We start from the raw sequence: 57671 nt of genomic DNA, 5'->3' as shown, positions 1-57671 counted from the left end.
CTGTGGCAGCTGATCGACGTCGAGATCCCGACGCCGATCCGCCGCATGACTTACCACGAGGCGATGGCCAAGTACGGCTCCGACAAGCCGGACCTGCGCTTCGGCCTGGAACTCACCGAATTGACGGAGTTCTTCAAGGACACAAACTTCGGTGTCTTCAAGGCGCCCTACGTCGGCGCCGTCGTCATGCCCGGCGGAGCCTCGCAGGCCCGCCGCGCGCTGGACGCCTGGCAGGAGTGGGCTAAGCAGCGCGGCGCCAAGGGTCTCGCCTACGTGCTGTTCAAGGAAGACGGTGAGCTCACGGGCCCCGTTGCCAAGAACCTCACGGACACCGAGCGGGCGGGCTTGGCCGACGCCGTCGGCGCAAAGCCCGGCGACTGCATCTTCTTCGCGGCCGGCGAGAAGTCACCCTCCCGAGCCCTGCTGGGTGCTGCCCGCGTCGAGATCGGCCACCGCACCGGCCTGATCGATCCCAAGGACTGGGCTTTCGTCTGGATCGTGGACGCCCCGATGTTCGAGCCCGCAGCCGCAGCTGTCGCCTCCGGTGACGTCGCGGTGGGTGGCGGACAGTGGACGGCCCTGCACCACGCCTTCACCTCCCCGAAGCCCGAGTTCCTCGACTCCTTTGACAAGGACCCGGAATCGGCCCTGTCCTATGCCTACGACATCGTGTGCAACGGCAACGAAATCGGCGGCGGATCCATCCGTATCCATGAGGCCGATGTCCAGGAGCGCGTTTTCGAGCTCATGGGCCTGGACAAGGAAGACGCGCAGACCAAGTTCGGCTTCCTGCTCGAGGGATTCAAGTACGGCGCACCTCCTCACGGCGGCATGGCCTTCGGTTGGGACCGCGTCGTGGCCCTGCTGGCCGGCGTGGACTCGATCCGCGATGTCATCGCTTTCCCGAAGTCGGGCGGCGGCTACGACCCCCTGACCGCTGCTCCTGCGCCCATCACGGCGCAGCAGCGCAAGGAAGCCGGAGTCGACTTCAAGCCTGAGGCCAAGGCGCAGGCAGTACCGGCAGCCAAGCCCGAGTAGCCGGAAACCGCAGAAGCAACCCGGAGGCCCTCGCACATTGCGGGGGCCTCCGGCGTACCATGACGGCGATTGATTTGAGGAGGACGCGTGGCGCAGGAGTTGAGCCTTGCATTGATTGAGGAGCTGATGGACCGTGCGTGGCCGGCCCCGGACCGTGAGGACACCGGGGGATGGGTCATGCGGGCCGCCGGGGGTGTCACGCAGCGGGCAAACTCGGTCTGGCCCAGGGAACAGGCCGAAGACCACGAATCGGCAGTCCGCGCCGCCACGCAGTGGTACCGCTCCCGGCGCCTGCCGCTGATCTTCCAGGTCTTCGACGACGAGCGGAGCACGGGCCTCAACGCGGTGCTTGATGTGCAGCGATTCACCCGGCAGTCCGAGACACTCATCATGGTCCGGCCGGACGGTGCCCTTCCCGGTACCCCGCGCGATGGCGTGGCGAACGACGTCGAGATCTCCGAAGAGCCTTCCGAGGAGTGGCTCCGGCTGTGGTGGTCGGTAGACGGGCGCGGGGGAGACGCCGAGCTGGAGATCGCGCGGACGATCCTGGAGTCTTGCCCCTCGGTCTACGCCCTCGTGAGGGACAGCGACGGCGCACCGGCCGCCGTCGGGCGCCTCGCCCTGATGGAGGGGAGGGGCGGCATCTATTGCATGGCGACCACGGCCAGGCACCGCCGCCGTGGCTTGGGGCGGCAGGTTCTTGACGCCCTTCTTTCGGCTGGCAGTCACCGAGGCGTGTCGGAGTTCTGGCTACTGGTGATGGCCTCGAACGCCGGCGCCCAGGCCTTGTACGAGGGCGCCGGGTTCGCAGAGCACGGCAGGTACCTCTACCGGCAGGCCCGGCCGCAGCGGGCGTTGTCGGGCTGCTAGGAGGCGCGGGCAGGGCTCGCCGGTGACCTGTAGGTGGTGTGGCCAGTGGGGTGGTTCCCAGTCCTGGTGTTCGCTGGGGTAGTGCCGGTGTGAGGGTGAGGTCCACCCGGGTGGACTGTTTTTGCCGGCGGGGGTGGGGGTCCATGCGGTGCGGTGTTTGAGGCGGTGGTGTTTGGGGCAGGGTTGGCCGAGGTTGGTGATGCCGGTGGTGCCGCCGTGGGCCCAGGCCAGGAGGTGGTCTGCTTCGTTGTCCAGGGAGTGGTTGTTGCAGCCGGGGAAGGGGCATTTGCCGTCGCGGAGCCGCAGCCATTGGCGCTGGGCTTTGGTGAGGCGGTAGCTGGTGCTTCCGATTTCCAGCGGGGCACCGTCGCGGGGGTCGGTCAGGACCCGGTGGAAGGACTCGGCGCCCTCGGCGACCAGTGCACGGGCCATGGAGGGCGGGATCGGCCCGTACCCGTCGAGCACGGCCGGTTCGTCGGTGGCGCCCAGGAGGGACAGGACCGGGACGGTGATCAGGACCTGTGCCCTCGGGGACGGGACCCGCCCCGCCAGCCCCGGTTCCATGCCTCCGGCGACCGTGCCGCTCAGCCCCGTGCCGCCGTCGGGCAGTCCGCCGTCGACCGTCGCGGAGCCGGTGTTGGTGAGGAGCCAGGTGGCGGTGATGTCGGCGCGGAGTTGGGCGAGGGTCCGGGTTTCGTGGGGGCCTTGGAGGGTGCGGGCGGCGGCGGTGCTCCGTTCCCAGATCCCTGCGGCGGTGGCTGCGGGGAGGTAGGCGGAGAGCCAGGCCATGCCGTCGCGGTCCGGGAGGTATTCGACCCGCCGGTCCGCGGCTTTTTGGGTGTGGCGTTCTTCGATGCTGACGGGGTGGTGGCGTTCGCGCCAGGTGCGTGCCTTGGTGCGGAAGCGGGAGGGGACGAGGTCCCCGGCGGGGCAGCCGCGGGCGGGGTTGGGTGCTTCGGGGTCCAGGAAGTGTGCTTCCAAGGCGGCCGTTGCGGCGGGGCCCAGGGCGCTGGTTTCGTCGATGATGATCCGGGCGTGTTGCCAGGAGATCGTCCCGGACTGAAGGGCTTCCAGGGCCAGGGGCAGCCCGGTTGTCAGTGCCTGGCAGTCGGAGAGGAAGGCCCCGGCGGTTCGTTCGCTGACGGTCAGGACGCAGGCGACCTCGGCGATCAGGGCAAGCTCGTGGGCGGTGGACTCCTGCGGTGAGGTGGCCGGTGGCGCCAGGGCCCTGGCCGCGTGGGCGTAGTCCGCGGCGAGCCTCGCTTTCAGCGCGGCGGTGCGGGCTTCCAGCCGGGCGACTTCGGTGAGGCCGTCCAGGCACTCATCGGCCAGATCCCGGAGCGGATCGGTGGTCTCTGAAGAACCGGCGTCGCGGGTGAAAGCGGCAAGCACGGCAACGGACGCGGCAACGGCCTCCACGGCCGCCCTGCTCTCCGCACCCCACGCTGTCCTTCCATCCATACCCACAGCATCGCAGGAGGCACCGACAATTTAGTTTCTCCACCACGCTGCATCTGATCCTGGATCCGGACCCGGGCGCAGCCTCCGGTTCCGGTTTTGGAGATCCGATGCTGCCGCTGTGGTTGACGTGGCAAATCTAGTGACCAACCGTCGCGTTCTGCATGGAATCGTCATCTGTCTGTTGATTGGCGACCCTCTCGGCGTCTTCGAGCACCCTGAGGACATTGCCGAAAGCGAGGCTGCGGAGATCTGCAGCCGACCAGCCCCGTTCAGCTAGTGCCATCTTGACGACAGGGTAACTGGATACCCCGGTTATTCCGCGGGGCAGCCGTTCGATCCCGTCGAAGTCCCCTCCGATGCCCAAGTGTTGGGGTCCCACCACTTCACGCGCATGTTCCACGTGTTTCACAACGTCGGCGATGGTTGCGTGTGGAGGCGGGTTCTGAGATGTCCAGCGGGCATATTCCGATATCGCGGCCTCGTCCTCGTCCACATGGCCTGCGTGGAATCCCGTCCGGAGGCCCAGCCTCTTCCGGATATCATCCGACCGTTGCTCGTGCTCGGCGCAGGCATTGGAGATGAAAGCGGGAACAAACGTAAGCATGAGCACTCCACCGTTTTCAGGCAATCTTTCAAGCACGGAATCCGGCACGTTCCTGACGTGATCGGTTACATTGCGACAAGACGAGTGCGAAAACATGACGGGGGCCCTGGTGATGTCCAGCGTGTTGTGCATGGTCTGTTCGGCCACGTGGGACAAATCGACGATGATTCCAAGGTCATTCATCTCGGCGATCACACTTCTTCCAAAACCAGTGAGCCCGTAGCCAACCTGTTCCCCCGTCGCTGATCGTGCCCAGGGCGTGTTGTCGTTGTGTGTCAGGGTCATATAGCGGACGCCGACACGTCTCATCATCCGGAGGACGCCGAGGGATGAGTCGATGGAGTGGCCTCCTTCAATTCCCATCAGGGAGGCAATCAGTCCCTTCTCAACGGCGGTCCTTACACCGGCGGCCGTGTCGACCAAACTGAACGTTTCGGGATACTCGGACATGATCCGGTGCACGCAGTCGATCTGTTCGAGTGTCGCCACGACGGCGTCGGCCGGCAGCATGTTGGACGGGACGAAGACTGACCAGAATTGCGCACCGACCCGGCCTTCCCGGAGCCGTGGAATGTCTGTGTGCAAGCTGGGCTGGTGCTGCGATAAGTCGATCTCCTCGACACGGGAATCGAATTTCTGTCGCAGAGCCCAAGGCAAATCGTTGTGGCCATCGAATATGAGAGCCTCGGCCATGACGGGACTCTCCAGGGTGGGTATCACCTGACGGCACTCAATTCCTCAAGGGCGACCCATGGCTCATGGAGTCCGAAAGCCTGGGGGCCAAAGACTTGCAGCGCTTCAGGGGTCCGCATGATGGCAGGAGTCGAGATTCCGTAGACGGCCACCCGCTGTCCGAACCGCAGGGCTTCGGAAGTGATGGGGGTGCCCAAATCAACATCAACTATCGTAATAAGATCCGGAACAATGGCAACGACCGCACCATTCTTGTGTGCAATGACGTTCTCGTTCCGGAACTGGATCCGCATTTCGTCGATACCGTCGAAGGATTCCACAACCGCAGAGCCGTGGGTGAACCCGTCTCTAACGAACCTCTCAACGTCAACGATTTTTCCCCGCATGAGCACGGTTCCGTGGCCGTATATTGTGTCCTTTAGGAAGGCACTGAGTTCTGCCAGCGGATCAAGATGTTTGTCCTTGGCCGTACGCAAAGTCCGGCCGATATTGAGGGCCAGGGTGACGGTGTTGCGGATCGCAGTTCGCTTGACGTCTGCTCCGCTCATTGGATACTCGGCGATGTATGCCGCGCCCCCCATCTTGATGGCGACCGCGCGCGCGAAAGTCTCCATCCTCTGGTTGTCCTGGCCGGTATCGACGATGCACGTGTGCCCGTTTTCGTCAGAAACAGCGAGCGGTGATCCGGACACCCCGTAGACTCCGAACGTTTCCATTTGAAGCTCCGGGAAGGCTCGTCCCATTCCGTCGCCGTCCACCACCGGGATACCCGCTTCGGCGGCGACGACCAGAGGAATCATGGAATTCAGTCCACCGCACTCCATGGGGATTGTTGCGTCGGCTGTTTTTCCGAGGTGTCTCTCCAAGGCGCGGAGCGACCGGACTGCCTCAGTGCCGGCTGGGACTTTCTCGACTACGACAGTCGGAGCACCCATCATGGCCGTGGAAATGACAAAGTCATCGTCATCAAGTTCGGTCGGATCGAGGATTTCGATCTTCTTCCCGTTTTTGAGGCATTCCTCGACGAGGAGGCGGCCGATGAGCGGATCTCCGCCGCCGCCTGTACCCAGTATCGCCGCGCCCCGCGCCAAGTCAGGAACGTCGTTTAGTGAAAGATAGAAACTCATTATGTTTTCCTTCTAGTTCTTGCAGTCAGCATTCCGGGGTTACTTCGACGTCGGAAGATCGCCAACGGCCTTGATACGGACACGGGACGCGTTCCCTGGCAGATAAGCCAAGGGAAGCTCATCGATCTCCACGATTTGGACAGTGCTGGCTTTGGCTCCGGCAGCTATGGCCTTGCCGATTGCTTCCTCCCTGGCTTGGTCGAGCACTTCTTCGCGCTTTCCGGCCGGGATGGCAAAGATTCGGTCGACTTCCCCGCCTACTTGTGCAATAGCGGCGCCGATGGCATTCGCTACTCCGGAGTGCCCCGGACGGGCAACGTCACTGGCGCATGCCATCTGTTCGGGAACGAGGAACGCACCGCCGCCGACTGCAATCACCGGGACCAGGTCAGAGCTCGTCCGCATCCGGTCAACCGTCTCAGTGATCCTTCGGTGGATTTCATCTCTGGCCGCGTAGATCAGTGAGCGGTCCAGATGTTTGACGCGCTCCGGGTCGCCAATTACCGTGTCTCCAGCCGCGACCATGATGTCGGTCGCCGTCAAGGTTTGGCCGCCGAAAACGAGCGCCTCCTCCGTTACCCGATATCCGACGCTGTCCGGCCCGACGGTCACTCCATCGTCGAATCTGATTCTGCTGCCACCACCGACTCCCACGGACAAGACATCTGGCATCCGGAAGTTGGTGCGGATTCCTGCGACCTCAATCTCGGTGGCAGCCTCCCGAGGGAAGCCGGACTGGAGAACTCCGACGTCCGTCGTCGTCCCTCCAACGTCAACCACGATGCAGTCCTTGATGCCTGAGAGATACGCTGCCCCCCGCATGGAGTTTGTTGGTCCAGAGGCAAATGTGGCAACGGGGTATTTCCTGGCGAAATCGACGTCCATCAAGGTTCCGTCGTTCTGGCTCAGGAACAGAGGAGCGTTGATGTCCAGCGCCATGAGTGATTGGTCCAGGGAAGAACAAACTTCGGCTGAAAGGTCACGCAGGGCGGCATTGATGATGGTCGCGTTTTCCCTCTCGAGCAGTCCAACCCTGCCGATTTCGTTCGAAAGGCTGACCGGAAGTTCGGGAAATTCGATCCCGATGATTTCCGCCGCCATCTGCTCAAACTCGGAGTTAACCGGAGAGAACACAGACGAGATAGCGAAGCTTCGTGCGCCCCGGGGCACGGCATCCCGGACAGCTCTGCGTATTTCTTCACGGTCGATCGGAGATATCTCCCGTCCGTCGAACTCATGTCCGCCGTGGCACATGTAGGGCAGGGCCTTCACTGCTTCGGTGATCCGCGTGGGCCAGCCTACGAAGGGGGGCAGTCCACTCGTCGCAGGAAGTCCCAGCCGGATGGCCGCGGTCGGCGCCAGCCGCTCGGCCTCGATGAGAGCATTGATGAAATGCGTGGTGCCGATCATGACTGCGTCTATCTGCGTCGGATCGAAGGGGAAAGCACTCTGAAGACGGCGGAGGGATTCAGTAATGCCCAGTGCAACATCACTCATTGTTGGGCTTTTTACGCCTGCCAGGACCTCGTTGCCATCAATAAGCACTGCGTCTGTGTTGGTCCCGCCGACATCGATGCCTATTTTCACTGGTGTTCCTCCTGCAGTTCGCGAGTTTCAGTTTTCGGTTGGCGTGAGAGCACGTCTTCGGAAGTCCCTTTGATCAGGCCCAATTTCCCGGCAATGACGTACAGAACAATGGATGCACAGAGTGAGTTGAGGGAGCCTACCCCCCAGGGCAGGTACATCCCAATCAGCACCGACGCCCCCCACACCACGAGGGTTCCGATAACCCATGTGGGCTCAGTTGCGGGCAACCCGGGGGAAGAACCGGACAATACGCTCCGCCATTTCTTGACGATGTAGTATTCGGCGACCATGATGCCCGCGATCGGCGGGAATGTGACTCCAAGCAGGATCAGGAAATCCACGAAGTAGTTCAGGATTCCAGCGGCAGCGAGCATGGCTCCCAGGGCGCCGATAAAGATGGTGACACTGGTGCGGCTCACTCGTTTCCTGAACACTGTCTCGACAAAGTTCACGATGCCCAGAGAGGCAGAGTACAGATTCCAGTCGTTCATCTTGACGGTGCCCGCAACGATGACGATCGTACCGACGAATCCGCTGCTGGACGTGACCAGTGCGATGACGTCGTTGGTCTTGAGCGCGTGAGCAAGAAGGACCCCAGCGATAGCAACCATGAATTCGCCAAGGGTGACTCCCAAAAGCGTCTGCTTGACGACATCGGAGGGTTTGCGGTTGAAGCGTGTCATATCCGGAGTGATGACCATCCCGACAATGAATCCGCCTGCCACCAGCGTCGTCCCCGCAGCGAGGCTAAGCACCGGTCCAGGGGCCGGCTGACTTACAAGATCGCCCAGATTGTGGTTTTGCAACTCAGAGAAAATCGACCAGCCGGCCAGCAGGAGGAACGCCGGAATCGTAATGTACGCGGTCCAGGCCATGCTCTTGAAACCATAAATGACAATCGCGGTCACAGCTGCGCCGACCACAAGGGACCACGCCCAGGCGGGAAAAACGGGTGCCAGCTTAGCAAGACCATCTGCAGCCACGCCGCTCTGGACGCCAAACCACCCGACCAAGCTAAGTGAGATGAATAAGGCGATGATGCTGGATCCATGGCGGCCAAAGCCAGTCCATCTAGCCAGAAGCGAGGTCGAGAGGCCTTCCCGTTGGCCGAGGATGCCCGTCATGATAGCGACAACCTCGAGGATGACCGACCCAAGGAAGATCGCCAGCAAAGCGTCGGAAAATTGCATCCCAAATCCGAGAGCTGCGCCTAGGAGGAACTGTGACAGCGCTGACATCTGGCCGAACCTTTGAACAGCCACCGACCACCAGCTATGACGGGCGTGTTCAGGAACACGTTCGAGGGCAAAGTCCTCCTCCCCGGCATGCTTTTTCGTTGTTGTACCTGTTGTCATTTCGGCTCCTTTGCCTGCGAGGTGCCTACCCGCAAAGAGCTCAGGGGTAGGAGAAGAATTAAGACAACGCTACGGCTGATGATGCTCGACAACAATGGTCGATCTAACTACTAAATGCCGTGCCGGTGTGCATACTTAACACGTAGCATTTTCGTCGATGAGGATGGGAGGAGGCGGCCATGCCTTGGGTTCTCAAGTCGAGCGGTTTGGAGGCGCTGGAGTTTGGCGCCAGGATGCAGGGATCGGGGGGTGCAGGAGACACTCATGCCATATCCCTTCTGACACGAAACGTGCTGGAACAAAGGGGCGGAGTTACCGTATTTCCTCCGAGTAAAATCGCTCCGAACGATGTCGTCATTCCCGTCGGACTAGCGGGATCGCCGCTGGCCTTCAGCGAAAAGCCCGGCGGACCTGATCCATACACGAGGGCGTTCGAGGCGGTCGCCGCGAAATTTCCAGGGACGCGACCGCTCGTCTGCGCGTTCGAGATGGCCGGGATCAATGCGTATGCGCCGATTCTTGTGGCCGCGGCTCTGGACATCCCGATGATCGATCTGGACGGTATGGGGCGCGGACTCTCGGGGCTGCATCAGACGACCTTCAACGCACATAGCGTCCCGATGACCCCGTGTGCGCTCGTCGACGCTTCCGGCAGGTGTGTCGAAATCTGCGGAACGGGCGCGGAAGATGCCGAACGATCGCTTCGCTTACTCATGGGAATATTCGGTGGGTGGGTGGCATTCGCTGGATATGCCATGGACGGTGTCCAAGCACGCCAAGCAGGGATCACGGGGACACTCCGGCGGGCAATCGAGCTTGGCTACCAGTTCCAACAATCGAGAAAACTCACAGCATCGGTCAGCGACGCAATAATGCACTTCTCTCAACACACCAAAGGGTGTCTGCATGTCGGCAGAGGGAGCGTCGTGGACGTTAAATGGGAGCCGGCTCCCCGGGGGTCAGACGTCGGGGTACATGCCAAAGGCACGATAATCGTCCGTGCCCAGGGAAGGTACCTTCGGATCGAGGCACAGAACGAATTCCTTCTGCTCATAGACGAGGGCCGACTGCTGGCAAAGGCACCTCAAATCATTTGCCTCCTTGACAGCCACACCGGAACTCCCCTCCTCAGCGAGCGTATTGTCCCTGGCTACGGCGTAGACATCCTCGTCTTCGAAGCTCCGGGCAAGTGGACCGAAGCTTCGGCCCGGTCATTAGTAGACATTGCCGGCTACGGCTACACAATCCCCTCATATGGAGCCCCTCAATGACAGATCGGCTGACCCTACGGGAACTAATGCGGTGCCCGGCCCTGTTGCACAGCTCGGTCGTCCTGGCGGAGCCAACCGCAAGCTACTCGTTCGTCTGCGTCAATCAATTCACCGCAAACGGACAAGCCCGAATCGCGCACCTGGACGCGCCCGACGACAGGCAAATCGACGGGGTCGAAGGCATCTGGATATCTTCCTGGATGCCTTCCTACGGGCTGGAAATGATATTCCCCCATCTGAAGCTACAGGGTGTGGGCATGGTCATTCTCACACCATCCGAGAATGGAGAATCCGGGAGCAGTACAGAAATGAGCATCTCCACGCGGGAACTGGCAAGAAAACTGAAGATGAGCGTCGTGGTCCTTGATCAACCCCAGACAACTGTTTCTGTGGCTGCATCCCTCCAGGGCTTCATGAAATCCAATCTCATGACTCGGTCCACGAGCATGGCCGCCCTCTCCCGCGCAATCCAAGGCATGGAACCGAACCCGGACAATGTCGTCTCTGAACTTAGAAAGTATGTAAACGCGGAGATAGCCATCGTCAATTCACTTGGGCTAACGCTTGCTGGCGCGTTGGAGAGCCCACTTTCTCTTGGCGAATTAACCACAGCGCCGGGGCAAGGCCCCATTTCGGCTTTGTCGGCGAACTTGATATCGGTCCCGCTACCGCCCCTCATGGAAAACGACGATCCAGCACTTTGGATCCTTGCCGAATTCAGCACCGACGCCGCGCCCTTCGAGCTTGAAGGGGCCAGGGAACTCATGGAACTGACTGCATCGCCCTTGCTTCGCTGGCTCACTCGGCAGCGCTTTGCTGACGAGCTTTTTCAATCCGCGAGATCAGCGATCGTCTCACAGCTCGCTGTCAGCGGCGGAGCGGTTCCAGACCACCTCATCTCTCAAGCACTCAGCGTCGGATGGAACCTCAACGGATGGCACACCCTGGTAAGCATTCATGCCCCACAGAAATCCACAGCTCATGACATTGGCCGAATGATTCCAGCCGCCCTGACACGCTATGGATACTCCATCGCCTCATCGGAATACATGGATCACTGGCTTATCTGGGAGACCCAACCAAACCAACCGACTAGGACAGAGTACAAAGACCTTGTGGGTGCATTGGACTCCGTCCGACCGCCTTTGGAATCCGGCATCGTTTTTGGCGTCGCAAGACCACGACTTGGACCGGAGGGGTTTGCGAAAAGCATCGCCGAAGCCGAAGACTTCGCCCGACAAGCAAGTTACAGCAAAGGACGCCGCCAAATTGTTGATGCCCAGGAATCAATCGCCACCCAGTTGATCCGGACCACCCTCCACGACCCCGCACTTGTGCGCCCATCCATGAAGTTCCTGGGAGGATTATCCGAAGAGGATGCCGGGTACTTGCGGGACACGCTGAGCGCTTACCTGAAATGCGAATCCAGTCTCGCTGAGACTGCTCGCGTTCTTCATGTTCATCGAAACACTGTAGTCAAGAGACTTGAGAAGATTGAGCAACTGATGGAGGTTCCATTAGACAATCCCGACACGAAATTTGCACTGCGAATCGCACTCAGAATCCTGGACATTTCCGCCACCAAGTAAGTGGGCGCACAGTAGTCGGCTGTCGACCCCCGGCCACACGGTGAACGGCAAGAGCTTCTCCTTCAGGCTTTCCTGCACACAGGTGCACGCCGGGACCCTCCTGACCGGCTGCACACAACCGCCAGGTCACCGCGGAACTCCGAGATGATTCGAAACGGATGCCGGTTTCGGAGGTGACCAGCCCACCCAATGGGGAATGGTGGATACATTCATCGCGAGAATCCTCCAGGATCCGGTGTACAGGGAATCCGGGCTGACCATCGCGGACCTTCGCCGCAGCAGCCACGATTCCTTGGTGGCCATTCTCGGCGTGCTGCGGGGACGGGGGAGCCACCATGGACGCCCTCGAGTCCATCGCCGCAGAGTTGAGCAAGCGTCGCGCAAGGCAAGGCCTCCCCTTGGACAGCCTGGTGCGCGCCATCAGGTTGGACTTTTCGGTCGTGTGGGATGCATTGTCCGCATCCGCCCTGGCGGTGGATCCGGCGCTGCTGGTCAGCAGGACTGAACTCGTCTGGCGCACAGTGGACACCTTTGCCTCACGCGTCCAGGCGCGGTACGTCGCAGAACTGGAGGATATCGAGCGGGCCAACGCCGATCTCCAGCACCAGTACCTCTCGCAACTCCTGGCCCCCGGGGAACCGTCGGAATCGGACCTTGCCCGGATCGCCGGAGCCCTGCGCGTCGACGTCGGCGCACCCCTTGTAGCGGCGGTCAGCAGGGAAGATACCGGCTGGCGGCGTTCGAACGGTACACCGGGCTGGACCTTCAGAACCCTACCGATTTTGCGTTGTCGGGCTGCTGGCCCTGCTCACCCCTACAGCGGATCCGTGACCTCGATCCGCACGGCGCACGCGTCTGCCGCGGCCTTGCGGAGCACGGTCGCGTTGGGGTCGGCGACCGCGAGGAACGCGAGCCTTTTCCCCGAGGTGTATTCCTTCAGCGCCGCCTCCTCCAGGACCGCCGCAGAGAGCGCGGCGTCTCCGCCCAGAACGAGATATTCAATACTGTGTCCGGCGAATACAGCGGCGGCATAACCGGCCACGGCTTCCGTCAGTGCGTTTGCCTGGTTTTCGCGACGACGGGCAAAACGCTGCTGCGACGATCCTCCTGCCGACGAGCGTGACTGTACATAGCGGGAACCCGATTTGGACGCAGACACTTTGCCGCCGCTCACGACCCCCACCGCGTAGCCACCCCGGCGCACCAGGATGATTCCGAGCCGCCGTTCCTGTGAAGCAAGGGACGCCAAACGCTCAACGGTGGTTGCGCCCTTGCCCGGCCGTCCATCGACGGGCCAGGGGGCTCTCAATAGCGCGGTAGCGCCGTCAGCCGCCCGCAGGAGGGTACCGCCGTCGTCGGGCTCTTCCTCAACGGTGCCATGGCTCGCGGCGAAGCGCTCCACCCAGCCGGTCAACCGCGGACCAGGGATGAAGGCGGTGCGCGCCGCTCCAAGCGGCTGCTTGTCGCCGGGGGCGGATGGCCGGGTCTCCACGTCGATGTCTCCTTAACTGGAATCATGAGTAGCCTATCCATGTGGAAGATCTCTTTGGTGCCGACGCGGACAACGACGACGACGCCGGCGGCAAAGCGGCGGATTCGGACCGTTCCGGTGATGAGCGTGCGGGCACGGTACGTCGGGCGTCGCCGCGGAGCCCTTTGGCCGTCCGCATGAGGCCCCGGACGCTCGACGACGTTGTGGGCCAGCAGCATTTGCTGGGCCAGGGTTCTCCTTTGCGGCAGCTTGCCGCAGGGGCCGACGCCGCCGGTCCTGCCGGTCCGAGCTCGGTCATCTTGTGGGGACCTCCAGGTACGGGCAAGACGACGCTGGCGCACGTCATCGCCCGCGGGCCAGGCCGGAAGTTCGTTGAATTGTCCGCTATTACTGCGGGCGTCAAGGACGTCCGCCTGGTCATGGAAAATGCCCTGACTGCCCGGGATCTCTACCGGACCACCACTGTGCTGTTCCTGGATGAGATCCACCGCTTCAACAAAGCCCAGCAGGACGCCCTGCTGCCTGGCGTCGAGAACCGCTGGGTGGTCCTGGTCGCCGCGACCACCGAAAACCCTTCGTTCTCGGTGGTCTCGCCGCTGCTCTCCCGATCCCTGTTGCTCACCCTGAAACCGCTCACCGACAGCGACATCGAGGCGCTCTTGCAACGCGCTGTTGCCGATGCCCGCGGCTTGGCAGGGGGAGTGGAGCTCACCCCTGAAGCGCTCGAGCATTTGGTCCGCTTGTCCGGGGGAGATGCCCGCCGCGCGCTCACCGCACTTGAGGCCGCCGCCGGCGTCGCCTACGGAGACCGGAACCACGACGGCGACGCTTCCGAAGACGCTTCTGAAGAGGAAGGGCTGGCCGGTGACGGCGCCCCGGAGGCTCCGGTCGTCGTCGAACTCCGCCACACGGAGCGGGCCCTCGATGTAGCCGCCGTCCGGTACGACCGCGCGGGCGACCAGCACTACGACGTCGCCAGTGCGTTCATCAAGTCGATCCGCGGCTCAGACGTCGATGCGGCCCTCCACTACCTGGCCCGCATGCTCGAAGCGGGGGAGGACCCCCGCTTCGTGGCCCGCCGGATTGTGATTTCGGCTGCCGAAGACATCGGCATGGCAGATCCGACGGCGTTGCAGACCGCCGTCGCCGCGGCCCAGGCGGTGCAGTTGATCGGCATGCCCGAGGGCCGGATCATCCTCGCCGAAGCCGTGGTGCATCTGGCGACGGCGCCCAAGTCCAATGCGGCCTATATGGGCATCAACAAGGCCATCGCCGATGTGCGTGCGGGGATGGGGGTCGGGATTCCGGCCCACTTGCGGGATGCGCATTACCAAGGAGCGAAGGGCCTCGGCCACGGCCAAGGCTATAAGTACGCGCACGATGCCCCGCACGGCGTGGCCACGCAGCAGTACGCTCCGGATGATTTGGTCGGCAGGGACTACTACGAACCCACGGCAAACGGTGCTGAACGGGATATTGCTCCCAGGCTCGAGCGGCTGCGCAGGATCATCCGGGGCAAGTAGGCGTCATGGTAGGCTAGATGCTTGTCTGGCAAGGCTCGGGCGCACAATCCATCAAAATCCAGGTTTTGATGCTGTGCCCTGCGCCCCGTAGCAAAAGGCAGCGGTTGGCCGATGCTCTCCCTCATGGAGGCCAGTAACACTGACACACCGCAGATATTGGAAGGACACAAGTGGCTAACAACACTCGTGCTCGCCGTACCGCACGCCTTTCGCGTGCACTCGGCATCGCTCTGACTCCCAAGGCCGCCAAGTACATGGAGCGCCGTCCGTACGGCCCCGGTGAGCATGGCCGTGCCCGCAAGAAGCAGGACTCTGACTACGCTGTACGTCTGCGCGAAAAGCAGCGTCTGCGCGCCCAGTACGGCATCCGCGAAGCCCAGATGACTCGTGCCTTCGAAGAAGCACGGCGCACCAAGGGCCTGACCGGTGAAAACCTGATCGAACTGCTCGAAATGCGTCTCGACGCACTCGTGCTGCGTGCCGGCTTCGCCCGCACCATCGCCCAGGCCCGCCAGCTGGTTGTGCACCGCCACATCCTCGTTGACGGCATCCGCGTGGACCGCCCGTCGTTCCGCGTTGCTGAAGGCCAGCTCATCCACGTTCACAGCCGCAGCGAAGTCATGGCTCCGTTCCAGGTTGCAGCTGCCGGCGCACACGTCCTGAACGTCGTTCCGGCTTACCTGGACGTCAAGATCGACGCCCTGCAGGCACGCCTGGTTCGTCGCCCGAAGCGCTCTGAGGTCCCCGTGACCTGCGAAGAGCAGCTCGTGGTCGAATTCTACGCTCGCTGATTTTCAGCAAGCACATACAAAGAAGCCCGTGGCACGCGCCGCGGGCTTCTTTGTATGTAAGGTACTTGGGGAAGCCACGCCGGGGGTGCCCGCGTCGAACTACATGGCGCACCAACGGCAACGCAACAAATGCTAGGAGATGAGTGTCCATGACTGGTGGCGATATTGCAGGCCTGATCGCGGCCGGAGTTTTCGCGCTCCTTGTGGTGCTGCTCGCTGTGCCGATCCTCAAACTCGGGCGCGTCTTCGATGAGGTCCGCACCTCCATCCGCTCCTTGAGCGACGGAGCGACGCCCCTGATGGACGAGGTCACGGCGACGGTTTCCACCACAAACCAGCAGCTGAAAAAGGTGGATGGCATCACCTCCAACGTTTCCGACGCCTCCGCCAACATCTCTGCCTTGTCCTCACTGGTGGCTGCAACGGTCGGTTCGCCGCTCATCAAGGTGGCAGCGTTCAGCTATGGAGTGCGCTCGGCTTTTGCCGCCCGCCGCAAACCGGGCAGCGGCCGCCGCAGCCGCTGAATCCGTTCGTAAGTCACGATCTTCGTATGTCAGGAAAACTGTGAAAAGAATTGTCTGGATGGGGATCGGCGTGGCAATCGGAGTCATCGCCTTCCGCAAGATCACCCAAGCACAGGCCAATATTGGTCCCGACGGCCTGAACCGCGCCGTAGCGCGGCTGGCCGACGGCGTGTACGACTTCGCCGACGCCGTGCGCGCCGGAATGAATGAACGCGAAGTCGACCTCAGGGCCGCGCTCGGCATCGCGGAGTCCGACGCCGGCAGCCAGTAGCCGCCGCTAGTCACGGCGGTTCGCCCAAGCGGCCGTCAACAGGGCAGAATTAGAAGCTGCGGCAATGGCACATGCCAGAACCGCGCACAAACTCATGTGCAGTGAATTGAGAAGGGTAAGTAATCAGCTAATGAAGTCGCAGGAGATCACCAAACGCTGGGTGGACTTTTTTGTCAGCAAGGGCCATACCGCCGTCCCCTCCGCGTCGCTTGTATCCAGCGACCCTTCCCTGCTCTTCACTGTGGCCGGCATGGTTCCCTTCATTCCCTACCTGACTGCCCGTGAGGAACCGCCCTTCAACCGCGCCACGAGCGTCCAGAAGTGCATCCGCACCGGCGACATCGAGGAAGTGGGCAAGACCGCCCGGCACGGGACGTTCTTCCAGATGTGCGGAAACTTCTCCTTCGGGGACTACTTCAAGGAAGACGCCATCAAGTTCGCCTTCGAACTGCTCACCAAGAGCGTCGACGACGGCGGCTACGGACTGGACGTCGAGCGCCTCTGGGTGACCGTCTACGAGGAAGACGACGAAGCCCAGGATCTGTGGCTCAAGAACACGGGCATTCCCGCCTCGCGCATCCAGCGGATGGGGAAGGCGGACAACTACTGGTCCACCGGGCAGCCTGGTCCTGCCGGTCCGTGCTCGGAAATCTACTACGACCGCGGCCCGGCCTATGGCGCCGAAGGCGGTCCCATCGCGGACGAAAACCGCTACGTCGAAATCTGGAACCTCGTGTTCATGCAGTACCAGATCGAGAACGTCCGCTCGAAGGTGGACTTCGACATCGTTGGCGAACTGCCCAAGAAGAACATCGATACCGGCCTCGGCATGGAGCGCCTCGCGATGATCCTGCAGGGTGTCGAGAACATGTACGAAACGGACCAGGTCCGTCCCGTCATCGACAAGGCCGCAGCCTTGTCCGGCAAGGAGTACACCTCTGCCGAGTCCGCTGACGACCCGCACCACACGGACGACGTTCGGATGCGCGTCGTCGCCGACCACATCCGTTCGGCCCTCATGCTGATTTCCGACGGCGTGTCCCCGTCCAACGAAGGCCGCGGCTACGTCCTGCGCCGGCTGATCCGCCGTGCCGTCCGTGCCATGCGCCTCCTCGGGGTCGAAGAAGCTTGCCTCCCGCAATTGCTTCCGGCATCCCGCGACGCCATGAAGGGCGTCTACCCCGTCGTGGAGACCGATTTCGATCGCATCAGCCGCATCGCCTACGCCGAAGAAAAAGCCTTCCTGCGCACCATCGCTTCCGGCACCGCGCGCCTTGAAGAGGCCGTTGTGCTGTCCAAGGCTGCCGGCAAGCCGCTGTCCGGCGAGGATGCCTTCGCCCTGCACGACACCTACGGGTTCCCGATCGACCTCACCCTCGAAATGGCCGAGGAAGCCGGCCTGAAGGTCGACGAAGCCGAATTCCGCAGCCTCATGCTGGAACAGCGCCAGCGCGCCCAGGCGGATGCCAAGGCCAAGAAGGGTGGACACGCCGATGTCTCAGCCTTCCAGGAGCTCCTGGCTGAGGGCGAGACGGTCTTCACGGGCTACACCGAGCTGGAAGGCGAGGCGCGGGTCCGCGGCATCGTGAGCTCCGGGCGGCGTGTTGCCCACGCTTCCACGGGCGACGAAATCGAGCTCGTGCTCAACGAGACCCCGTTCTATGCTGAGGCCGGTGGCCAGTCCGCAGACAAGGGCCTCATCACCGGTGACGGCTTCGTCGTCGAGGTCCTCGACGTCCAGCGCCCGGTGAAGGGCCTGAGCGTCCACAAGGCGATCGTCCGCGAAGGCGAGATCGCCTCGGACGCTTTGGTGCGCGCCGCCGTCGACCGCGAACGCCGCCACGCCGCAGAGCAGGCCCACACGGGCACGCACATCGTGCACGCCGCCCTGCACCAGATCCTCGGCCCGGAAGCCACCCAGCGTGGATCCTTCAACAAGGCCGGTTACCTGCGTTTCGACTTCGCCTGGGGCGAGGGATTGAGTGCAGCCACGAAGTCCGAGATCGAAGAGGTCTCGAACATCGCCATCCGCAACAACTTCCGGGTGGACACCAAGGTCATGGGCCTCGCCGAGGCGAAAGCGCTCGGCGCCATGGCCCTCTTCGGCGAGAACTACGGCAGCGAAGTCCGCGTTGTGGAGATCGACGGCGCATGGTCGCGCGAACTCTGTGGTGGCACCCATGTGGCCAACACCTCCCTCATCGGGAGCCTGTCGCTGCTCGGCGAACAGTCCGTTGGTTCGGGAAACCGCCGCGTGGAGGCTTTCGTCGGCCTTGACGCCTTCCGGCACCTCGCAGCCGAGCGTGCCCTGGTCACCGAGCTCACGGAGATGCTCAAGGTCCCTTCGGGCCAGTTGGCCGACCGGATCTCCAGCACCTTGGCCAAGCTCAAGGCGACGGAAAAGGAACTCGACCGCCTCCGCAAGGAACAGCTGACCGCGGCCGCCGCGAACCTAGTCGCCACGGCCCAGGATGCCGCAGGCGTCCGGGTAGTGGCGCACGACGCCGGCCAGGTCGGGGGAGCGGACGACCTCCGCAGCCTCGCCATGGACTTGCGCAACCGGCTCGGCTCCGACGCTTCCACGGTTGCCGTAGCCGGTGTCAGCAACGACCGTCCCGTCATCATCGTGGCCACCAACGAGGCCGCACGTGTTGCGGGCGTCAAGGCAGGCGCCCTCGTTCGGGTTGCTGCAGGAATCCTCGGCGGCGGCGGCGGTGGCAAGGACGACGTCGCGCAGGGCGGCGGAACCGACGCCGCGAAGATCGCACCGGCCCTCGCGGCCGTTGTGGACGCGATCGCCAAGCGCTGATCTTGGAGGCCATTGCGAGCAACGACGACTACCCCCGGGGCATCAAACTGGGGGTAGACGTCGGCACCGTCCGTGTGGGAGTTGCCGTCTGTGATCCGGACGGGATCCTGGCAACGCCGTTCAAGACGGTGAGCCGGGACGCCAAGAAGAATTCCGACATCGGGGTCATTGTCCGGCAGGTCGCGGAGCTCGGCGTAGTCCAGATTTTCGTCGGCCTGCCGCGCACGATGAAGGGTGAAGAACACTCTTCTGCGGTCATGGCTACGGACTACGCGGAGTTGCTGGCAGCCCACTTGCAGCGCCGTGGACTCGACGTTCCAGTCAACATGGTGGACGAGCGGCTCAGTACCGTGACGGCCCACCGCAATCTCCATGAAGCTGGCATGAGCAGCAAAGATCATCGTAAAGTGGTGGATCAGGTTGCCGCTGCCGGAATTCTGCAGCACGCGATCGACATGCAAAAAGCCAGAGGTGCAGATGTGGGCAGGCGCGTGCAGGCGCCTATGCCACCCCAACACATTGACGGTGCCAGTGCGCCGCTGCCGGCCTCCGGCATTGATCCACACTCTCCAACGAGGGGAAGACAATAGTGAGCCCGGTCAACAACGACCCCTCCAACGACGCAGCAGAAGACCGCACCAGGCCTCTGACGCGTCGTGAAATCCGTGCCAGGGAACGTTTCCTGGAGACGCAGAACCAGGAGGTACTGCCACCGCCTGTGCCTGTCCACTTTGAACCTGTCGCAGTTCCGAAGCCACAGCCTGCATACGTCCCGGACTACGCGCCGGCAGCCCCGGGAGCGACCACCCACGCCGCTGACTTCCACGACGACGGCATCCACGGCGAAACAGTCCAGCCCCAAGAGGACCTGCAGCAGCAGCCTGACACGGCGCAGCCTGACGTCCTCCGGCAGCCCATTGACACGGCGCAGCCCATTGACACGGCGCAGCCCATTGACACAGTGCAGCCAGACGTCGAGCACTACGACGTGGCGCACCCCGACGCCGTCGATCATCACGCCATCGACCACGATGCTATGCACGATGAACCCGTTCACAGCTACGACGTCGCACACGGTGACGAATTCCACGAGCTGCATGCCCATGACGAAGGTTATGAGCACCACGATCCCCAGTTCGACTACGAGGTCCATGATGGGCACGCCGCCCATGACCTCATGGCAGCCTCGACTCCGGCGCCAAAGGTCCCCTCGAAGAAGGTCCGCAGGCGCCGCCGTCTTGTCGCGCTCCTGCTCACCCTCACCGTGTTCGTCGCAGCGGTCGCTGTTGGGGCGCAGTTCCTGAAGCCATTGCTCGGGATGGACAAGGTCAGCGACTACCCTGGCCCGGGTACCGGCTCGGTCACCATCACTGTGGCCCCGGGCTCCGGCCCCAAGCTGGTCGCGACCAACCTCCAGAGCCAGCACGTCATCGCCGACGCCGATTCTTTCGTGGCGGCCTTCACTGCTGCAGGGGGTGAACTCTCACCGGGTGATTTCACTTTCAAAACGGAAATGAAAAACTCCGATGCGGTGAATGTGCTCCTCGGCAAGGATTCTTCCAAGGTCATGTACTTCGCGCTGAGTGCGGGATTGCGCATCGGTGAATCCCTTGATGCGATCGCCAAGGGTTCGGGCATACCTTTGTCCGACTTGAAGGCGCTCAGTGATTCACCTGCCCAGTTTGGTGTCCCTGCCCCGGCAAAGAACCTGGAAGGCTTCCTGGCACCGGGTGAGTACCGTTTCCCCCTTGGAACCTCTGCCAAGGACATCCTCCAGAAGCTCGTCACGGCCACCACCGACGAGCTCAAGGCCCAGGGCGTCACGGATCCCGCCAAGCAATACCAGACCATCACGGTGGCCAGCATCGTGCAGGCTGAAGGCGGCCAGGCCGACTACGGCAATGTAGCAGGCGCCATCTACAACAGGCTCAAGCCGGGCAACACCGAGACGAACGGGCTCATCCAGTCGGATGCAACCGTTACCTACGGCCTGGGTACCAAGACTTTCCACTTGACCGATGCCCAGAAGGCTGACAAGAGCAACCCCTACAACACCTACGCCAACGTAGGCCTTCCTGTCGGCCCCATCGGTTCGCCCGGCAAGACGGCGATCGATGCCGCCGCCAAGCCGACAGCCAACAACTACCTCTACTGGGTGACCATCAACCTCGACACCAAGGAGACCAAGTTCTCCAGCACGTTGGCGGAACACTTGAAGTACGTTGACCAGTACAACGCGTGGTGTGCGGCCAACGCCGGACGGTGCGTGTGAGTAGACGTGCTGCCGTCCTGGGGCACCCCATCAGTCACTCGAAGTCACCAGCACTCCACCGCGCGGCGTACGCGAAGCTCGGGCTCGACATCGAATACTCGGCGATCGACGTAACCGTCGAGCGGCTCCCCGCCTTCATGGCGGGCCTCGAGGCCGGGGACCACTGGTGCGGTTTGTCCGTCACCATGCCCCTCAAGACCGCCATGGTGGACCAAGTCGACGAGGTCCGCGGAGCCGGCGCGTACTTGGGCGTCATCAACACGGTGGCTTTCGAAGCTACTGAGCAAGGCGTGCGGCGCGTCGGCCACAACACGGATGTGGCCGGCATCGTCGAAGCCGTGAGGAACGCAGGAGTCACTGAACGGCCGAACTCCGCGATCCTTGGCGGCGGAGGAACGTCCGCAGCGGCTATTGCGGCGCTCCGGGAACTCGGTTCGAAACACGTTGACGTCTTTGTGCGCGACGCCGGACGGGCCGCCGAGGCGAAAGCCGCGGCAGCCGCCGTCGGGCTTTCCATTCACCTCCGGCCGCTGGCCGAAGCTGCTGAAGCCATGTCGGGAGCCGATCTGGTGATCTCCACGCTTCCGCCGCGGGCGGCAGACGGCATTGCGACGCAGCTTGAGCAGCTTCCCGACGATGACAAGCTTCCCGACGACGACAAGCTTCCCGGCGCCACCGGCGTGCTGCTCGATGTCGCCTACGATCCTTGGCCCAGCCGCATTGCCGAAGCATGGCATTCGCGGGGCGGAGTAGTAGTTCCGGGGCTCGAGATGTTGCTCTATCAAGCCGTGGAGCAAGTCCGGTTGTTTTCCGGAGCTGACGTCACCGCCGATGTCATAGATGTGATGTGTGACTCAGTCGGGCTTCCCCGGCGGGTCTAGTAAGGGCCTTACATGGCAGGATTGGATATATGTTGCGTTGGTTGACTGCCGGTGAATCCCATGGCCCGGCACTGCTCGGAATTATTGAAGGCGTCCCCGCCGGTGTTGAACTCACCAGCGAGGAAATACGTGACGCCTTGGCGCGTCGCCGTCTAGGCTATGGCCGCGGCGCCCGGATGAAGTTCGAGCAGGACGAAGTGAGCATCCTCGGCGGCGTCAGGCACGGCGTGACGCAGGGCGGCCCCGTCGCGATCCAGATCGGCAACACCGAATGGCCCAAATGGGAGCAGATTATGTCTGCCGACCCGGTTGACCCGGCGCTGCTCGCGGACCAGGCCCGCAACGCTCCCTTGACACGTCCGCGGCCCGGCCATGCAGACTTCACGGGCATGCAGAAGTACGGGTTCCCTGAGGCCCGCCCGGTCCTGGAACGCGCCAGCGCCCGGGAAACCGCCACGCGTGTTGCCTTGGGTACCGTCGCTTCGCAATTCCTGAAGCAGCTTGGCATTGAGCTCGTCAGCCACACTGTTTCCATCGCGAGCGTGACCGTGCCCGAAGGCCGCCCCCTCCCGGTGCCGTCCGACGTTCTGGCCCTCGATGCCGATCCTTTGCGTTGCTTCGATCGAGAAACCTCCGACGCCATGGTGGCCGAGGTTGACGCGGCACACAAGGAAGGCGAGACCCTCGGCGGTGTTGTCGAAGTTTTGGCCTACGGTCTTCCGCCGGGACTCGGCAGCTACGTGCACTGGGACCGTCGCCTCGACTCCCGCCTGGCTGCCGCCCTGATGGGCATCCAGGCGATCAAGGGCGTCGAAGTGGGCGATGGCTTCCTGACGGCGGCCCGCCGGGGCTCCGCCGCGCACGATGAAATCGTGAAGGACGAGACCGGCCGGATCGTCCGCAAGACCAACCGTGCCGGTGGCATTGAAGGTGGCATGAGCATCGGCGAGGTCCTGCGTGTCCGCGCCGCCATGAAGCCCATCGCCACCGTCCCGCGCGCGTTGAAGACCATTGACGTGAGCACCGGTGAGGCTGCCAAGGCGCACCACCAGCGCTCCGACGTCTGTGCCGTTCCGGCGGCCGGTGTCGTGGCTGAAGCCATGGTTGCCCTCGTGCTGGCCGAGGCCGTAGCTGAGAAGTTCGGCGGTGATTCGGTCGCCGAGACCGCCCGGAACCTTCGGGGTTACCTGGACAGCATTCCGGCAACCCTGGACTCGGTCGGCCACTAGTGGTCCGCAGTAGCTCGGGCGCCGGTTATGGGCGCGCGATCGCTTTGGTTGGGCCGATGGCCGTCGGTAAGTCGGTCATTGGCCAGCAGCTCGCCCAGCAATTGGGCGTGCCCTTCGTGGACACGGACGCCGTCATCGTTGAGCACCACGGCACGATCGCGGATATTTTCGCCGGTCGCGGAGAACATGCCTTCCGGGAGATCGAGGCCAGGACGGTGGCACGCGCCGTCGAAGCTGCGAACATCCACGGCGCGGTGGTTTCGCTTGGTGGTGGCGCAGTGCTCGATTCCGGCACGCAGCAGCTGCTGGGTGATTGCACCGTGATCTACCTCGAGTGCGACGCTGAGACTGTCGCCGAGCGCATCGCCCGCAACACGGGCCGGCCACTCCTGGCCGGCGACGCCATGGCTCGCTGGGAGACCCTTTTTGCCGCCCGGCGTCCTGTCTATGAACGCCTTGCAGACATCATCGTCGACGTCCGGTCCGGAACCGTGGCGGAAATCGCCCTCCACGTGGAGGAAAGACTGCGTGAATACGCGGCCTTGAAAGAGGAAGTGCAAAAGTGAGCAACGAAGCAACTGTCATCAAGGTCACTGGCCAGTCCGCCAACGAGAACTACGACGTCGTCGTCGGACGCGGCCTCTTGGAGACCCTTCCCGCGAAACTGGGGGAGCGCGTCAAGCGGGTCCTGGTGGTCCACCCGCGTGCCTTGCGCCTTACGGGCGATACGGTCCGCGCCGAACTTGAGGCTGCCGGATTCACCGCCCTCACCGCCGAGATCCCGGACGCCGAAGAAGGCAAGCACATCCAGGTTGCCGCCTTCTGCTGGCAAGTGCTTGGCCAGAACGACTTCACCCGCTCCGACGCCATCGTGGCGGTCGGCGGCGGCGCGGTCACCGACCTCGCCGGATTCGTCGCAGCCACGTGGCTGCGCGGCGTCAAGGTCATCCACATGCCCACGAGCCTCCTTGGCATGGTGGACGCGTCCGTGGGCGGCAAGACCGGCATCAACACGGCGGAAGGCAAGAACCTGGTGGGTTCCTTCCACCCGCCCGCGGCTGTCCTCGCGGACCTGGACACGCTTCAGACGCTGCCCAAGAACGAGTTGATCTCCGGAATGGCAGAGGTCATCAAATGCGGCTTCATTGCTGATCCGGTGATCTTGGAGCTAGTCGAAAACAAGCCGGAAGAGGTCACCGATCCAGGCTCGGCAGTGCTCCGTCAGCTTATCGAACGTGCGATCGCCGTCAAGGCGAAGGTGGTTTCCGAAGACCTCAAGGAATCCGGTTTGCGCGAAATCCTCAACTACGGGCACACACTCGGCCACGCGATCGAACTCGTGGAACGCTACTCGTGGCGGCACGGCGCCGCCGTTTCGGTCGGCATGATGTTCGCCGCAGAGCTCGCCCGCAGCGTCGGCCGGCTTTCCGACGTCGACGCCGACAGGCACCGCACCATCCTCGAGGGACTCGGGTTGCCGGTCACCTACCGCCGGGACCGCTGGCAGGGCCTGCTCGACGGCATGCGCCGTGACAAGAAGTCCCGCGGAGACCTCTTGCGTTTCGTGGTGCTCGACGGCGTCGCGAAGCCCGGGATCCTCGACGTTCCGGACACCTCGTTGCTCTTCGCTGCCTACCAGGAGATCGCATCATGACCACCGAGACCTTCAGCAGCATCAGTGACTGGCCCACGGGCGGGTTTCCCGGTGTGCGCACCAACCCGGACACCCTCCTGCCCGCCATCGTCAACGAGGAAGCCATGCAGTCCGCACTGGCCGAGTCCAGCGATCCCGCCGACCGCATCATGGCGCTCATGCTCGAAGGCCACCCGGGAGAAGCCGCAGAGCTGTTGGCCGAGGCGCGCTACAACGATCCCGAGTCGTTCAAATTGCGGATCTTCGAAGCCGAACTACACCGCGCCACCAACCGCTTTGACCGTGCCGTGGAGCTCTTTCGCCAGCTACTGGGCGAAGTCCACGGAACCGCCAAGGAACCGGTCGTCCACCAGTATCTGGGGAGGGCCCATTTTGTGGCCGGCAACCACGTCGCCGCGGCAGAGTCGTTTACCAAGGCCTTGGATCTGCGCGTCGCCTTGGCGGCTGACGCTTCCCTGATCTACTCCTCTGCTGTGGCCCTGCAACGCGCCCGGAACGTCCTCGAGTTCGCCTCCTGAGACAGGCGCGGGCTGGCACATCGCATTTTGCCGGTAGAATGGACTTTGGATTTTTGATAAATACGCGCTGGCGGCCGTCACGGCATGCCTGCTTGGCATAGTCGGCTGGAAGCTAAACCAGTAGCTAAAGCGGTAGCTAGCACCAGTGAAAGAAACCAGAGGATACTAGTGGCAACCACAAATGACATCAAGAACGGAACCGTGCTGAAGCTCGAGGGCCAGCTCTGGAACATCATTGAGTTCCAGCACGTCAAGCCGGGCAAGGGCGGCGCGTTCGTGCGTACGAAGATGCGCAACGTCATGTCCGGCAAGGTGGTCGACAAGACCTTCAACGCCGGCCTCAAGATCGAAACTGCCACGGTTGACCGCCGCGACTACCAGTACCTGTACCAGGACGGCGCGGACTTCGTGTTCATGGACACCCAGGACTTCGACCAGATCACGGTTTCCGGCGCCACGGTAGGCGACGCCACCAACTTCATGCTGGAAAACCAGATGGTCAACATCGCCATCCACGAGGGCACTCCGCTCTACATCGAACTGCCGCCGAGCGTTGTCCTCGAAATCACCTACACCGAGCCGGGCCTGCAGGGCGACCGCTCCTCGGCTGGAACCAAGCCGGCTACCCTCGAGACCGGCTACGAGATCCAGGTGCCCCTGTTCGTTGAGAACAACACCAAGGTCAAGGTAGACACCCGCGACGGCAGCTACCTGGGCCGGGTCAACGACTAGTGAGCGCCCGTGGTAAGGCCCGTAACAGGGCCCTCGAAGTACTCTTCGAGGCGGAGCAGCGTTCCGCCTCCGCTTTCGAGGTCTTGAAGGCCCGCCGGGAAATGACCGACCTCGTGGTCAACCCATACACGGTGGACATCGTGGAGGGCGTGGTTGCCATGCAGCCCACAATCGACGAGTTCCTGCAGACCTACGCCCAGGGTTGGACCCTGGAGCGGATGCCGGCGGTCGATCGCATTATCCTGCGGATCGGCGCTTGGGAACTCCTCTACAACGACGACGTGCCGGACGGCGTGGCAGTCAGCGAAGCGGTAGCCCTGGCCAAGGTCATGTCCACCGACGAATCTCCTGCGTTCATCAATGGCCTCCTTGGCCGCTTGCAGACGCTGAAGCCTTCCCTGCTCGCTTAGGCGGCATCGTAAGCATACGAAGGGCCGGTGCCACAGGAAACTGTGGGCACCGGCCCTTCGCTTTAGCCGGGTGTGAGCAATAACGCACGGACCGGCCCTTGCCGGAAGCGGACAGGCCTCGCCCCTGTGGTAATTTTGAAGACCAAATGTTCCTTTTTTAATTCCGTCCCGTGAGGCGGGGAAAGGGGAGACGAGCGATGACTGAAGTCACTGCGCCGGTGCCGTCCCGGGTTGTTCTCAACCACGCGGATATCGACCGTGCGCTCACTCGTATCGCCCACGAGATCCTCGAAGCCAACAAGGGTTCCCAGGATCTGGTTCTTTTGGGCATCCCGCGCCGCGGTTATCCGCTGGCCGTGCGGCTGGCAGGGAAAATCGCCGCCGCGGATCCATCCGTCAACGCCTCCGCAATTGTTGGTCAGCTGGACGTCACCATGTTCCGTGACGATCTTTCCCACCAGCCCGCCAGGCCTCCGTACCCCACCAAGCTGCCCTTGTCCGGCATCGACAACAAGGTTGTTGTCCTTATCGATGACGTCCTGTACTCCGGCCGCACCATCCGGGCAGCCCTGGACGCCATCATCGACCTCGGCAGGCCACGCATTGTCCGCCTGGCCGTCCTTGTGGACCGCGGGCACCGCGAACTGCCGATCCGCGCGGACCACGTCGGCAAGAACCTGCCCACGTCTTCTTCGGAAAAGGTCCGGGTCCACCTTGAAGAACTCGATTCGGTGGACGGTCAGCCCATCAATGAAGTAGTGATCGAGGCAGGCGCATGAAACACCTGCTCTCCACCGAGAACCTCAGCGCAACGAACGCCATCCGGATCCTGGACACCGCCGAAGAGATGGCTGCCGTGGGGGACCGGGAGGTCAAGAAACTCCCGGCCTTGCGGGGCCGCACCGTGGTCAACCTTTTCTTCGAGGACTCCACCCGCACCCGCATTTCCTTCGAGGCAGCGGCCAAGCGGCTTTCCGCCGACGTCATCAACTTCGCGGCCAAGGGTTCCTCGGTTTCGAAAGGCGAATCCCTCAAGGACACCGCGCAGACCCTCGCAGCCATGGGGGCCGATGCGGTAGTCATCCGCCACTGGGCTTCCGGGGCTCCGCACCGCTTGGCTGCCACCGACTGGATCGACGCAGCCGTCATCAATGCCGGTGACGGCACCCACGAACACCCCACGCAGGCTCTCCTGGACGCGTTCACGATGCGCCGGCACTGGTCCAGGTTGCACGGTTCGGCATCCACCGGCGCGGACCTCACGGGCATGCGCGTCGCCATCGCCGGCGACGTCCTGCACTCCCGTGTCGCACGCTCGAACGTGTGGCTCCTGCGCACCCTTGGTGCGGAAGTAACCCTGGTGGCGCCGCCCACTTTGCTGCCGATCGGCGTCGAACACTGGCCTTGCAAGGTCAGTTACAACCTCGACGAGACCCTCGAGGCCGGGGTGGACGTCGTGATGATGCTGCGCGTCCAAGGTGAGCGCATGAACGCTTCCTTCTTCCCCTCCACCCGCGAGTATTCGCGACGCTGGGGCTTCGACGACGCCCGCTTGCGCGCCCTCGACGAACTCGGGCTCAAGGACACCATCATCATGCACCCCGGCCCCATGAACCGCGGACTGGAGATTTCTTCCGCTGCCGCCGATTCGCCGCGCTCCACGGTCCTGGCTCAGGTCCGGAACGGTGTTTCGGTCCGGATGGCCGCCCTGTACTTGCTGCTTTCGGGGGATTCCCGTGAAGCCGCCCCCATGCCGGGCACCGCCCGTTCCGATAAGGAGAGCAACTGATGACCGAGACCGCAACAGGCACTTACTTGATCCGCGGTGCGGCCATCCTGGGTGGCGACGCCGAGGACCTGCTGATCCGCGACGGCGTCATCGCTGAGCGCGGCACCGGCCTTTCCGCCGAAGGTGCCACCGTGATCGAGGCCGCGGGCCTCGTGGCGCTTCCCGGCATGGTCGACATCCACACCCATTTGCGTGAACCTGGCCGCGAAGACGCGGAGACTGTTGAAACGGGTACCCGCGCGGCAGCCCTTGGCGGCTACACCGCGGTCCACGCCATGGCCAACAGCAACCCAGTGGCGGACACCGCCGGCGTCGTCGAGCAGGTCCACAGCCTGGGCCGTGCCTCCGGTTGGGTAGATGTGCGCCCGGTAGGTGCCGTCACGGTCGGGCTCGCCGGTGAGCAGCTCGCCGAACTCGGGGCCATGGCAGACTCCCGTGCCCAGGTCCGGGTCTTCTCCGACGACGGCATCTGCGTCCACGATCCCGTGCTGATGCGCCGCGCCCTGGAGTACGTCAAGGCGTTCGACGGCGTCGTCGCCCAGCACGCGCAGGAACCCCGCCTCACTGCGGGTGCCCAGATGAACGAGGGCACCGTCTCCGCGGTTCTCGGCCTGGCCGGGTGGCCCGCAGTCGCCGAGGAAAGCATCATCGCCCGGGACGTCCTCCTTGCCCAGCACGTCGGCTCGCGCCTGCACGTCTGCCACGTATCCACCGCCGGCTCGGTGGAGATCGTCCGTTGGGCCAAGGAACGTGGGATCAACGTCACCGCGGAGGTCACGCCCCACCACTTGTTGCTTACCGACGAACTCGTCCGCAGCTACGACCCCGTCTACAAAGTCAACCCGCCCCTGCGCACCGACGCGGATGTCCAGGCGCTCCGTGCCGGGCTCGCGGACGGCACGATCGACGTCGTCGGCACGGACCACGCCCCGCATCCAAGCGAGCACAAAGAGTGCGAGTGGGCCCAGGCGGCCATGGGCATGACGGGACTGGAGACTGCCTTGTCGGTAGTCCAGGAAACCATGATCGAAACCGGGCTCATGACGTGGGCAGACTTCGCCCGCGTCACATCCACCGTTCCCGCGGCCATTGGCCGTGTGGCGGATCAGGGACGTCCGCTCGAGGCCGGCGAGCCCGCGAACGTCATCCTGGTGGACCCGGCTGCCCGGTGGACGGTGGATCCGCATAAGATGGCGACCATGGGCCGGAACTCACCCTTCGCGGGCAAAGAGCTGCCGGGTGCCGTCGTCGCCACCTTCTTCAAGGGCCACCCGACGGTGCTGGACGGAAAGCTCAACACGCCGTACCGCTACGCAGCGGAGCCGGCCGGCGCCGGCAGCAACTGATGGACACCAAGATTGCTTCCCTGCTCCTCGTTGTGGTTCTCGCCGCGGTCGCGGCCGGACTCATTGCGATAGGTTGGCGCGGCAGGCTCAAGCGGCAGGCCGGCCTCGGGCAGCTTCCGGACGTACCTGAAACGCTCAGCCCGGCAGGCATTGTGGCTGAAGGGCAGTATGTGGCCACGACTACGGCGGGAGACTGGCTTGACCGGGTAGCCGTCCACGGGCTTGGCTTCCGCGGGAACGCGGAAATGAGCGTCCATCCGGAAGGCGTCCTCTTCGACCGGAAGGGGACCGCACCATTGTTCGTTCCGGCGGAAGCCGTGACCGATTACGGCAGCGCCAACGGCATGGCCGGCAAGTTCGTGGAGAAGGATGGACTCGTGACCTTGAGCTGGATGCTCGGTGAGCACGAACTCGATACCGGATTCAGGCCCAGGCGCGCCGCCGACAAGCAACCGCTCCTCGAAGCACTTCAAGAATTGATCTCTGCAGCCCCCCAGGCAGATGCCGATAGTGGAAAGTAACAAAGTGACGGATAGCAATGCAGTAGCAGGCAATACCAACCCAGCAGAGTCCTCAGCGGCAGTGCTGGTCCTCGAAGACGGCCGCACGTTCCGCGGCCGCAGCTACGGCGCCACGGGTGTGGCCCTGGGCGAGGCGGTCTTCGCCACCGGCATGACCGGCTACCAGGAAACCATTACGGACCCCTCCTACGCCCGCCAACTGGTGGTCCAGACGGCTCCGCACATCGGTAACACCGGAGTGAACAAGGAAGACGCCGAGTCCCGCCGCATCTGGGTGGCCGGCTACGTGGTCCGCGACGCCGCGCGCCGCCCCTCGAACTGGCGCTCGGAACGCAGCCTCGACGCAGAGCTCGTTGAACAGGGCATCGTCGGCATCCAGGCCGTGGACACCCGTGCCATCACCCGGCACCTGCGCGAGCACAAGACCATGCGAGCAGGAATCTTCTCCGGCGAGGCGGCCAAGGCAAGCGACAAGGAGCTCCTGGACACCGTCCTGGCCAGCGCACCCATGGAAGGCGCCCGTTTGGCCGAAGAAGTGAGCATCGACGAAGCATATGTCGTCGAGCCCGCGGACCATGGCTGGGACGGCGAGCCGAAGTTCAGCATCGCCGCGATCGACCTTGGCATCAAGGCCATGACCCCGGTCCGCTTCGCCGAACGCGGCGTACGCGTCCACGTCCTGCCGGCCACCGCAACGCTTGAAGACGTCAAGGCAGTCAACCCTGACGGCTTCTTCATGTCCAACGGCCCCGGCGACCCCGCCACCGCGGATGCCCAGGTGAAGCTGCTCCGCTCCGTGCTCGATGAGAAGATGCCGTACTTCGGAATCTGCTTCGGCAACCAGATCCTGGGCCGGGCCCTCGGATTCGGTACCTACAAGCTCAAGTACGGCCACCGCGGGATCAACCAGCCGGTGATGGACCGCCGAACCGGCAAAGTCGAGATCACCTCGCAGAACCACGGTTTCGCCGTCGACGCTCCCATGGATGGCGCCACGATGGCTCCTGAAGAGCGCTTTGGCCGTGTGGAGGTCAGCCACGTGAGCCTCAACGACGACGTCGTCGAAGGACTCGCCTGCCTCGACATCCCGGCCTTCTCGGTCCAATACCACCCCGAAGCCGCAGCCGGGCCTCACGACGCCGCCTACCTCTTCGACCGCTTCATCGACCTGATGGAGAGCACGAAGAACGGCCAGGACGCCGCGCAGGCCGCCGACACTCAGACATCGAACTCCGCGAAGAACGAGGACAACAAGTAATGCCAAAGCGTACAGATCTCAAGAGCGTCCTCGTTATTGGTTCCGGCCCGATCGTCATCGGCCAGGCAGCCGAATTCGACTACTCGGGAACCCAGGCCCTGCGGGTGCTCAAAGAGGAGGGCCTGCGCGTCATCCTCGTGAACTCCAACCCGGCCACCATCATGACCGACCCCGAGTTCGCCGATGCCACCTACGTCGAGCCCATCACGCCCGAGGTGGTCGAAAAGATCATCGCCAAGGAGCGCCCGGACGCCGTCCTGCCCACCCTGGGTGGACAAACGGCCCTCAACACGGCCATCGCCCTGGACAAGAACGGTGTGCTCGAGAAGTACAACGTCGAACTCATCGGTGCCAACATCGCCGCGATCGAACTTGGCGAGGACCGCGAAAAGTTCAAGGGCGTCGTGGAACGCTGCGGCGCCGAGTCGGCCCGCAGCCACATCATCCACACGATGGATGAAGCGCTGACCGCGGCGGAAGACCTCGGCTACCCGATGGTTGTCCGTCCGTCCTTCACCATGGGCGGCCTGGGCTCCGGCCTGGCGTACAACGAGGACGACCTGCGCCGCATCGTGGGCCAGGGCCTGCAGTACAGCCCCACCTCCGAGGTCCTGCTTGAAGAGAGCATCCTCGGCTGGAAAGAGTACGAGCTCGAGATGATGCGCGACAAGAACGACAATGTCGTTGTTGTGTGCTCCATCGAGAACTTCGATCCGGTGGGTGTCCACACAGGCGATTCCATCACCGTAGCCCCGGCCCTGACCCTGACCGACCGCGAATACCAGCGGCTGCGGGATATCTCCATCGCCGTCATCCGCGAAGTCGGCGTCGACACCGGTGGCTGCAACATCCAGTTCGCCATCGAGCCGGACACGGGACGCGTCGTCGTCATCGAAATGAACCCGCGTGTTTCGCGTTCTTCGGCGCTGGCTTCCAAGGCCACCGGTTTCGCGATCGCCAAGATCGCCACCAAGCTCTCCCTGGGCTACACCCTGGACGAGATCCCCAACGACATCACGCAGAAGACGCCGGCATCGTTCGAGCCGACGCTCGACTACGTCGTCGTCAAGGTTCCCCGCTTCGCGTTCGAGAAGTTCCCGGCGGCCGACAACACGCTGACCACCACCATGAAGTCCGTCGGCGAAGCCATGGCGATGGGCCGCAACTTCACGGAGGCCCTGCAGAAGGCCCTTCGCTCCCTTGAGCAGAAGGGCTCGCAGCTGGACTTCAGCCACGTTCCCGAATGGGAAGTTCCGGAACTCATCGAGAAGTCCAAGCGCCCGACGACGGACCGCCTCCACCAGGTCCAGCGCGCCCTGCTCGGCGGCGCTTCGGTCGAGGAGCTCTACGCCGCCACCAAGATCGATCCGTGGTTCCTGGACCAGCTGCAGCTGCTCAACGAGATGTCCCACGAGATCCGCAAAGCCGGTGCCCTGACGGAAGACATGCTCCGCAACGCCAAGCGCCACGGTTTCTCGGATGAGCAGATCGGCGCCTTGACGCACAACCCGGAGGCCGTTGTCCGCGGCGTCCGGCAGGCCCTGGGCATCCGTCCGGTCTACAAGACGGTGGACACCTGTGCCGCCGAATTCGCCGCGTACACCCCGTACCACTATTCGGCATATGACGAGGAGGATGAGGTCGGCCTGCACTCCAAGCCGTCCGTCATCATCCTGGGTTCGGGCCCCAACCGCATCGGCCAGGGCATCGAGTTCGACTACTCGTGCGTCCACGCTTCCATGGCGTTGCGCAAGGCCGGCTACGAGACCGTCATGGTCAACTGCAACCCGGAAACTGTCTCCACGGACTACGACGTCTCCACGCGCCTCTACTTCGAACCGCTGACACTCGAGGACGTCCTCGAGGTCATCGCGGCAGAGGAGCGCACGGGCGGCGTCATGGGCGTGTTCGTACAGCTCGGCGGCCAGACCCCGCTCAAGCTCGCACAGCAACTGGCGGACGCCGGAGTCCCGATCCTGGGTACGTCCCCGGAAGCTATCGACCTTGCCGAGCACCGCGGCATGTTCTCCCGCGTGCTTGACCAGGCCGGACTGATCTCCCCGAAGAACGGCACCGCCGTGTCCTTCGAGGACGCCAAGAAGATCGCTGACGAAATCGGCTACCCGGTCCTCGTCCGTCCGTCCTACGTACTGGGCGGCCGCGGCATGGAAATCGTCTACGACGAGGCCAACCTCTCGCGCTACATCGCCAACGCCACGGAAATCACCCCGGACCACCCGGTACTGATCGACCGGTTCCTCGAGGACGCCGTCGAAATCGACGTCGACGCGCTCTTCGACGGCACGGACATGTACCTCGGCGGCATCATGGAACACATCGAGGAAGCCGGCATTCACTCCGGTGACTCCGCTTGCGTCCTGCCTCCGATCACCCTCGGCAGCAACGTGATCGAACGCGTCCGCACCGCCACCCGGGCCATCGCCGAAGGCGTCGGCGTCCGTGGCCTCATCAACATCCAGTTCGCGCTGGCGTCCGACGTGCTCTACGTGCTCGAGGCCAACCCGCGCGCTTCCCGCACCGTTCCGTTCGTCTCCAAGGCAACGGGCGTGCAAATGGCCAAGGCCGCGGCCCTGATCGGTACCGGCGTCACCATCAACCAGTTGCGCAGCGCCTACAAGATGCTGCCGGAGACGGGCGACGGTTCAACCCTGCCGCTCGACGCGCCGGTTGCCGTAAAGGAAGCCGTGCTGCCGTTCAGCCGGTTCCGGACCCCGGAAGGCAAGGTAGTGGACTCACTGCTCGGCCCGGAAATGCGCTCCACGGGTGAGGTTATGGGCATCGATAAGCACTTCGACACCGCTTTCGCCAAGAGCCAGGCCGCGGCCAACAACGCGCTGCCCACCGAAGGCAAGATCTTCGTCTCTGTCGCCAACCGCGACAAGCGCTCGGTGATCATGGGCGTCAAGCGCTTGTCCGATCTCGGGTTCGAGATCGTCTCCACGGGCGGCACCGCGGATGTCCTGCGCCGTAACGGCATCCAGGCCACCCCGGTCCGCAAGGTCGCGGAAGGCAGCAGCGCCGAAGGCGAAGGAACCATCGCCGACCTCATCATCGCCGGCGAGATCGACATGGTCTTCAACACGCCTTCCGGCGGCGAAGCCCGCAGCGACGGCTACGAACTCCGCGCTGCCGCGACGTCCATCGGCATCCCCTGCATCACCACTGTTGCGGAGTTCAACGCCGCCGTGCAGGCCATCGAGGCGCTGCGCACCTACGAATGGTCGGTGACGAGCCTGCAGGAGCACGCTGCCGCGCTGTCAGCTTCGCAGGCCGCGGCAGCCGAGGCCGTCAATGCCTGAGTCTGCCGCAGCCGGGCAGCAGGGACGGGAGCCGTTCGGTTCCCGCCTGGCTGCCGCGATGGCCGCCCGGGGCCCCTTGTGCGTCGGCATTGACCCGCACCCGGGGTTGCTGGCGGACTGGGGATTGAACGACGACGTCGCAGGCCTGGAGCGCTTTTCGCTCACCGTCGTGGAGGCCGTGGCGACGCTCGCTGCCGCGGTCAAGCCGCAGGTGGCGCTCTATGAGCGCCACGGCTCTGCAGGAATGGCGGTATTGGAGCGGACCCTTGGGGCCGCATCCGATGCCGGAGTACTGAGTATCGCCGATGCCAAGCGGGGAGACATTGGCTCCACGATGGCTGCCTATGCCGACGCCTGGCTACGGGATGGTTCCGCCTTGGTCGCAGACTCGGTGACGCTGAGCCCGTACCTCGGCTTCGAGTCGCTGCGTCCGGCGCTCGACCTCGCGGCGGAGTCCGGCCGTGGTGTTTTCGTGCTCGCCCTGACGTCCAACCCCGAGGGCAAGTCCGTGCAGCACGTTGGCGGTTCGGAATCGGTGGCTCGGCGGATCGCCGAGTCAGCGGCCGATGAGAACCGCCGCTACTCCGGCGCCATGGGGTCCGTCGGTCTCGTGGTGGGTGCCACGATCGGCACCGCCTTGGTGGACCTTGGCTTGGACCTCGACGCTGTTCGTGGGCCCATCCTGGCACCCGGGCTGGGCGCGCAAGGAGCTACGCCGGCGGATCTGCGTGCCACTTTCGGCGCGGCACACCCGGCGGTCCTGGCAACCTCGAGCCGCGGAATCCTCGCGGCTGGTCCAACGATTGCCGGGCTCCGCTCTGCCACTGAGGCAACCCGCGACGGCTTGCTGGAAGGCTGAGCCTGATGTTGGTGGCTCCAATGCATTGCGCTGCGTGCTGACCACACGATAGCTTCGGGATCAGTCCAATCCGCTACGCACTCGATGCCGGCCAAAGGGGGATGTGTCAGTGACCTTAAAGGCTTTGTCTCCAGAGGAACGTTCCGATGCCTTGGAAAAGGCAGCGAGAGCCCGGGCAAGGCGGGCTCTCGCGAAGGAACAGCTCAGGACGGGCGAACTCAGCATTGCCCGGCTGATCAAGTCGGCGCAGACTGACGAAGCTATCGCGCGCATGCGTGTTTCCGAGCTCATCGAGGCCGTTCCGGGCATTGGCCCGGTCCGGGCTGCGGCCATCATGGCAGAGATTGGAATCGCCCCGTCACGCAGGCTCAAGGGCCTGGGAATTCACCAGTCCCGGTCGCTGATAGATTTTATGGAAGACAAATACAGCGTTTAAACGAATGCAGCGTACATAGCCTCTCCACGAAGGACGATGTGAGCAAGAATCCGGGACTGACCGTCCTCGCAGGCCCCACTGCCGTTGGCAAGGGAACAGTATCCACATATATCCGGGACAATTACCCCGAGGTCTGGCTGTCAGTTTCAGCCACCACCCGTGCGCCGCGGCCGGGGGAGAAGGACGGTGTCCACTACTACTTCAAGTCCGCCGAAGAATTCGACGCACTTGTCGATGATGGCCAGTTGCTTGAGTGGGCCGTCGTCCACGGAAAGAACCGCTATGGAACGCTGCGGAGCACGGTGGACGCTGCCATTGCCGAAGGCCGGTCCGTGCTGTTGGAGATCGATTTGCAGGGCGCCCGCCAGGTCAAGGCAGCGGTTCCGGACGCCAACTTCGTCTTCCTCGCTCCGCCCAGCTGGGATGAAATGGTCCGCCGCTTGGTCGGTCGCGGCACCGAAACCCCGGAGGAACAGCAGCGACGGCTGGAAACCGCTAAACTGGAACTTGCCGCTGAACCGGAGTTTGACCACACCGTCATCAATGACGACGTACGCCGGGCAGCGGACGAGCTTGTTTCACTCATGGGGCTTACCCCGCACCTGCGCTAAGCGCTAGCACTTGTCAGCCCGTTAGAATTTGGAGAATTCGTGTCCACGAACCTTGAAGGCATCATCAACCCGCCGATCGACGAGCTGCTTGCTGCTGCCGATTCAAAGTACGGCCTGGTGATTTTCGGCGCCAAGCGCGCGCGCCAGATCAACGCGTACTACGCCCAGCTGCACGAGGGCCTCTTCGAGTACGTTGGCCCGCTGGTCGACACGAAGCTGAACGAGAAGTCGCTTTCCATCGCCCTGCGCGAGATCAACGAAGGCCTGCTGGTTTCCACCCCCATCGAGCCCGCAGAGTAAAACAGACTGCCTGTTGACGGAGGTCACGTGCGCATAGTCCTCGGAGTCGGGGGAGGGATCGCAGCCTACAAGGTTGCATCGCTCCTCCGGCTTTTTACTGAAGCCGGACATAACGTCACGGTCATTCCCACGGAGGCCGCCATCCGCTTTGTCGGCGTGGCTACCTGGGAGGCCCTCTCGGGCAATCCAGTGAGCAACAGCGTCTTTGACGACGTGGAGAAGGTCAACCACGTCCGTCTCGGCCATGAGGCGGATCTCATCGTGGTCGCCCCGGCAACTGCCGACTTGCTGGCCAAGGCGGCAACCGGCCAGGCGGGGGATTTGCTGACCAACACACTCCTCATGGCCCATGGCCCGGTGCTGTTCGCTCCCGCAATGCACACTGAAATGTGGCAGAACCAAGCCACCCAGGCGAATGTGGAGACACTGCGCAGCCGGGGCATCACCGTCCTGGAACCCGCAGTCGGCCGGCTGACAGGCGCGGATTCCGGTCCAGGCAGGTTGCCGGAGCCGGAGGCGATCTTCGCAGCCGCCATGGCGTTGGTCGACTCAACCGCGCCCTCAACGGGAATTGCCGGCCCCAAACCCCTGGCCGGGCGGACCATCACGATTTCCGCCGGCGGCACGAGGGAAGCCCTGGATCCGGTCCGGTTCCTAGGGAACAGGTCCTCCGGCAAGCAGGGTGTTGCGCTGGCCGCCGCGGCCCTTGACGCAGGCGCCCATGTTCGGTTCCTCGCTGCGCACATGGACGTCCAGGCACCGGCGGGCGTCGAACTGATCCAGGTTGAGTCGGCTTTGGAGCTCCGTGACGCCGCGGTGGAAGCCGCCGTCGGCTCCGACGTCGTGATCATGGCCGCGGCCGTCGCCGACTTCCGCCCCGCCGAAGTTTCAGACACGAAAATCAAGAAGGTCAACGGCAACGACGCCCCCGTGGTGCGCCTCGTGCAGAACCCGGACATCCTGCACGAGCTGGTATTGCGCCGCGACGCAGAGGCATCTACGCAATTGATCGTTGGATTTGCGGCCGAGACCGGAGACGAGGACGGCAACGTCCTGGAGCACGCCACTGCCAAGCTCAAACGCAAGGGCTGTGACCTTCTGGTCGTCAATCAGGTCGGCGTCGGGCGCGTGTTCGGCCAGGACCAGAATTCTGTGATCATTCTCTCCGGCCATGGCGCGGCCCCGCAGTCGGCGGCAGGTTCCAAATCCGACGTCGCCGCCGCTGTCATTGACCGGATCAGCACTGAATTGAGCCGAGTACACCCGGCCACCTAGGCCCCGGGTGAGGCTCGTTCCTTAGCTGGTCCATCCTTAGCATAGGGACATACGGCGGAAGCCGGCCGCCCCCAACCAAGTAAGGTAGTCGAGTGACTTTACCGCTGCACCATGAATCCCACGGCATCCCGTCCAAGCTCCGGCTCTTCACCTCAGAGTCGGTTACGGAAGGGCACCCAGACAAGATCTGCGACCAGATCAGCGACGCCATCCTCGATGCGCTCCTGGCGGCAGACCCTGAGTCGCGCGTGGCTGTTGAAACCATGGCCACTACCGGCTTGGTGCACGTAGCCGGTGAAGTCACTACGGATGCGTACGTTGAAATCCCGCAGATCGTCCGCGAGACCATCCTTGGAATCGGTTACGACTCGTCAGCCAACGGCTTCGACGGCGCCCGTTGTGGCGTGTCCGTCTCCATCGGGCAGCAGTCCAACGACATCGCCGGTGGCGTCTTCAATTCGCTCGAAGCCCGCGAAGGCCGCCAGGAGGACGACTACGACCTCCAAGGCGCCGGTGACCAGGGCATCATGTTCGGCTACGCGAGCGACGAGACCCCCTCCTACATGCCGACGCCCATTTGGCTCGCCCACCGGCTCTCCGAGCGTCTCACCGAAGTCCGCAAGAGCGGCGAACTGGCCTACTTGCGCCCTGACGGGAAGACCCAGGTGACCGTCGGTTACGACCGCGACCGTCCGGTTTCCGTTGAAACGGTGGTCATCTCAAGCCAGCACGCCGAAGGAACCCACCTCGATCGCTTGCGCGCCGATCTCGCCTCGCACGTCATCGACCCCGTCCTGGCAGTGTCCAACCTGGATATCTCCCACGTCGCGAATATCCTGAACCCAGCCGGTGCCTTCGTCATCGGCGGTCCCGTCGGCGACGCCGGGCTGACAGGCCGCAAGATCATCGTTGACACATACGGCGGCATGGCCCGCCACGGCGGCGGTGCGTTCTCCGGCAAGGATCCGTCGAAGGTGGACCGTTCGGCGGCCTACGCGATGCGCTGGGTAGCCAAGAACGTTGTGGCGGCAGGCTTGGCCAAGCGTGCCGAGATCCAGATCGCCTACGCGATCGGCCAGGCGCGTCCGGTGGGCACCTACGTCGAAACCTTCGGGACCGAGACGGTTGACCCTGCCAAGATCAGCGAAGCGATTGCGGAGATCTTCGACCTCCGTCCCCGCGCCATCATCGACGCGCTCGACCTCAAGCGCCCCATCTACGCCAAGACGGCGGCGCATGGCCACTTCGGCCGCGACGAGCCCGATTTCACGTGGGAACGATTGGACCGCGTGGACGAACTGAAGGAATTCTTCAACGCCTGACTTGGCTGCTCCAGCCAGAGCCGGAATTGTCGGTGGTGCCTGCTTGGATTGACCCAAGGCATCCGGCACTCCAGGGAGGTGACAAGCATGAGCGATGGTTCGCTGCTTCCGTTTGCCATGGCGACGCCTTCCCCGTCCCATCAACCGTCCTTGTTGCAAGGCTTCCCTTCGCGCGGGAGCGACGTCGCCGGGCCACCCCTCGCGGCGAGCAATCCGGTGGCACGGGTCTTGATCGAATCATCCTTGCCGCATCTCGACAGGCCCTTTGACTACAGCGTCCCGGCCGAATTGGATGCGACCGCCCTGGCAGGCGTCCGGGTGAAGGTCCGCTTCAGCGGCCAGGAACTCAACGGCTATGTCCTGGAGCGCGCGGAATCGTCGGAAGCCGGACATGCCCTGACTCCGCTTCTCAAGGTGGTTTCAGCCGTCCCGGTGCTGACTCCGGCGTTGCTGGAGCTTGCTTCCAGTGTCGCGGCCCGCTATGCCGGGACGCTCAGCGATGTCCTGCGCACCGCGATTCCGCCGCGCGTCGCGCGGCTGGAGAAGCTTTTCCTGTCCGGTGATTCCCTCCTGGACGAGCCCACCGGGGCTGCGAGAGCCGCTGAGAGCCCCTCGTCGCAGGCGCACGCGGGGTGGGGTTCCTACGCCAACGGAGCGCCGTACTTGCAGCACTTGGCAGGGGGCGGCTCACCCCGTGCCGTCTTGACGGCGACACAGGGTTTTGGAACCGATGGCTGGCCCGAGCTTGTGGCGTCTGCCGTGGCGGCAGTCCGCTCCTCAGGGCGGGGCGCCCTCGTCGTCGTTCCCGACTACCGTGATCTCGACCGGATAGAAGCGGCGCTGCGCGCTGTCCTTCCGCCGGGGGATGTCGCGCGGTTGGCGGCCGACGACGGCCAGACACCGCGGTACCGAAGCTACCTTCGCCTCCTCAGCGGCGCCGCGAAGGTAGCAGTCGGCACCCGCTCCGCCGCGTACGCTCCGGTGCAGGACCTTGGGCTGGTGGTCTGCTGGGACGACGGCGACGATCTCCACATTGACCAGCGTGCCCCTTACGCCCATACCCGGGAAATCCTGCTCTTGCGTTCGGAACAGGAGTCAGCCGCTTGCCTCATGGCCGCGCATAGCCGCAGCACCGAGCTTCAGCGGCTTGTTGAGGGCGGCTGGGCGGTACCGGTGGAGGCCCCTCGGCCGGTGGTCCGCTCCAGCACGCCCAGGGTGCTCAATACGGCTGACAGCTTCGAGCAGGAACGCGATCCGCTTGCAAGGATCGCACGCTTGCCGGGCGCCGCGTGGCGGGCCGCCAAAGAGGGACTGGAACGAGGACCTGTCCTGGTGCAGGTTGCCCGGGCCGGCTACGCCCCATCCCTTGTTTGCGAAGATTGCCGGGAATCCGCCAAGTGCAACAATTGCCAGGGCCCCCTCGCAATCGCCGGACAATCGGCCTTGCCGCAGTGCCGCTGGTGCTCCACCCCGGCCCCGGAGTGGCGATGCCGGCATTGCGGCGGAGGCCGTCTTCGAAGGGGAGCCGCCGGTGTGCTGCGGACAGCGGAAGAACTCGGCAGGGCTTTTCCGGGCAAGGCCGTCGTGACGTCGTCGGGAGACCAGGTCAAGGCCACGGTGTCAGATGCCCGTGCACTGGTGGTGGCGACCGTGGGCGCCGAGCCGGTCGCAACCGGCGGCTACGCGGCGGCCCTGCTCCTGGACGGCAATTCGCTCCTGCGCCGGGAAAACCTGCGCGCCGGTGAGGACACCGTGCGGCGATGGTTCAATGCGGCAGCCCTCGTACGGCCCGCGCATGAAGGCGGGCTCGTAGTCATCACCGCCGACGACACCACCGCGACAGGTGCCCTTTTGCGCTGGGACCCTGCGGGATATGCCTCCCGCGAGCTGGCACTGCGGCAGGAACTCCAGTTACCGCCCGCCGTGCGGATCGCGTCAGTGACGGGCAAGCGGGCCGACGTCGTGCACTTCACCGAAAGCCTGGCCAACACCATCCAGCTCCGCACCGCGGGCCCCGCACCGGTTTCCCTCACCCTGTCGGCGCAGCGTGCTACGGGGCGGGACGACGATCCGGACGTCCGGACGCTGGTCTTCATTCCTTATGCACAAGCCGCTGTTGCCACCCGTTCCATGCGGGCAGTCAAAGCTGCCAGTGCGGCGAAGCGCACCTCAGGACCGGTGCAACTACGGCTCGACGGCGTCGACGTCCTCTAGCGTCCTCTAGCGCCGCTTGCGGCTTCGCATCGCAACGATCTCTTCGGCCACTGCCAGCAGTTGCCGGGCCGATTCGTCCCAGTTGAAGTCTGCCGCGCGTTCCACACTGCGGCGTGAGCGCGCCTGCCACAGTTCGCCGTCTTCAAGGGCCTTGACTGCCGCGGCAAATTCGCCCGGCGATTCGGGGTGCACATAGCTCACGGCGTCTCCTCCGACCTCACGGAAGATGGGAGTGTCGCTGGCGATCACGGGAGTGCCAAGAGCCATCGCCTCGACCAGGGGCAGCCCGTAACCTTCCGCCTTGGACAGGCTGATGAGGGCGGTGGCCCGGAGCAAGAGGGAATCGTATTCGGCATCGGTGACGCCGTTGTGGAACTCGACCCGTGCACCCGGCGGGACCAAGGGCTCCAGCTCGGCACGGCGCTGGGGGGTGATCCTGCTGAGCAGATGCAGCGTGAATCCGGGCAATTCGGCCATTCCCTGGATCATCGTCTCCACATTTTTGTAGGGCATGAACGAGCCCATGTAGAGGAGGGACTTCTCGGCACCGGCTGCGGGATCGCGCGGCGTCTGGCCTGGCTGTGGTGCGTTGCCCACAATCCGGACCGGACGCCGGGTCAAATTGAACTTGGCCATGAGCGCCTCGGTGGTGTGGCTGATGGTCGCGACGATGTCGGCCCGGTTGAGAAGCAATCGCTGCGGCCAGTAGGCCTTGTGGTAGAGCCGCCAGAGCAACCGCACGGGCGCCGGAAGGAAGCCCGGAGGGGCGGGGTGCTCGTAGTAGATGAGGTCGTGCAGGGTCAGGACCAGCCCGTACTTGCGGCCCCAGGTTCCCATGGTCTGCATGGGGCAAACCACAACATCGGCCCCGATCTTATTGACCTCGCGTGCCACGAACAGTTCGCGGGGTGACAGCGGGCTGCTGATGTGAACGTAGGGGACGTCCGGGAGGAGCGCCAACTGGCGCTTGTCGCTGATGAGCATGGTGACATCGGCGATCTTGGACGTCGCTGCTATGAGGCTCGATCCGTAACGGCTGATCCCGTCATGATGGTCCGTGCGGGTAAATCGGGCATCGATGACGATCTTCACGCGGGGTGTTCCTCCAGGAAGCTGCGGATGGCGGCGGCGGCCGGCGCCGGTGTCTCGTAGTGGATCAAATGCCCGACGTCGGGAATCACTTCCAGCGCGCCGTCGGGCAGCATCTCCAGCAGCTTGTGCTGGTCCCGGAGCAGGGCGATCTCGTCTTTCTCGCCGGCCACCAACAACACGGGTAGGTCCAATTGCCCGGCAACCTCGGCCACATGGCTTGACACCGAAGCCCGGAAAGACTCAAGGAGGCTCGAGCGGTCAGCGAACGCGGAGAAGTAAGCATCGTGCTGGCCGTGGACAAAGGCCCGGAGTTCCTTGTCCCGGGTCTTGGCCATCGCGGAGCTCATGACGCGGACAATGAGGCGGCTGCGCAAGACGGCGAGCCCCAGCCGGCGCGGGAGCTTGGCGGAGACCTGGTAGTACAGGACTGCCAACTTGGTCATGAGCCCTTTGGGGCCCTCAAGCGCGGGAGCAGCGATGGGATTGACCAGGATCAGCGGACGGATGGCGCCCGGGTTCGCCGCGGCGAAGTGGCTGGCAACAATGGATCCGAAGGAGTGCCCCAAGAGAACCGTGTCCGGTCCAAGACCCAGGGCCGCCATGAAGCCGGTGATGAACTTCCCATAGCGTTCCACGGTGTGGGGATCTCCGGCGAAAGGCTCGGAGCTGCCAAAGCCGGGAAGGTCGGGCATGATGACGCGCATTTCCGGCAGGTGGTCTACGACCCGGAGAAGGCCGTGGTGGTCGCCGCGGAAACCGTGGATGACCAAAATGGTCCGGGTCGACGCGGTCACCGTGACCGGCTCATAGCACCAATAGGCGACGTTGCTGCCGTCGAGGTCGATGTCCGAGGCACTCGTCCGGGAGGACAAGGCCTTGCTGAAAAACTCCCGTGGGGAGGTTCGTGCGGGTTCGGGGGAGTGGTTGGTGTCCACTTGTTCCATTCGGCAGGTCCTAGTTGACGTTGTCCGGGTGTGAGCCGGTGCGGTGGTGGCGTTCGAGGGCGGCCAAGCCATCCATGTCGTCGGCATCCAGCTCGAAGCCGAAGACATTGAAGTTTTCCTGGATGCGTGCCGCGGTACTCGCTTTGGGAATCACGATATTGCCCAGCTGCAGGTGCCAGCGGATGATGATCTGCGCCGGCGTCTTGCCGTATTTGTCGGCGAGCGCCCTGACGGCCGGATCCTGAAGGACCTGGCCGCGGCCCAACGGGCTCCACGCCTCGGTGCGGATGCCCAACTGCTCGTGGAGGGTCCGGAGCCTGGTCTGCTGCAGCCATGGGTGCAGTTCGATCTGGTTCACGGCCGGAACCACTTCGGCTTTTTGCATGAGTGCTTCGAGATGGGCGGGCTGGAAGTTGGAGACTCCGATTGCACGCACCCGGCCTTCGCGGTACAAGGTTTCCATGGCCCGGTAGCTTTCCTGGAACAGTCCGCGCCCCGCGCAGGGCCAGTGGATCAGGTACAGATCGACGTAGTCGAGGCCCAGATTCGCCATGGAGGAATCGAACGCGCGCAAGGTGGAATCGTAGCCCTGGTCGTCGTTCCAGAGCTTCGTGGTGACGAAGACGTCCTCGCGGGAGAGACCATGCGTGCCCTCGCCGGAGCCTCCCGTGTTGCTGTCGACGCCGGGCGGGGGTATGACCGCACTGCCGATGCCGCGGCCGACTCCTGTCTCGTTGCCATACATGGCGGCTGTGTCGAAGTGCCTGTAGCCGGAGCCTAGCGCGGCGGCAACCAATGACGTGGCGTCCGCCGGCGGCACCTTGTAGAGCCCGAACCCCAACTGGTCAATCAAGACACCGTTGTTGAGACTGAGCCTGGGCGAGGGTTTCATAGCCAAGACTCTACCTACCTCGATGCCGGGAATGTTTCAGGGTCGTTCATTTATTCAGGAAGGGCTGCCGAAACTCACCAGCTGCTTCGCCGTTGCTTCATCCACGATCAGGTCCGTTGCCAGCCTCGCTTTGAGTGCTCCGCGAAGCCCGTTGATCTTGGATGCACCCGAGACGACGCAGATTCGGCGACGGACCTGCCGTAGTTGCTCGTGGCTTGGGCCGGTGGACCGCTCGTTGAGGGTGATGCCGTCGGAGGATCCGTCGGCGCGGAAGAAGACGGTGGCGACATCGCCCACGACGTCCGAGCTGGCCAACAGGTTAAGGTCGGTTTCATCGAGGTAGCCGCCTGCGTAAACGTGGCTGGGATAGTCCGAATGCACCGACCCGACACCGAAGATGGCGATGCTCATCCTGGACTGGAGGTCGAGCACCCGTTGGACGCTGCGCTCATTCCACATAGCGGTCTTCGTGGAGGCATGGTCGAAGAAGGCGGGCACCGGGAACTGCTCTACCCGTGCACCATAGGCGATGCCGAATCGGCGCATGATGTCGCTGGCGTAGGTAATGCCGGTGGTCTGCATGTTGCCGGCGCCGTTGAGCTGCACGATAGTGCTGCCGTGCGTGATCTTGCGGGTCAGGTGCCTGCTGACGGCGCTGATGGTCGCACCCCAGGCCACTCCGATAATGGCGTTGGAATCGACCAAGGGACCAATGGTCCGTGCGGCTTGGGTCGCCACCCGGTCAAGGGTTTCCGCCTCGTTCAAGGTGTCCAGGACGGGCACCACATGCACATCGACGCCGTAGTGGTTGCGGATCATACGCTCCAGTTCCGGGGCGGAATCCAGGGGACTACGGATCTGGATCTGGACCAGGCCCGACTCGCGGGCCGATGACAGCAACCGGGAGACCGTCGAACGCGAGGTCCGAAGTTCGCGCGCAATGGCGTCCATGGTGAGGTCCTGGAGGTAGTACATCTGTGCTGCCCGGAGGGCCTCGGAATGTCGTGATCGTGGCATCTCAGTTCCGTTCTGCACGTTTGTGCAAGTAGCTTGATTTCATTTTCCATTCTTTCGAAGAATAGTTGTGCAAGGTGCGACGTCAAGTGATGCAGCGCACAAACCAAAGCCCAAGGGAGCAGTTTTGGGATACACCAGCAATTCCGGTTCCGCAGCAGGATCACCCCGTCGGGCCTCGGCTTCGGCACTTCGCGAACGCCCGCAAGCCCAGGTGCTGATCATCGGCGGCGGCATCAACGGCGTCGGAACATTCCGCGATTTGGCGTTGCAAGGCGTGGACGTCGCCCTCGTGGAACGCGGTGACTACTGCCAGGGCGCCAGCGGAGCCTCATCCCACATGATCCATGGAGGAATCCGCTACCTCGAGAACGGCGAATTCCGCCTCGTTCAGGAATCGGTGGTGGAGCGCAACCGGCTTTTGAAGATCGCCCCCCATTACGTGAAGCCGTTGCAGACAACCATCCCCATCTTCAGTACCTTCTCCGGGATACTTTCCGCCCCCACACGCTTCCTCACGCACAAGCAAGGCAAGCCGCAGGAGCGCGGCGCGTTCCTCATCAAGCTCGGTCTGAGCATGTACGACTTCTTCTCCCGCGATGGCGGCAGTGTCCCCCGCCATCAGTTCCGTGGCAAGGAGAAGGCCTTGGCCGAGTTGCCGCGATTGCACCCCGGCATCAAATACGCAGCCACGTACTTTGACGCGTCCGTGCACAACCCTGAGCGACTGACGCTCGATGTGCTGCAGGACGGTGAAAAGGCGGGTATCGGAAGCGGTTTGCCGGGCGGCAGCTCCCGGGCCAGCAACTACGTCTCCCTTGTTTCGATGGACTCTGTTTCGATGGACTCCACCGCTGACTCACCGCGCACTGTTTTGCTGCGCGATGAGCTCACGGGCGAGGAATTCAGCTTCCAGGCCGACGTTATCGTCAACACCACCGGCGCCTGGGTGGACCTCACCAACGAGGCAATGGGTGCCGCGAGCCGCTTCATGGGAGGAACCAAGGGTTCCCACATTGTCCTGGACCACCCGGAATTGCTCTCAGCTTGCGGAGGCCGAGAGATCTTCTTCGAACACACGGACGGGCGGATCGTGCTCATCTATCCGATGGGTGACCGCGTCCTGGTGGGCACCACCGACGTCGACGCCGACATGGCCCAGGATGCCGTGTGCACCGAAGCCGAGATCGACTACTTCTTCGACCTCGTCGGACATGTCTTCCCGTCCATCAAGGTTGAGCGCAGCCATATCGTCTACAGCTTCGCCGGCGTCCGCCCGCTTCCGCGCCACGACGACACCCAGCCGGGCTTCGTGTCACGCGACTACCGCATCGAGCGAAGGGAGCGGGACGCCTCCGGTCCTGCGTCCGCCCAAGGCGGCAAGGCCGCCGTCGTACTTTCATTGATCGGCGGAAAGTGGACCACGTTCCGGGCCCTCGCCGAACACCTGAGCAACGACGTCCTCCGGGAGCTGGGCATGGAACGGAAGGTCTCGACGGCGAAACTCGCCATCGGAGGCGGCTTGGGTTTCCCTGATAGCGAAGACGGAATCCAGGACTGGGTCAAGAAGCACATGGCTCCCGGTCTCGGCGCCGACCGGGTCGGTGGCTTGCTCACCCGTTATGGCACCCGTGCTGAGGACGTCATTGCCTATCTCAAGGCGGGAGAGGACCGGAAACTGCGCTCCACGAACGAACTCAGCGTCCGGGAGCTCGAGTTCATGGCTGCCAACGAACAGATCGGGCACCTCGTGGATGTCCTCATCCGCCGCACCTCACTGGCCTTCCGCGGCCTCGTGACGGGGGAGCTCCTGAACGAAATCGCCGAGGTCCTCGCCACGCAGTTTGGCTGGGATTCGGCGCAGCGTGAAGCGGAAATCCAGCATGCACAGGAGGTGCTTCTGCGTTTTCATGGCGTGACTGTTCACAGCCTCGTCGCATGAACGTAATGTACGTCACATCAGCTTGATTGTTCCGGCCAAGAAGCCTGGACACAAGGGTTGCGGTCTTCCGCTCCGTGAGGGAGGACCGCAACCGGGCCGGCGCTAACAGACGCCGGCCCAACGGCCCCAACAAAACCTGCAGGGCTGACAACAGAAGAAAATGAGGAGTCAAAGATGTCTCTCGGAATTGTTTTCCTTTCCGAAGTGTTCGGAACCGGCATGCTTACCCTCCTTGGCTGTGGCGTTGTGGCAAACGTCGCGCTCAAGGGCACAAAGGGTAACAACGGCGGGTTCCTGATGGTGAATTTTGGCTGGGGCATCGCAGTATTCGCCGGCGTATACGTGGCGGCCATGTCCGGCGCGCACCTGAACCCGGCCGTCACGCTTGGCCTCTTGGTTGACGGCAAGGCCGAGTTCGCCCCAGGGGTAGCCGTGAGCGCGGCGTCCACGTTCACCTACTTCGGTGGAGAACTGACCGGCGCCTTTCTCGGCGCCATCTTCGCCTGGCTCGCCCACAAGCAGCACTTCGACGCCGAGCCGCTGGCAGCAAGCAAACTCGCGGTGTTCTCCACGGGACCGGCTATCCGCTCGTACCCTTGGAACCTCGTCACGGAAATCATCGGCACTTTCGTGCTGGTCTTCGTGATCCTGACCTTCGGCGGCACTCCGTCCGGCCTCGGGCCGCTCGCAGTGGCATTGCTCGTCGTGGGTATCGGCGCATCCCTTGGCGGGCCCACGGGCTATGCCATCAACCCGGCCCGTGACCTCGGTCCGCGCATCGCCCACGCCATTCTGCCGATCAAGGGCAAGGGCTCCAGCGACTGGGCCTACTCCTGGGTTCCGATCGTCGGCCCGCTCCTGGGTGGAACCATCGCCGGACTCGTCGCCCACTCAATACCGATCATGGCCACTGTCGCCAAGTAGCAAACCGCTCAGAAACTTTTCCCGCAACTACCAAAGCAAGCAGACAAGGACGTCAAAATGTCGCAATACGTCATCGCCATTGACCAGGGAACCACCAGCTCGCGTGCCATCGTTTTCGACCACTCGGGAAACATCGTTTCGTCCGGCCAGATGGAGCACGAGCAGATCTTCCCCCAGGCCGGATGGGTGGAGCACAACCCGGTTGAAATCTGGGACAACACCCGCGAGGTCATTGGCTCGGCGCTCTCCAAGGCGAACCTGACCCGGCACGACATCGCCGCCGTCGGCATCACCAACCAGCGCGAAACCACCGTCGTGTGGGACAAGAACACGGGCGAACCCATCTACAACGCGATCGTCTGGCAGGACACCCGCACACAGCCAATCGTGGACGAGTTGGCCCAGGACGGTGGACCCGAGCGCTTCAAGCAGAAGGTCGGCCTGCCCTTGGCCACCTACTTCTCCGGCACCAAGATCAAGTGGATCCTGGACAACGTCGAAGGTGCGCGGGCCAAGGCTGAAGCCGGGGACCTCATCTTCGGCAACACCGACTGCTGGGTCCTGTGGAACCTGACAGGCGGTGTCGACGGCGGCGTGCACGCCACGGATGTCACCAACGCCTCGCGCACCATGTTCATGGACCTCGACACCTTGCAATGGGACCAGGACATCCTGGACACCTTCGGGGTGCCGGCATCGATGATGCCCGCCATCAAGTCCTCTTCGGAGGTCTACGGCACGGTGCACACCTCGCAATTGCTGCGGGAAGTACCCGTCGCGGGCATCCTGGGCGACCAGCAAGCGGCAACCTTCGGCCAGGCGGCGTTCCAGGCCGGCGAAGCCAAGAACACCTATGGCACGGGCTGCTTCCTGATCTTCAACACGGGCGAAGAAATCGTCCACTCGAAGAACGGCCTGCTGACCACGCTGGGCTACAAACTGGGCGACGCGAAACCGCACTACGCGCTGGAAGGCTCCATCGCCGTCACGGGTTCACTGATCCAGTGGCTCCGCGACAACCTCGGCTTGATCAGCTCCGCTCCCGAAGTCGAGACGCTGGCTGCCGGCGTCGAGGACAATGGCGGCGTCTACATCGTGCCGGCGTTCTCCGGACTGTTCGCCCCGTACTGGCGCGCCGACGCCCGAGGTGCCATCGTTGGCCTGACCCGTTTTGCGAACAAGGGCCACATCGCCCGCGCGGCACTCGAGGCCACCGCCTTCCAGACCCGCGAAGTGCTCGACGCCGTCAACGCGGACTCGGGCGTTCCGCTGACCGAGTTGAAGGTCGACGGCGGAATGGTCGCCAATGAGGCGCTCATGCAGTTCCAGGCCGACATCCTCGGCGTGCCCGTGGTCCGTCCGAAGGTCGTGGAAACCACGGCCCTGGGTGCCGCCTACGCTGCAGGCCTCGCCGTCGGCTTCTGGAAGGACCTCGGCGAACTCAGCTCAAACTGGGGCGAGGACAAGCGCTGGGAGCCGCAGCTTCCGGCCGAAGAGCAGGAGCGGCAGATGCGCCTGTGGAAGAAGGCTGTGACCAAGTCCATGGATTGGGTGGACGAGGACGTTAAGTAGGCCTCACCTCGGTGGAGGGGCCGCCTCACCTGTTTCGATGGGGCGGCCCCTGCCCCGCCCGCTTCGCGGTGCCCACCACACCCGGGCGAGGGGCCGCCCCATCGAAACGCGGGTCAGTCACCGCGGCGACCGGGCCATCTTCCTCGAAACACGGTCCGCTCACTGTGGTGCGCTAGAGTAGTTTTATGCGTGCGATCCTTCTGCTTAGCTAGCCGCCCGGTATTCGTCGATTTAGATCATCGCGAACCGAGCGGCCGCCCCTCCTTGTCGAGGGGCTTTTGTGTGTCCGGGACCTTCCGGGACCCGGAGCAGGAGGCAAAACCGTCATGGAAGAACAGAAGAGGGCAGCAGTGAGCGTTCAGCCGGAGACAGAAACCGGAGCACAGTCAACAGTGGCAGGCGAGACGCCCGAGGAGGGTGTCTACAGCTTCGCCTCGATGGAGGCCAAGTGGCCGCAGGTCTGGGAAGACCTCAAAGTCTTCACCCCTGTTGACGACGGCTCCCGCGAGCGGCGCTATGTCCTGGACATGTTCCCCTACCCCTCAGGCGACCTCCACATGGGCCACGCCGAGGCCTTCGCGATGGGCGACGTCGTGGCGAGGTACCTCCGCCAGAAGGGTTTCGACGTCCTGCACCCCATCGGCTGGGACTCCTTTGGACTGCCCGCGGAAAACGCCGCCATCAAGCGCAACGCACACCCCAGCGAGTGGACGTACGCCAACATCGACACGCAGGCCGCATCGTTCAAGCGCTACGCGATCTCTGCTGATTGGTCCCGCCGATTGCACACTTCGGACCCGGAGTACTACCGCTGGACGCAATGGCTGTTCAAGCGCTTCTACGAGCGCGGGCTGGCATACCGCAAGGATTCGCCCGTCAACTGGTGCCCGAAGGACCTGACCGTCCTGGCGAACGAACAAGTGGTCAACGGCGCGTGCGAACGCTGCGGGACCCCTGTCACGAAGAAGTCCCTGAACCAGTGGTACTTCAAGATCACCGACTACGCCGACCGCCTGCTGGACGATATGTCCGAGCTCCAGGGACACTGGCCCGAGCGCGTCCTGGCGATGCAGCGGAACTGGATCGGCCGCTCCGAGGGCGCACACGTGCGGTTCGCCATCGAAGCCACGGACGGCCGCGCCGAGCGCGAAGTCACTGTCTTCACCACCCGACCGGACACCCTGTACGGTGCTACGTTCTTCGTCGTCGCCGCGGACGCGCACCTGGCATTGGACCTGGTCACACCCGAACACCACGACTCCCTCATGGCCTACCGCGAAAAGGTCAAGGCCCTGTCCGACATCGAACGCCAGTCCACTGAGCGCGAGAAGACAGGCGTGTTCACCGGCCGCTACGCCATCAACCCGCTCAACGGTGAAAAACTGCCCGTCTGGGCAGCCGACTACGTGCTTGCGGACTACGGCACGGGCGCCATCATGGCAGTGCCCGCGCACGACCAGCGCGACCTCGACTTCGCCCGCGCCTTTGGCCTGCCCGTGCGGCCGGTCCTGAACACCGGCGGGGAAGACCCGGCGGAGACCGGCGTTGCGACCGCCGGCGAAGGCACCCTGATGAACTCAAGCGAACTGGACGGCTTGTCCAAGGCCGAAGCCATCCCCGCAGCCATCGACATCCTGGAGAAGCTGGGCACAGGGGAGAAGTTCGTTAACTTCCGCCTGCGCGACTGGCTCCTGAGCCGGCAGCGTTTCTGGGGTACCCCGATCCCGATCATCCACTGCGCGGAATGCGGCGAGGTGCCGGTACCGGACGATCAACTCCCTGTCACTCTGCCCGAAAACCTGCGCGGCGAGGCGCTGTCGCCGAGGGGCACGTCTCCTCTCGCCGCGGCACTGGAATGGGTCAACGTCGAGTGCCCGAACTGCGGACGGGCCGCCCAGCGCGACACGGACACCATGGACACGTTCGTTGACTCGTCCTGGTACTTCCTGCGCTTCGTTTCCCCGCACTACACCGAGGGACCGTTCGATCCCGCCAAGATCAACGACTGGATGCCGGTCGGCCAGTATGTGGGTGGCGTGGAGCACGCCATCCTGCACTTGCTCTACGCCCGCTTCTTCACCAAGGTCATCCACGACATGGGCCTGCTTGACGCGGACGAACCCTTCAGCGCCTTGCTCAACCAGGGGCAGGTCCTCAACGGCGGCAAGGCCATGAGCAAGTCCCTCGGCAACGGGGTGGATCTTGGCGAGCAACTGGACAAGTTCGGTGTCGACGCCGTCCGCTTGACGATGGTCTTTGCTTCCCCGCCGGAGGACGACGTCGACTGGGCGGACGTCTCGCCGTCGGGCTCGGCAAAGTTCCTTGCCCGTGCCTGGCGCCTTGGCCAGGACGTGGCAAGCGAGCCCGGCGTCGATGTCTCCACTGGTGACCGCGCGCTGCGCACCGTCACCCACAGGACCATCGCCGACGCCGCTGATCTGTTGGACAACAACAAGTTCAACGTCGTGGTGGCCAAGCTGATGGAGCTCGTCAACGCGACCCGCAAAACCATCGACTCCGGTGCCGGTGGCGCGGACCCGGCTGTCCGTGAAGCCGTGGAAGCCGTCGCAGTCATCCTGAGCCTCTTCGCGCCGTACACGGCCGAGGACCTCTGGAACCAGCTGGGCCACCCGGCCTCGGTGGCGAACGCCGGTTGGCCCTCCCACGATGCCTCACTTCTTGTCCAGGACACCGTGACGGCTGTCGTGCAGGTCCAGGGCAAGGTCCGTGACCGCTTGGACGTTTCTCCGGACATCAGTGAGGACGCCCTGCGCGAACTCGCCCTGGCCAGCGAAAACGTGCAACGAGCACTCGATGGCCGCGGCATCCGCACGGTGATCGTGCGCGCGCCTAAACTGGTCAACATCGTCCCGGCCTAGCCGGGAACCGGCCGCCGGCGCTTGCCGGCGGCCAGCCACCAGCTCCAGGAGGCTCCCTTGACGGACCGCGAACCACCCGCATGGTTGTGGCTCAAGGAACGTTTGGCCCGCCTGCGCCAATCCACGACGCCGGGCCGCGCCGGAACTGAGCCGGCGCCCGCCGTCGTGCGCACCGCCGTCGTCACCGATTCGGCTGCCGCGCTACCGGCCGAATGGGTCAAGGCGTTCGTCGCCGACGGCCGCCTCGCTGTCGTGCCGATGCCCGTGATGGTGGGCGAGGAGATCTACGGCGAAGGGGAGGACGACATCACCCAGACGCTAGCGTTGGCCCTGGCGGCGGGATCGTCCGTGAAGACTTCCAGACCCTCACCCGGCCAGTTCGAGCAGGCTTATCTCGCCGCCCGGGATCGCGGTTTCGAAGCCGTCGTCTCCATCCACATTTCCGCCGGACTGTCCGGCACCGCCGATTCAGCGCGGATGGCCGCGCAGCGCGTCTCGATCCCCGTCGAAGTCATTGACTCCCGCACCGTGGGAATGGCGCTAGGGATGGGCGTCCAAAGCGCACTGGTTGCGGCCGCAGACGGCCGTTCGGCAGCCGAAGTCCGTCACTTTGCCGAGGAACGATTGAGCCGCACCAAGGTCTACTTCTATGTGCCGAGCCTTGAGCAGCTCCGGCGCGGCGGCCGAATCGGCACTGCTGCGTCGTGGCTCGGGGCCATGCTGTCCATCAAGCCGATACTCGCGGTCGACGACGGCAAGATCGTGCCGCTCGAGAAGGTGCGCTCGGCTGCCAAGGCCGTTGCCCGGCTTGAGGAAATCGTTGCTGCGGATGTCAATTCCCGGCCTGCAGGACAATCGCGGCTCGCCGTGCACCATTTTGGGAACCTGGCAGAGGCAGAGCGCCTCGCGGCCAGGCTGGGAGAGAACTGCCGCGGTTGCCCGCCTGCGCAGATCAGTACCCTGCCTGCCGTTCTCGCGGCCCACGCGGGGCTCGGCGTTTTGGCCGTGGTTGTCGGGGAAAGCAGTACTCCTGGCGCCGGAACGCTCCTCAGCGGCACTGCGGGAGCCACAACGGATCAGGCGAACACGATGCGGAGCAAACCGTAACTGCGGGCGGGCTCCCGCTGAACGCGCAAAACTTCTTTCCGGCGTGGATGCTCTCATACAAAGCCTGGCCCATCAGGTCGATCTCACAAACACCGGGATGGCGTCATCCCATTCGGCCGGGGTGCGGAACGGGAGCTGGGGCTTGAGCACGCCTTCTTCTACGTCAGAGCTTGTTGCCGGGCCATCGTTAGCTCCACGAAAAAGGCATAGCCCCCAACTGCCGCCACACTTGCGAACGACGCCGCGACGCGGAGGTTTTCACATGAGGCAACGTATCCGGCTACGCGGAGGTTGCCATAAGCCGAAGTCCTGACCGACGGCCTTATATTGTCGTACCCTCCTGGCAGAGTGTTGCCATGGCTCGCTGTTCCAGGCGCGATTGACGGGTTTGAGGGGTGCTGGCTTCTTAGTCAGGGCCAGTGTTTCCAGTTCCGGTCGAGCGCGGATCTTGTGTGAGAGGGCTCCGGGCTTGATGCGTTTGAAGGCGGCGTTCATTGCCTGTTCTGGTGCCGCTGCTGCGCCGGGACCGGGAGCTTGAGCTGACCGACGAACAGGGCGGACTGCTGGTGCGGATGAGCGCAGCGACTATAACCGGAAACTCGCCAGCGAACGCGCAAAACCTTTCCGGCGTGGATGCTCTCATACAAAGCCTGGCCCATCAGGTCGATCTCACAAACACCGAGATGGCGTCATCCCATTCGGCAGAGCTTGTTGCCGGGCCATCGTTAGCTCCACGGAAAAGGCATAACCCCCAACTGCCGCCACACTTGCGAACGACGCCGCGACGCGGAGGTTTTCACATGAGGCAACGTATCCGGCTACGCGGAGGTTGCCGTGAGCCGAAGTCCTGAGCGACGGCCTTATACTGTCGTACCCTCGTGGCAGAGTGTTGCCATGGAAGCGATCGGATACTTCGACACTCGGCAGGGCCCTGCGTCCCGCGGGTATTTCGGGGTGTCCGATCATGGCCGTGGTCTGCGTTTTGCCGGGGTTCCGGGCGGGCGTCCGGGCGGACTGGCGTTGGTGGATCCGGGCGGTCGGGACGGGCCGCAGGCTGCCCTGGACGGGGCCGTGGAGGCAGTCAGGTCGCTGGCCGGCAAGGCGGCCGACGACGTCGGACGGCTGGGTTTCCAGGAGGCCGTCGCGTTCGCGTCCGGGGTGGAGACACTCTCCCGCACCATGGATTATCTCCAACTGCTCGCCGCTGCAGGGCTGGACCGGGCCCGTAACGAAGAACCCGCCGCCGGGCCGGGCCGGACCACGGGCTGGACGACAGGCTGGGCTGCCGATGCGGAGACCGGCTCCGGCGCGGGCTGGACGTCCGGGACCACGCCAGCCCCCACGGACACGCAGGATGGTGCCGCCGGCTCCGGGCAGGATGGCGCCGCCGGCTCCGCGCAGGCTGGAAGCGGCCGGGGCGGGGAGTTCAGGTCCACAGCCGAGCACCTGCGGTCGTTGCTGCGGATCAGTACCGCCGAGGCCGGCCGCCGGCTTGCGCTGGCCCGGGAGTTGCTGCCGGGCCGCGGCCTGACCGGAGAAACGGTCCCTGCCCGGCATGAGGAAACCGCCGCGGCGCTGGCGTCCGGCGTGATCGGGTCCCGCCCGGCCGGGATCATCACGACGGCCGCGGCGAAGGTCCGACCGCTGTGCGGCCCGGAGAAGGCCGCGGAGATGGAACACGCCCTGGTCCGCACCGCGGAGGAAAACGACCAGGACTTCCTGGCCAGGTTGGCGCGGCGCTGGGTCGACGCGATCGACCAGGACGGCCCGGAACCGTCCGAAGAATCCCTGCGCCACCACCAAGGAGCGTTCCTGCGCCGCCCCAAGCACGGGCTCCAACACGTGGAGATCTTCGCCACCACCGAGCAATACGAGCACCTGCTCACGGTCATGAACACCGCTGCCAACCCCCGCACCCGCACACCCCAGGGCACAGCAGCCCAGGGCGCCGGTCAGGTCAGCGCGGTTCCTGCCTGCGCGGAAGCATGCGGCAAGGCATCCGCCGAGGCATCCGGCGAACCATGCGTAGATCCGTCACCGTCCGGCGATTCGTCCGAGAGTGCCGGGGCGCTGGAGCCGCGGTCGAGGGCGCAGAAGCTGCTGGACGGTCTGGTCGGCGCCTGCCGGCTCGCCCTGGCCACGGGGTCCCTGCCCGCCGCGGGCGGGCACCGCCCGCAGATCCTGGCCACCATCAACCACCGCGACCTCTTCCCCCACGACCACCGGCATCCCCAGCCCGGGCAAGCTTCACAGGCCGGACAACCTTCACCCTTCGGGCAGTCTTCACCCAGGCAGCCCGCCCTGTTCAACCACCCCCGGCAAGGCAGCAGCACCGGGTCGTTCACGTTCACCGGGCCCGTCCCGGCAGCCACGTTGCGCAGACTCGCCTGCGACGCGGACATCATCCCCGTGGTCCTGGGCGGCGAGGGCCAGGTCCTGGACATCGGCCGGGCCTCAAGGATCTTCCCGCCGCACCTGCGCAAAGCCATCACCGCGCGGGACAAGGGCTGCGCCTTCCCCGGGTGCACCATGCCGGCCCCGTGGTGCGAGGCCCACCACATCGAGTACTGGTCCCGCGGCGGACCCACCAGCGCCGCCAACGGCACGCTGCTCTGCAGCCACCACCATCACCTGATCCACAAGGAAGACTGGCGCATCCAAGTCCAAACAGGCGTGCCCTGGTTCATCCCGCCACCCCACACCGACCCGGACCGGAAACCCCGAAGAAACCACTACTTCCAAATATGAGCCCGCCTTGGGCCGTGTCATGCGGCCACTGATCCTCCACAGGCACTCTGCGGCGGCCCTGTCCACATAGCACCGATCCGGGCTGCAGCTGCGAGCATGGAAGTTCTAGGCTCGTGGATATGCCACGTAGGAACCGAGCTTCACCCGCGGACGACGCTGCGAGTGCCGCCCGGCTCCGATTCGCTGTCCGTCTTGCGCCAACGCCGGACGACGAGGCGGTCGCGAAACCGAGGCACGACAACAAGACGGAACCTTTGCTTCCGATGGGTACCTTGATGGCATCCGCATCGGGTATGGACGATGCTGGAGCGCAGTCAGCCACCGAAGACTTGTCCGAAGAAGCAGGATCTCCATCGCGGCTTCGGTGGCGCACACCATGGCGCGTGGCCGTGTTGTTGGCTTTGCCTTGTTTGCTGGTGGTGGTTTGGTTCTTCTGGCAGTCGTGGTCCGGGCAGCCGACCATTGCGCCTCTCGTCCGAAGTTCACATGCGGGAGGAACTCCGGAAGCGGGCACGGGTAGCGGAAAAGCCGGTGTCAACGGGGCTCCGGAATCTCCCGACGGCGCCCAGTTACTTATCGTGCACGTCGCGGGTGCGGTGAAGAAT

The 57671-nt window shown here is 64.0% G+C and carries 48 protein-coding genes (2 of these 48 only partly in view); 38 read left to right on the top strand and 10 right to left on the bottom strand.

All coding sequences use genetic code 11. From position 1 onward, the window contains the following. Window positions 1-1038, top strand: the 3' portion of a protein-coding gene (gene aspS, locus ACFVTG_RS01350; RefSeq protein WP_390277404.1) for an aspartate--tRNA ligase. It extends 756 nt beyond the left edge of the window; 1038 of the gene's 1794 nt are visible here — the last part of the coding sequence; its start codon lies beyond the left edge, outside the window; its stop codon occupies window positions 1036-1038. 126 nt (window positions 1039-1164) lie between these two features. Beyond that, complete coding sequence (locus ACFVTG_RS01345) at window positions 1165-1908, top strand: GNAT family N-acetyltransferase (protein WP_390277922.1); 744 nt, start codon at window positions 1165-1167, stop codon at window positions 1906-1908. Here ACFVTG_RS01345 and ACFVTG_RS01340 read toward each other — a convergent pair. The 5 genes from ACFVTG_RS01340 to ACFVTG_RS01320 form a co-directional block, all read right to left on the bottom strand. Next, entirely contained in the window at window positions 1789-3369 is a 1581-nt protein-coding gene (locus ACFVTG_RS01340) for a DUF222 domain-containing protein (RefSeq protein ID WP_390277402.1), read from the bottom strand. The genes ACFVTG_RS01345 and ACFVTG_RS01340 overlap by 120 nt on opposite strands. A gap of 136 nt (window positions 3370-3505) precedes the next feature. After that, entirely contained in the window at window positions 3506-4666 is a 1161-nt protein-coding gene (locus ACFVTG_RS01335) for a dipeptidase (RefSeq protein ID WP_284755708.1), read from the bottom strand. 23 nt (window positions 4667-4689) lie between these two features. After that, on the bottom strand, window positions 4690-5793 hold the full coding sequence (locus ACFVTG_RS01330) for a DUF917 domain-containing protein (protein ID WP_284755705.1): 1104 nt from the start codon (window positions 5791-5793) through the stop codon (window positions 4690-4692). A 39-nt stretch (window positions 5794-5832) separates the two neighbouring features. Next, window positions 5833-7380 (bottom strand): hydantoinase/oxoprolinase N-terminal domain-containing protein, encoded by a 1548-nt coding sequence (locus ACFVTG_RS01325; protein WP_390277400.1) that lies wholly within the window; start codon window positions 7378-7380, stop codon window positions 5833-5835. Further along, the gene (locus ACFVTG_RS01320) at window positions 7377-8735 is read right to left on the bottom strand and encodes a cytosine permease (RefSeq protein ID WP_284755702.1); all 1359 of its coding nucleotides are present in this window, start codon (window positions 8733-8735) and stop codon (window positions 7377-7379) included. Before ACFVTG_RS01320 ends, ACFVTG_RS01325 begins: the two co-directional genes overlap by 4 nt. Before the next feature lie 179 nt (window positions 8736-8914). Between ACFVTG_RS01320 and ACFVTG_RS01315 the strand changes: the two genes are divergently transcribed. Both ACFVTG_RS01315 and ACFVTG_RS01310 read left to right on the top strand, forming a co-directional pair. Beyond that, window positions 8915-10006 (top strand): DUF917 domain-containing protein, encoded by a 1092-nt coding sequence (locus tag ACFVTG_RS01315; protein WP_390277398.1) that lies wholly within the window; start codon window positions 8915-8917, stop codon window positions 10004-10006. Further along, window positions 10003-11595 (top strand): PucR family transcriptional regulator, encoded by a 1593-nt coding sequence (locus ACFVTG_RS01310; RefSeq protein WP_390277396.1) that lies wholly within the window; start codon window positions 10003-10005, stop codon window positions 11593-11595. Before ACFVTG_RS01315 ends, ACFVTG_RS01310 begins: the two co-directional genes overlap by 4 nt. Before the next feature lie 814 nt (window positions 11596-12409). On the opposite strand, the gene ACFVTG_RS01305 is transcribed toward ACFVTG_RS01310, so the two are convergent. Further along, window positions 12410-13087 carry an acVLRF1 family peptidyl-tRNA hydrolase gene (locus ACFVTG_RS01305; RefSeq protein WP_390277394.1) on the bottom strand — a complete coding sequence of 226 codons (678 nt, stop codon included), beginning with the start codon at window positions 13085-13087 and terminating at the stop codon, window positions 12410-12412. A gap of 41 nt (window positions 13088-13128) precedes the next feature. Here ACFVTG_RS01305 and ACFVTG_RS01300 point away from each other — a divergent pair, with 41 nt between their 5' ends. The 27 genes from ACFVTG_RS01300 (at window position 13129) to ACFVTG_RS01170 (ending at window position 41952) form a co-directional block, all read left to right on the top strand. Beyond that, the gene (locus ACFVTG_RS01300; RefSeq protein WP_390277392.1) at window positions 13129-14610 is read left to right on the top strand and encodes a replication-associated recombination protein A; all 1482 of its coding nucleotides are present in this window, start codon (window positions 13129-13131) and stop codon (window positions 14608-14610) included. Between the two features lie 170 nt (window positions 14611-14780). Continuing rightward, entirely contained in the window at window positions 14781-15401 is a 621-nt protein-coding gene (gene rpsD / locus ACFVTG_RS01295) for a 30S ribosomal protein S4 (RefSeq protein ID WP_028267147.1), read from the top strand. 149 nt (window positions 15402-15550) lie between these two features. Then, complete coding sequence (locus tag ACFVTG_RS01290) at window positions 15551-15925, top strand: DUF948 domain-containing protein (protein WP_059389201.1); 375 nt, start codon at window positions 15551-15553, stop codon at window positions 15923-15925. Window positions 15926-15983: 58 nt separating this feature from the next. Continuing rightward, entirely contained in the window at window positions 15984-16196 is a 213-nt protein-coding gene (locus tag ACFVTG_RS01285) for a hypothetical protein (RefSeq protein ID WP_390277920.1), read from the top strand. Window positions 16197-16326: 130 nt separating this feature from the next. Then, window positions 16327-19005, top strand: a complete 2679-nt coding sequence (alaS, locus tag ACFVTG_RS01280) for an alanine--tRNA ligase (protein WP_390277388.1) — start codon at window positions 16327-16329, stop codon at window positions 19003-19005. A gap of 2 nt (window positions 19006-19007) precedes the next feature. Beyond that, window positions 19008-19595: a Holliday junction resolvase RuvX gene (ruvX, locus tag ACFVTG_RS01275; RefSeq protein ID WP_284755688.1), complete on the top strand. Its 588-nt coding sequence runs from the start codon at window positions 19008-19010 to the stop codon at window positions 19593-19595. Further along, window positions 19595-21277, top strand: a complete 1683-nt coding sequence (gene mltG / locus ACFVTG_RS01270; protein ID WP_390277386.1) for an endolytic transglycosylase MltG — start codon at window positions 19595-19597, stop codon at window positions 21275-21277. The genes ruvX and mltG overlap by 1 nt, the downstream gene beginning before the upstream one ends. After that, a complete protein-coding gene (locus ACFVTG_RS01265) occupies window positions 21274-22158 on the top strand; it encodes a shikimate dehydrogenase (protein ID WP_390277384.1) in 885 nt (294 codons plus the stop codon). The genes mltG and ACFVTG_RS01265 overlap by 4 nt, the downstream gene beginning before the upstream one ends. Window positions 22159-22187: 29 nt before the next feature. After that, a complete protein-coding gene (gene aroC, locus ACFVTG_RS01260; RefSeq protein ID WP_284755685.1) occupies window positions 22188-23387 on the top strand; it encodes a chorismate synthase in 1200 nt (399 codons plus the stop codon). Next, a complete protein-coding gene (locus tag ACFVTG_RS01255; RefSeq protein ID WP_284755683.1) occupies window positions 23387-23953 on the top strand; it encodes a shikimate kinase in 567 nt (188 codons plus the stop codon). Before aroC ends, ACFVTG_RS01255 begins: the two co-directional genes overlap by 1 nt. Continuing rightward, on the top strand, window positions 23950-25041 hold the full coding sequence (aroB, locus tag ACFVTG_RS01250) for a 3-dehydroquinate synthase (protein WP_390277382.1): 1092 nt from the start codon (window positions 23950-23952) through the stop codon (window positions 25039-25041). The genes ACFVTG_RS01255 and aroB overlap by 4 nt, the downstream gene beginning before the upstream one ends. Then, on the top strand, window positions 25038-25559 hold the full coding sequence (locus ACFVTG_RS01245; protein ID WP_284755680.1) for a tetratricopeptide repeat protein: 522 nt from the start codon (window positions 25038-25040) through the stop codon (window positions 25557-25559). The genes aroB and ACFVTG_RS01245 overlap by 4 nt, the downstream gene beginning before the upstream one ends. Window positions 25560-25727: 168 nt before the next feature. Next, on the top strand, window positions 25728-26291 hold the full coding sequence (gene efp, locus ACFVTG_RS01240) for an elongation factor P (protein ID WP_028267136.1): 564 nt from the start codon (window positions 25728-25730) through the stop codon (window positions 26289-26291). Next, window positions 26291-26701, top strand: a complete 411-nt coding sequence (nusB, locus tag ACFVTG_RS01235) for a transcription antitermination factor NusB (RefSeq protein WP_059389192.1) — start codon at window positions 26291-26293, stop codon at window positions 26699-26701. Before efp ends, nusB begins: the two co-directional genes overlap by 1 nt. 197 nt (window positions 26702-26898) lie before the next feature. Beyond that, on the top strand, window positions 26899-27480 hold the full coding sequence (gene pyrR / locus ACFVTG_RS01230; protein ID WP_284755677.1) for a bifunctional pyr operon transcriptional regulator/uracil phosphoribosyltransferase PyrR: 582 nt from the start codon (window positions 26899-26901) through the stop codon (window positions 27478-27480). Then, window positions 27477-28490 (top strand): aspartate carbamoyltransferase catalytic subunit, encoded by a 1014-nt coding sequence (locus ACFVTG_RS01225; RefSeq protein WP_390277379.1) that lies wholly within the window; start codon window positions 27477-27479, stop codon window positions 28488-28490. The genes pyrR and ACFVTG_RS01225 overlap by 4 nt, the downstream gene beginning before the upstream one ends. Continuing rightward, on the top strand, window positions 28490-29836 hold the full coding sequence (locus tag ACFVTG_RS01220) for a dihydroorotase (protein ID WP_390277377.1): 1347 nt from the start codon (window positions 28490-28492) through the stop codon (window positions 29834-29836). Before ACFVTG_RS01225 ends, ACFVTG_RS01220 begins: the two co-directional genes overlap by 1 nt. Next, a complete protein-coding gene (locus tag ACFVTG_RS01215) occupies window positions 29836-30357 on the top strand; it encodes a hypothetical protein (protein WP_390277375.1) in 522 nt (173 codons plus the stop codon). The genes ACFVTG_RS01220 and ACFVTG_RS01215 overlap by 1 nt, the downstream gene beginning before the upstream one ends. Beyond that, complete coding sequence (carA, locus tag ACFVTG_RS01210) at window positions 30338-31615, top strand: glutamine-hydrolyzing carbamoyl-phosphate synthase small subunit (RefSeq protein WP_390277372.1); 1278 nt, start codon at window positions 30338-30340, stop codon at window positions 31613-31615. The genes ACFVTG_RS01215 and carA overlap by 20 nt, the downstream gene beginning before the upstream one ends. After that, a complete protein-coding gene (carB, locus tag ACFVTG_RS01205; RefSeq protein ID WP_390277369.1) occupies window positions 31615-34935 on the top strand; it encodes a carbamoyl-phosphate synthase large subunit in 3321 nt (1106 codons plus the stop codon). Before carA ends, carB begins: the two co-directional genes overlap by 1 nt. Then, window positions 34928-35794 (top strand): orotidine-5'-phosphate decarboxylase, encoded by an 867-nt coding sequence (pyrF, locus tag ACFVTG_RS01200; protein ID WP_390277367.1) that lies wholly within the window; start codon window positions 34928-34930, stop codon window positions 35792-35794. Before carB ends, pyrF begins: the two co-directional genes overlap by 8 nt. A 109-nt stretch (window positions 35795-35903) precedes the next feature. Continuing rightward, window positions 35904-36230 (top strand): integration host factor, actinobacterial type, encoded by a 327-nt coding sequence (gene mihF, locus ACFVTG_RS01195; RefSeq protein WP_284755665.1) that lies wholly within the window; start codon window positions 35904-35906, stop codon window positions 36228-36230. A gap of 38 nt (window positions 36231-36268) precedes the next feature. Next, a complete protein-coding gene (gene gmk / locus ACFVTG_RS01190) occupies window positions 36269-36841 on the top strand; it encodes a guanylate kinase (protein ID WP_390277365.1) in 573 nt (190 codons plus the stop codon). A 39-nt stretch (window positions 36842-36880) separates the two neighbouring features. Further along, complete coding sequence (rpoZ, locus tag ACFVTG_RS01185) at window positions 36881-37141, top strand: DNA-directed RNA polymerase subunit omega (protein ID WP_028267125.1); 261 nt, start codon at window positions 36881-36883, stop codon at window positions 37139-37141. Between the two features lie 27 nt (window positions 37142-37168). Beyond that, window positions 37169-38416 (top strand): bifunctional phosphopantothenoylcysteine decarboxylase/phosphopantothenate--cysteine ligase CoaBC, encoded by a 1248-nt coding sequence (gene coaBC, locus ACFVTG_RS01180; RefSeq protein ID WP_284755662.1) that lies wholly within the window; start codon window positions 37169-37171, stop codon window positions 38414-38416. A 92-nt stretch (window positions 38417-38508) separates the two neighbouring features. Then, window positions 38509-39738, top strand: a complete 1230-nt coding sequence (gene metK, locus ACFVTG_RS01175; protein ID WP_284755661.1) for a methionine adenosyltransferase — start codon at window positions 38509-38511, stop codon at window positions 39736-39738. Between the two features lie 87 nt (window positions 39739-39825). Next, window positions 39826-41952 (top strand): primosomal protein N', encoded by a 2127-nt coding sequence (locus tag ACFVTG_RS01170; protein WP_390277362.1) that lies wholly within the window; start codon window positions 39826-39828, stop codon window positions 41950-41952. Window positions 41953-41958: 6 nt separating this feature from the next. On the opposite strand, the gene ACFVTG_RS01165 is transcribed toward ACFVTG_RS01170, so the two are convergent. Genes ACFVTG_RS01165 through ACFVTG_RS01150 form a run of 4 tightly spaced genes read right to left on the bottom strand, consistent with a single transcriptional unit; the run spans window position 41959 to window position 45897 of the window. Then, window positions 41959-43044, bottom strand: a complete 1086-nt coding sequence (locus ACFVTG_RS01165; protein ID WP_390277360.1) for a glycosyltransferase family 4 protein — start codon at window positions 43042-43044, stop codon at window positions 41959-41961. Then, window positions 43041-43988, bottom strand: coding sequence for an alpha/beta hydrolase (locus ACFVTG_RS01160; RefSeq protein WP_284755657.1), 948 nt, complete (start codon window positions 43986-43988; stop codon window positions 43041-43043). The genes ACFVTG_RS01165 and ACFVTG_RS01160 overlap by 4 nt, the downstream gene beginning before the upstream one ends. Window positions 43989-43998: 10 nt before the next feature. Further along, entirely contained in the window at window positions 43999-44880 is an 882-nt protein-coding gene (locus tag ACFVTG_RS01155) for an aldo/keto reductase (protein ID WP_390277358.1), read from the bottom strand. Window positions 44881-44934: 54 nt separating this feature from the next. Further along, on the bottom strand, window positions 44935-45897 hold the full coding sequence (locus ACFVTG_RS01150) for a sugar-binding transcriptional regulator (RefSeq protein ID WP_284755655.1): 963 nt from the start codon (window positions 45895-45897) through the stop codon (window positions 44935-44937). Between the two features lie 124 nt (window positions 45898-46021). On the opposite strand from ACFVTG_RS01150, the gene ACFVTG_RS01145 reads away from it, so the two are divergent. From ACFVTG_RS01145 to ACFVTG_RS01115, 7 genes are all read left to right on the top strand, one after another. Beyond that, a complete protein-coding gene (locus ACFVTG_RS01145) occupies window positions 46022-47836 on the top strand; it encodes a glycerol-3-phosphate dehydrogenase/oxidase (protein WP_390277356.1) in 1815 nt (604 codons plus the stop codon). Window positions 47837-48010: 174 nt separating this feature from the next. Continuing rightward, the gene (locus ACFVTG_RS01140) at window positions 48011-48760 is read left to right on the top strand and encodes an MIP/aquaporin family protein (protein WP_234754211.1); all 750 of its coding nucleotides are present in this window, start codon (window positions 48011-48013) and stop codon (window positions 48758-48760) included. Window positions 48761-48817: 57 nt separating this feature from the next. Continuing rightward, window positions 48818-50332 carry a glycerol kinase GlpK gene (gene glpK, locus ACFVTG_RS01135; RefSeq protein ID WP_284755651.1) on the top strand — a complete coding sequence of 505 codons (1515 nt, stop codon included), beginning with the start codon at window positions 48818-48820 and terminating at the stop codon, window positions 50330-50332. Window positions 50333-50682: 350 nt separating this feature from the next. Then, window positions 50683-53211, top strand: a complete 2529-nt coding sequence (gene leuS, locus ACFVTG_RS01130; RefSeq protein ID WP_390277918.1) for a leucine--tRNA ligase — start codon at window positions 50683-50685, stop codon at window positions 53209-53211. A gap of 57 nt (window positions 53212-53268) precedes the next feature. Then, entirely contained in the window at window positions 53269-54318 is a 1050-nt protein-coding gene (locus tag ACFVTG_RS01125; RefSeq protein ID WP_390277354.1) for a DegV family protein, read from the top strand. Between the two features lie 894 nt (window positions 54319-55212). Continuing rightward, complete coding sequence (locus ACFVTG_RS01120) at window positions 55213-57066, top strand: DUF222 domain-containing protein (RefSeq protein ID WP_390277352.1); 1854 nt, start codon at window positions 55213-55215, stop codon at window positions 57064-57066. Between the two features lie 119 nt (window positions 57067-57185). Beyond that, a protein-coding gene (locus tag ACFVTG_RS01115; RefSeq protein WP_390277350.1) for a helix-hairpin-helix domain-containing protein crosses the window boundary here: on the top strand, window positions 57186-57671 show its 5' portion. The gene runs 420 nt beyond the window's last position; 486 of the gene's 906 nt are visible here — the first part of the coding sequence; its start codon is at window positions 57186-57188; the stop codon falls past the right edge of the window.

The sequence above is a fragment of the Arthrobacter sp. NPDC058127 genome, assembly GCF_042884555.1.
Lineage (GTDB): Bacteria > Actinomycetota > Actinomycetes > Actinomycetales > Micrococcaceae > Arthrobacter.
Note: the sequence above shows the minus strand (reverse complement) of the source record. Positions and strands in the feature narration are given on the sequence as shown.

Bases quoted from the DNA above. Each gene is read 5' to 3' on its own strand.
- ACFVTG_RS01120 (WP_390277352.1), top strand. From the start codon at position 55,213: ATGGAAGCGATCGGATACTTCGACACTCGGCAGGGCCCTGCGTCCCGC.
- ACFVTG_RS01335 (WP_284755708.1), bottom strand. From the start codon at position 4,666: ATGGCCGAGGCTCTCATATTCGATGGCCACAACGATTTGCCTTGGGCT.
- ACFVTG_RS01330 (WP_284755705.1), bottom strand. From the start codon at position 5,793: ATGAGTTTCTATCTTTCACTAAACGACGTTCCTGACTTGGCGCGGGGC.
- ACFVTG_RS01170 (WP_390277362.1), top strand. From the start codon at position 39,826: ATGAGCGATGGTTCGCTGCTTCCGTTTGCCATGGCGACGCCTTCCCCG.
- ACFVTG_RS01220 (WP_390277377.1), top strand. From the start codon at position 28,490: ATGACCGAGACCGCAACAGGCACTTACTTGATCCGCGGTGCGGCCATC.
- ACFVTG_RS01285 (WP_390277920.1), top strand. From the start codon at position 15,984: ATGGGGATCGGCGTGGCAATCGGAGTCATCGCCTTCCGCAAGATCACC.
- carB (WP_390277369.1), top strand. From the start codon at position 31,615: ATGCCAAAGCGTACAGATCTCAAGAGCGTCCTCGTTATTGGTTCCGGC.
- ACFVTG_RS01320 (WP_284755702.1), bottom strand. From the start codon at position 8,735: ATGACAACAGGTACAACAACGAAAAAGCATGCCGGGGAGGAGGACTTT.
- ACFVTG_RS01225 (WP_390277379.1), top strand. From the start codon at position 27,477: ATGAAACACCTGCTCTCCACCGAGAACCTCAGCGCAACGAACGCCATC.
- alaS (WP_390277388.1), top strand. From the start codon at position 16,327: ATGAAGTCGCAGGAGATCACCAAACGCTGGGTGGACTTTTTTGTCAGC.
- ACFVTG_RS01345 (WP_390277922.1), top strand. From the start codon at position 1,165: ATGGACCGTGCGTGGCCGGCCCCGGACCGTGAGGACACCGGGGGATGG.
- ACFVTG_RS01140 (WP_234754211.1), top strand. From the start codon at position 48,011: ATGTCTCTCGGAATTGTTTTCCTTTCCGAAGTGTTCGGAACCGGCATG.
- glpK (WP_284755651.1), top strand. From the start codon at position 48,818: ATGTCGCAATACGTCATCGCCATTGACCAGGGAACCACCAGCTCGCGT.
- ACFVTG_RS01310 (WP_390277396.1), top strand. From the start codon at position 10,003: ATGACAGATCGGCTGACCCTACGGGAACTAATGCGGTGCCCGGCCCTG.
- ACFVTG_RS01290 (WP_059389201.1), top strand. From the start codon at position 15,551: ATGACTGGTGGCGATATTGCAGGCCTGATCGCGGCCGGAGTTTTCGCG.
- aroC (WP_284755685.1), top strand. From the start codon at position 22,188: ATGTTGCGTTGGTTGACTGCCGGTGAATCCCATGGCCCGGCACTGCTC.
- ACFVTG_RS01340 (WP_390277402.1), bottom strand. From the start codon at position 3,369: ATGGATGGAAGGACAGCGTGGGGTGCGGAGAGCAGGGCGGCCGTGGAG.
- ACFVTG_RS01315 (WP_390277398.1), top strand. From the start codon at position 8,915: ATGCCTTGGGTTCTCAAGTCGAGCGGTTTGGAGGCGCTGGAGTTTGGC.
- ACFVTG_RS01245 (WP_284755680.1), top strand. From the start codon at position 25,038: ATGACCACCGAGACCTTCAGCAGCATCAGTGACTGGCCCACGGGCGGG.
- ACFVTG_RS01150 (WP_284755655.1), bottom strand. From the start codon at position 45,897: ATGCCACGATCACGACATTCCGAGGCCCTCCGGGCAGCACAGATGTAC.
- pyrR (WP_284755677.1), top strand. From the start codon at position 26,899: ATGACTGAAGTCACTGCGCCGGTGCCGTCCCGGGTTGTTCTCAACCAC.
- carA (WP_390277372.1), top strand. From the start codon at position 30,338: ATGCCGATAGTGGAAAGTAACAAAGTGACGGATAGCAATGCAGTAGCA.
- ACFVTG_RS01160 (WP_284755657.1), bottom strand. From the start codon at position 43,988: ATGGAACAAGTGGACACCAACCACTCCCCCGAACCCGCACGAACCTCC.
- pyrF (WP_390277367.1), top strand. From the start codon at position 34,928: ATGCCTGAGTCTGCCGCAGCCGGGCAGCAGGGACGGGAGCCGTTCGGT.
- ACFVTG_RS01215 (WP_390277375.1), top strand. From the start codon at position 29,836: ATGGACACCAAGATTGCTTCCCTGCTCCTCGTTGTGGTTCTCGCCGCG.
- ACFVTG_RS01155 (WP_390277358.1), bottom strand. From the start codon at position 44,880: ATGAAACCCTCGCCCAGGCTCAGTCTCAACAACGGTGTCTTGATTGAC.